The 55,742-nt window shown below is 63.4% G+C and carries 54 protein-coding genes, 6 tRNA genes and 1 riboswitch (1 of these 61 running past the window's edge); of the genes, 27 read left to right on the top strand and 33 right to left on the bottom strand.

Annotation, left to right across the window (positions count from 1 at the left end; translation table 11 throughout):
• The 5 genes from gsiB to BN2475_RS12645 all read left to right on the top strand — a co-directional run.
• Positions 1–682 carry the 3' end of a glutathione ABC transporter substrate-binding protein GsiB gene (gene gsiB, locus BN2475_RS12665; RefSeq protein ID WP_094779847.1) on the top strand. It extends 881 nt beyond the left edge of the window, so only the last 682 of its 1,563 coding nucleotides appear in the window; the start codon falls outside the window, past its left edge; the stop codon is at positions 680–682.
• 114 nt (positions 683–796) lie between these two features.
• The gene (gene gsiC, locus BN2475_RS12660; RefSeq protein WP_094779846.1) at positions 797–1,717 is read left to right on the top strand and encodes a glutathione ABC transporter permease GsiC; all 921 of its coding nucleotides are present in this window, start codon (positions 797–799) and stop codon (positions 1,715–1,717) included.
• Between the two features lie 7 nt (positions 1,718–1,724).
• A complete protein-coding gene (gsiD, locus tag BN2475_RS12655; RefSeq protein WP_094779845.1) occupies positions 1,725–2,630 on the top strand; it encodes a glutathione ABC transporter permease GsiD in 906 nt (301 codons plus the stop codon).
• Positions 2,627–3,721, top strand: coding sequence for a DmpA family aminopeptidase (locus BN2475_RS12650; RefSeq protein WP_094779844.1), 1,095 nt, complete (start codon positions 2,627–2,629; stop codon positions 3,719–3,721). The genes gsiD and BN2475_RS12650 overlap by 4 nt, the downstream gene beginning before the upstream one ends.
• Positions 3,721–4,554: a M55 family metallopeptidase gene (locus tag BN2475_RS12645; RefSeq protein ID WP_094779843.1), complete on the top strand. Its 834-nt coding sequence runs from the start codon at positions 3,721–3,723 to the stop codon at positions 4,552–4,554. Before BN2475_RS12650 ends, BN2475_RS12645 begins: the two co-directional genes overlap by 1 nt.
• 64 nt (positions 4,555–4,618) lie before the next feature.
• Here the strand turns inward: BN2475_RS12645 and BN2475_RS12640 are convergent, their stop codons facing one another.
• The gene (locus tag BN2475_RS12640; protein ID WP_094779842.1) at positions 4,619–5,542 is read right to left on the bottom strand and encodes an alpha/beta fold hydrolase; all 924 of its coding nucleotides are present in this window, start codon (positions 5,540–5,542) and stop codon (positions 4,619–4,621) included.
• Between the two features lie 212 nt (positions 5,543–5,754).
• Between BN2475_RS12640 and BN2475_RS12635 the strand changes: the two genes are divergently transcribed.
• Entirely contained in the window at positions 5,755–7,140 is a 1,386-nt protein-coding gene (locus BN2475_RS12635) for an amino acid permease (protein ID WP_094779877.1), read from the top strand.
• Positions 7,141–7,788: 648 nt separating this feature from the next.
• On the opposite strand, the gene BN2475_RS12630 is transcribed toward BN2475_RS12635, so the two are convergent.
• Positions 7,789–7,873, bottom strand: a tRNA-Leu gene (locus BN2475_RS12630).
• 106 nt (positions 7,874–7,979) lie between these two features.
• Positions 7,980–9,365: an oxygen-independent coproporphyrinogen III oxidase gene (hemN, locus tag BN2475_RS12625; protein ID WP_094779876.1), complete on the bottom strand. Its 1,386-nt coding sequence runs from the start codon at positions 9,363–9,365 to the stop codon at positions 7,980–7,982.
• Positions 9,366–9,705: 340 nt separating this feature from the next.
• Here hemN and BN2475_RS12620 point away from each other — a divergent pair, with 340 nt between their 5' ends.
• The 3 genes from BN2475_RS12620 (at position 9,706) to BN2475_RS12610 (ending at position 11,844) form a co-directional block, all read left to right on the top strand.
• Positions 9,706–10,020 (top strand): YkgJ family cysteine cluster protein, encoded by a 315-nt coding sequence (locus BN2475_RS12620; RefSeq protein WP_094779875.1) that lies wholly within the window; start codon positions 9,706–9,708, stop codon positions 10,018–10,020.
• A gap of 303 nt (positions 10,021–10,323) precedes the next feature.
• Positions 10,324–10,917, top strand: a complete 594-nt coding sequence (locus BN2475_RS12615) for a DUF1439 domain-containing protein (RefSeq protein WP_094779841.1) — start codon at positions 10,324–10,326, stop codon at positions 10,915–10,917.
• Positions 10,918–11,007: 90 nt separating this feature from the next.
• The gene (locus BN2475_RS12610) at positions 11,008–11,844 is read left to right on the top strand and encodes an undecaprenyl-diphosphate phosphatase (RefSeq protein ID WP_094779840.1); all 837 of its coding nucleotides are present in this window, start codon (positions 11,008–11,010) and stop codon (positions 11,842–11,844) included.
• Positions 11,845–11,930: 86 nt separating this feature from the next.
• Here BN2475_RS12610 and trmB read toward each other — a convergent pair whose 3' ends face one another.
• The 5 genes from trmB to BN2475_RS12585 form a co-directional block, all read right to left on the bottom strand.
• Positions 11,931–12,713 (bottom strand): tRNA (guanosine(46)-N7)-methyltransferase TrmB, encoded by a 783-nt coding sequence (gene trmB / locus BN2475_RS12605; protein WP_094779839.1) that lies wholly within the window; start codon positions 12,711–12,713, stop codon positions 11,931–11,933.
• Between the two features lie 263 nt (positions 12,714–12,976).
• Positions 12,977–13,050, bottom strand: a tRNA-Gly gene (locus BN2475_RS12600).
• 77 nt (positions 13,051–13,127) lie between these two features.
• A complete protein-coding gene (locus BN2475_RS12595; RefSeq protein WP_094779838.1) occupies positions 13,128–13,691 on the bottom strand; it encodes a YggT family protein in 564 nt (187 codons plus the stop codon).
• 261 nt (positions 13,692–13,952) lie between these two features.
• Positions 13,953–14,273, bottom strand: a complete 321-nt coding sequence (locus tag BN2475_RS12590; RefSeq protein WP_094779837.1) for an EthD family reductase — start codon at positions 14,271–14,273, stop codon at positions 13,953–13,955.
• Positions 14,274–14,350: 77 nt separating this feature from the next.
• Positions 14,351–15,286 (bottom strand): Rossmann-like and DUF2520 domain-containing protein, encoded by a 936-nt coding sequence (locus BN2475_RS12585; RefSeq protein ID WP_094779874.1) that lies wholly within the window; start codon positions 15,284–15,286, stop codon positions 14,351–14,353.
• Between the two features lie 6 nt (positions 15,287–15,292).
• Here BN2475_RS12585 and BN2475_RS33555 point away from each other — a divergent pair, with 6 nt between their 5' ends.
• The 3 genes from BN2475_RS33555 (at position 15,293) to BN2475_RS12575 (ending at position 17,492) form a co-directional block, all read left to right on the top strand.
• Entirely contained in the window at positions 15,293–15,697 is a 405-nt protein-coding gene (locus tag BN2475_RS33555; RefSeq protein WP_143325778.1) for a hypothetical protein, read from the top strand.
• Between the two features lie 372 nt (positions 15,698–16,069).
• Entirely contained in the window at positions 16,070–16,372 is a 303-nt protein-coding gene (locus tag BN2475_RS12580; protein WP_094779836.1) for a hypothetical protein, read from the top strand.
• Positions 16,373–16,526: 154 nt separating this feature from the next.
• A complete protein-coding gene (locus BN2475_RS12575; protein ID WP_094779835.1) occupies positions 16,527–17,492 on the top strand; it encodes a threo-3-hydroxy-L-aspartate ammonia-lyase in 966 nt (321 codons plus the stop codon).
• A gap of 45 nt (positions 17,493–17,537) precedes the next feature.
• Here BN2475_RS12575 and BN2475_RS12570 read toward each other — a convergent pair whose 3' ends face one another.
• Together BN2475_RS12570 and BN2475_RS12565 are read right to left on the bottom strand one after the other, a co-directional pair.
• Positions 17,538–18,215, bottom strand: coding sequence for a LysE family translocator (locus tag BN2475_RS12570; protein ID WP_094779834.1), 678 nt, complete (start codon positions 18,213–18,215; stop codon positions 17,538–17,540).
• A gap of 51 nt (positions 18,216–18,266) precedes the next feature.
• Positions 18,267–19,835, bottom strand: a complete 1,569-nt coding sequence (locus BN2475_RS12565; RefSeq protein ID WP_094779833.1) for a UbiD family decarboxylase — start codon at positions 19,833–19,835, stop codon at positions 18,267–18,269.
• Between the two features lie 605 nt (positions 19,836–20,440).
• On the opposite strand from BN2475_RS12565, the gene BN2475_RS12560 reads away from it, so the two are divergent.
• Entirely contained in the window at positions 20,441–21,637 is a 1,197-nt protein-coding gene (locus BN2475_RS12560; RefSeq protein WP_094779832.1) for a transglycosylase SLT domain-containing protein, read from the top strand.
• 162 nt (positions 21,638–21,799) lie between these two features.
• Here the strand turns inward: BN2475_RS12560 and BN2475_RS12555 are convergent, their stop codons facing one another.
• From BN2475_RS12555 to BN2475_RS12520, 8 genes are all read right to left on the bottom strand, one after another.
• Positions 21,800–22,996, bottom strand: a complete 1,197-nt coding sequence (locus tag BN2475_RS12555) for a pyridoxal phosphate-dependent aminotransferase (protein ID WP_094779831.1) — start codon at positions 22,994–22,996, stop codon at positions 21,800–21,802.
• 141 nt (positions 22,997–23,137) lie between these two features.
• Positions 23,138–23,572: a transcription antitermination factor NusB gene (gene nusB, locus BN2475_RS12550; protein WP_094779830.1), complete on the bottom strand. Its 435-nt coding sequence runs from the start codon at positions 23,570–23,572 to the stop codon at positions 23,138–23,140.
• Positions 23,569–24,081: a 6,7-dimethyl-8-ribityllumazine synthase gene (gene ribH / locus BN2475_RS12545; RefSeq protein ID WP_094779829.1), complete on the bottom strand. Its 513-nt coding sequence runs from the start codon at positions 24,079–24,081 to the stop codon at positions 23,569–23,571. Before ribH ends, nusB begins: the two co-directional genes overlap by 4 nt.
• Before the next feature lie 48 nt (positions 24,082–24,129).
• Positions 24,130–25,263, bottom strand: coding sequence for a bifunctional 3,4-dihydroxy-2-butanone-4-phosphate synthase/GTP cyclohydrolase II (gene ribBA, locus BN2475_RS12540; RefSeq protein ID WP_094779828.1), 1,134 nt, complete (start codon positions 25,261–25,263; stop codon positions 24,130–24,132).
• A 198-nt stretch (positions 25,264–25,461) separates the two neighbouring features.
• Positions 25,462–26,076, bottom strand: a complete 615-nt coding sequence (locus BN2475_RS12535; RefSeq protein WP_094779827.1) for a riboflavin synthase — start codon at positions 26,074–26,076, stop codon at positions 25,462–25,464.
• A gap of 13 nt (positions 26,077–26,089) precedes the next feature.
• On the bottom strand, positions 26,090–27,247 hold the full coding sequence (gene ribD / locus BN2475_RS12530; RefSeq protein WP_094779826.1) for a bifunctional diaminohydroxyphosphoribosylaminopyrimidine deaminase/5-amino-6-(5-phosphoribosylamino)uracil reductase RibD: 1,158 nt from the start codon (positions 27,245–27,247) through the stop codon (positions 26,090–26,092).
• Between the two features lie 78 nt (positions 27,248–27,325).
• Positions 27,326–28,609 carry a glutamate-1-semialdehyde 2,1-aminomutase gene (gene hemL / locus BN2475_RS12525; protein ID WP_094779825.1) on the bottom strand — a complete coding sequence of 428 codons (1,284 nt, stop codon included), beginning with the start codon at positions 28,607–28,609 and terminating at the stop codon, positions 27,326–27,328.
• A 148-nt stretch (positions 28,610–28,757) separates the two neighbouring features.
• Positions 28,758–29,411 (bottom strand): hypothetical protein, encoded by a 654-nt coding sequence (locus BN2475_RS12520; RefSeq protein ID WP_245841293.1) that lies wholly within the window; start codon positions 29,409–29,411, stop codon positions 28,758–28,760.
• A gap of 301 nt (positions 29,412–29,712) precedes the next feature.
• Here BN2475_RS12520 and BN2475_RS12515 point away from each other — a divergent pair, with 301 nt between their 5' ends.
• The 3 genes from BN2475_RS12515 (at position 29,713) to BN2475_RS12505 (ending at position 32,000) form a co-directional block, all read left to right on the top strand.
• Positions 29,713–30,936 carry a Bcr/CflA family multidrug efflux MFS transporter gene (locus BN2475_RS12515; RefSeq protein ID WP_094779824.1) on the top strand — a complete coding sequence of 408 codons (1,224 nt, stop codon included), beginning with the start codon at positions 29,713–29,715 and terminating at the stop codon, positions 30,934–30,936.
• A gap of 163 nt (positions 30,937–31,099) precedes the next feature.
• Positions 31,100–31,330 (top strand): hypothetical protein, encoded by a 231-nt coding sequence (locus tag BN2475_RS12510; protein WP_094779873.1) that lies wholly within the window; start codon positions 31,100–31,102, stop codon positions 31,328–31,330.
• A gap of 265 nt (positions 31,331–31,595) precedes the next feature.
• Complete coding sequence (locus BN2475_RS12505) at positions 31,596–32,000, top strand: RidA family protein (protein ID WP_094779872.1); 405 nt, start codon at positions 31,596–31,598, stop codon at positions 31,998–32,000.
• Positions 32,001–32,088: 88 nt separating this feature from the next.
• On the opposite strand, the gene BN2475_RS12500 is transcribed toward BN2475_RS12505, so the two are convergent.
• The 4 genes from BN2475_RS12500 to rph form a co-directional block, all read right to left on the bottom strand.
• Positions 32,089–32,178: transfer RNA gene (locus BN2475_RS12500), tRNA-Ser, on the bottom strand.
• A gap of 55 nt (positions 32,179–32,233) precedes the next feature.
• Positions 32,234–33,463: a radical SAM family heme chaperone HemW gene (gene hemW / locus BN2475_RS12495; RefSeq protein ID WP_094779823.1), complete on the bottom strand. Its 1,230-nt coding sequence runs from the start codon at positions 33,461–33,463 to the stop codon at positions 32,234–32,236.
• Complete coding sequence (rdgB, locus tag BN2475_RS12490) at positions 33,460–34,104, bottom strand: RdgB/HAM1 family non-canonical purine NTP pyrophosphatase (protein ID WP_094779822.1); 645 nt, start codon at positions 34,102–34,104, stop codon at positions 33,460–33,462. The genes hemW and rdgB overlap by 4 nt, the downstream gene beginning before the upstream one ends.
• Positions 34,097–34,837: a ribonuclease PH gene (gene rph / locus BN2475_RS12485; protein WP_094779821.1), complete on the bottom strand. Its 741-nt coding sequence runs from the start codon at positions 34,835–34,837 to the stop codon at positions 34,097–34,099. Before rph ends, rdgB begins: the two co-directional genes overlap by 8 nt.
• Before the next feature lie 243 nt (positions 34,838–35,080).
• On the opposite strand from rph, the gene BN2475_RS12480 reads away from it, so the two are divergent.
• From BN2475_RS12480 to BN2475_RS12460, 5 genes are all read left to right on the top strand, one after another.
• Positions 35,081–36,019: a YicC/YloC family endoribonuclease gene (locus BN2475_RS12480; RefSeq protein ID WP_094779820.1), complete on the top strand. Its 939-nt coding sequence runs from the start codon at positions 35,081–35,083 to the stop codon at positions 36,017–36,019.
• 18 nt (positions 36,020–36,037) lie between these two features.
• A complete protein-coding gene (gmk, locus tag BN2475_RS12475; protein ID WP_094779819.1) occupies positions 36,038–36,718 on the top strand; it encodes a guanylate kinase in 681 nt (226 codons plus the stop codon).
• A gap of 60 nt (positions 36,719–36,778) precedes the next feature.
• Complete coding sequence (gene rpoZ / locus BN2475_RS12470; protein ID WP_006400783.1) at positions 36,779–36,982, top strand: DNA-directed RNA polymerase subunit omega; 204 nt, start codon at positions 36,779–36,781, stop codon at positions 36,980–36,982.
• A gap of 83 nt (positions 36,983–37,065) precedes the next feature.
• Positions 37,066–39,426 (top strand): RelA/SpoT family protein, encoded by a 2,361-nt coding sequence (locus BN2475_RS12465; RefSeq protein ID WP_094779818.1) that lies wholly within the window; start codon positions 37,066–37,068, stop codon positions 39,424–39,426.
• A gap of 106 nt (positions 39,427–39,532) precedes the next feature.
• Positions 39,533–40,021, top strand: a complete 489-nt coding sequence (locus tag BN2475_RS12460) for a phage protein NinX family protein (protein WP_094779817.1) — start codon at positions 39,533–39,535, stop codon at positions 40,019–40,021.
• A gap of 100 nt (positions 40,022–40,121) precedes the next feature.
• Here BN2475_RS12460 and BN2475_RS12455 read toward each other — a convergent pair.
• Both BN2475_RS12455 and BN2475_RS12450 read right to left on the bottom strand, forming a co-directional pair.
• A tRNA-Arg gene (locus BN2475_RS12455) sits at positions 40,122–40,198 on the bottom strand.
• Positions 40,199–40,276: 78 nt separating this feature from the next.
• Positions 40,277–40,353, bottom strand: a tRNA-Arg gene (locus BN2475_RS12450).
• A gap of 120 nt (positions 40,354–40,473) precedes the next feature.
• On the opposite strand from BN2475_RS12450, the gene greB reads away from it, so the two are divergent.
• Positions 40,474–41,043, top strand: a complete 570-nt coding sequence (gene greB, locus BN2475_RS12445; RefSeq protein WP_094779816.1) for a transcription elongation factor GreB — start codon at positions 40,474–40,476, stop codon at positions 41,041–41,043.
• A 155-nt stretch (positions 41,044–41,198) separates the two neighbouring features.
• Here greB and BN2475_RS12440 read toward each other — a convergent pair whose 3' ends face one another.
• The gene (locus tag BN2475_RS12440) at positions 41,199–42,362 is read right to left on the bottom strand and encodes a porin (protein WP_094779815.1); all 1,164 of its coding nucleotides are present in this window, start codon (positions 42,360–42,362) and stop codon (positions 41,199–41,201) included.
• Between the two features lie 533 nt (positions 42,363–42,895).
• Entirely contained in the window at positions 42,896–43,144 is a 249-nt protein-coding gene (locus BN2475_RS12435; protein ID WP_094779814.1) for a hypothetical protein, read from the bottom strand.
• 423 nt (positions 43,145–43,567) lie between these two features.
• Here BN2475_RS12435 and BN2475_RS12430 point away from each other — a divergent pair, with 423 nt between their 5' ends.
• Positions 43,568–43,771 (top strand): cold-shock protein, encoded by a 204-nt coding sequence (locus BN2475_RS12430; RefSeq protein ID WP_094779813.1) that lies wholly within the window; start codon positions 43,568–43,570, stop codon positions 43,769–43,771.
• 367 nt (positions 43,772–44,138) lie between these two features.
• On the top strand, positions 44,139–45,290 hold the full coding sequence (locus BN2475_RS12425; RefSeq protein ID WP_094779812.1) for an exonuclease domain-containing protein: 1,152 nt from the start codon (positions 44,139–44,141) through the stop codon (positions 45,288–45,290).
• Positions 45,291–45,429: 139 nt separating this feature from the next.
• Here BN2475_RS12425 and BN2475_RS12420 read toward each other — a convergent pair whose 3' ends face one another.
• The 3 genes from BN2475_RS12420 to BN2475_RS12415 all read right to left on the bottom strand — a co-directional run bounded on the left by BN2475_RS12420 (position 45,430) and on the right by BN2475_RS12415 (position 47,173).
• Positions 45,430–46,026 (bottom strand): chorismate mutase, encoded by a 597-nt coding sequence (locus BN2475_RS12420; protein ID WP_094779811.1) that lies wholly within the window; start codon positions 46,024–46,026, stop codon positions 45,430–45,432.
• A gap of 298 nt (positions 46,027–46,324) precedes the next feature.
• Positions 46,325–46,474 (bottom strand): hypothetical protein, encoded by a 150-nt coding sequence (locus BN2475_RS34625; protein ID WP_162844472.1) that lies wholly within the window; start codon positions 46,472–46,474, stop codon positions 46,325–46,327.
• 453 nt (positions 46,475–46,927) lie between these two features.
• Positions 46,928–47,173 (bottom strand): hypothetical protein, encoded by a 246-nt coding sequence (locus tag BN2475_RS12415; protein WP_094779810.1) that lies wholly within the window; start codon positions 47,171–47,173, stop codon positions 46,928–46,930.
• 170 nt (positions 47,174–47,343) lie between these two features.
• On the opposite strand from BN2475_RS12415, the gene BN2475_RS12410 reads away from it, so the two are divergent.
• The gene (locus tag BN2475_RS12410) at positions 47,344–47,544 is read left to right on the top strand and encodes a hypothetical protein (RefSeq protein ID WP_094779809.1); all 201 of its coding nucleotides are present in this window, start codon (positions 47,344–47,346) and stop codon (positions 47,542–47,544) included.
• A gap of 813 nt (positions 47,545–48,357) precedes the next feature.
• Here the strand turns inward: BN2475_RS12410 and BN2475_RS12405 are convergent.
• From BN2475_RS12405 to pepN, 3 genes are all read right to left on the bottom strand, one after another.
• Positions 48,358–48,433, bottom strand: a tRNA-Thr gene (locus BN2475_RS12405).
• A 55-nt stretch (positions 48,434–48,488) separates the two neighbouring features.
• Entirely contained in the window at positions 48,489–49,505 is a 1,017-nt protein-coding gene (locus BN2475_RS12400; protein ID WP_094779808.1) for a class 1 fructose-bisphosphatase, read from the bottom strand.
• Between the two features lie 280 nt (positions 49,506–49,785).
• Positions 49,786–52,491 (bottom strand): aminopeptidase N, encoded by a 2,706-nt coding sequence (gene pepN, locus BN2475_RS12395; protein ID WP_094779807.1) that lies wholly within the window; start codon positions 52,489–52,491, stop codon positions 49,786–49,788.
• Positions 52,492–52,718: 227 nt separating this feature from the next.
• On the opposite strand from pepN, the gene BN2475_RS12390 reads away from it, so the two are divergent.
• Positions 52,719–53,402 (top strand): DUF4136 domain-containing protein, encoded by a 684-nt coding sequence (locus BN2475_RS12390; protein WP_094779806.1) that lies wholly within the window; start codon positions 52,719–52,721, stop codon positions 53,400–53,402.
• Positions 53,403–53,661: 259 nt separating this feature from the next.
• Here the strand turns inward: BN2475_RS12390 and BN2475_RS12385 are convergent, their stop codons facing one another.
• Positions 53,662–54,234, bottom strand: a complete 573-nt coding sequence (locus tag BN2475_RS12385) for a TMEM165/GDT1 family protein (protein WP_094779805.1) — start codon at positions 54,232–54,234, stop codon at positions 53,662–53,664.
• A gap of 78 nt (positions 54,235–54,312) precedes the next feature.
• Positions 54,313–54,461: riboswitch (yybP-ykoY riboswitch) on the bottom strand.
• 648 nt (positions 54,462–55,109) lie between these two features.
• On the opposite strand from BN2475_RS12385, the gene BN2475_RS12380 reads away from it, so the two are divergent.
• A partial coding sequence (locus tag BN2475_RS12380) for a beta-ketoacyl synthase chain length factor (RefSeq protein WP_245841291.1) occupies positions 55,110–55,742 on the top strand: 633 nt, incomplete at its 3' end.

Below are 55,742 nucleotides of genomic sequence, written 5' to 3'. Positions count from 1 at the left end.
AGCGCTGAACTATGCGGTCAACAAGGAAGCGCTGACCAAGGTCGCGTTCGCCGGTTATGCGACCCCGGCCGATGGCGTGGTGCCGCAAGGCGTCGACTACGCGACGAAGCTCGGGCCCTGGCCGTACGACCCGGCGAAGGCGCGCGCGTTGCTGAAGGAAGCGGGCTATCCGAACGGCTTCGAAACCACGCTGTGGTCCGCGTACAACTACTCGACCGCGCAGAAGGTGATCCAGTTCGTGCAGCAGCAACTGGCGCAGGTCGGCATCAAGGCGCAGGTCGAGGCGCTCGAAGCGGGCCAGCGCGTCGCGAGGGTGGAAAGCGCGCAGGACCCGGCGAGCGCGCCGGTGCGGATGTACTACACGGGCTGGTCGTCGTCGACGGGCGAGTCCGACTGGGCCGTCACGCCGTTGCTCGCGTCCGTCTCGTTCCCGCCGAAGATGATGAATACGGCGTACTACAGGAACGACGCGGTCGACAACGATCTGAAGCAGGCGCTCGAAATCACCGACCGCACGCAGAAGGCCGCGCTTTACACCGACGCGCAAAAGCGCATCTGGGCCGACGCGCCGTGGATCTTCCTCGTCAAGGAGAAGGTGGTGTACGCGCGCAGCAAGCGTCTGTCGGGTGCATACGTGGCGCCTGACGGCTCGTTCAATTTCGAAGAGATCGCGATCAGGTGACGTGTCGAACGTGCGAGCCGGCGTGTTGTTGTTCCAGCAGCACGCCGGACTGCACGGTGTCGACACCGCTGCCCGCGATTCTTCATTGCCCGCCTCATTGCCGGATTGGGTTCCATGCTGAACTTCCTCGTCAAACGTCTCTTTGGCCTGCTGCCGACGCTCTTCATCGTCGCCCTGCTGGTGTTTCTGTTCGTGCATCTGTTGCCGGGCGATCCCGCGCGCCTCGCCGCCGGTCCCGAAGCGGACGAGACCACGGTCGCGCTGGTGCGCGCCGATCTCGGCCTCGACCGGCCGATGCCGCAGCAGTTCGTCAACTTCTTCTGGCGGATCGCGCACGGCGACTTCGGCATCTCGACGCGCAGCAAGCGGCCGGTCAGCCAGGAAATCGCCGAGCGCTTCATGCCGACGCTGCTGCTCACGGTCGCGAGCATGGCATGGGCGGTCGTGATCGGCATGGCGCTCGGGATCGTCTCGGCGGTCTGGCGCAATCGTTGGCCCGACCGGCTCGGCATGACGCTCGCGGTGTCGGGTATTTCGTTTCCCGCGTTCGCGCTCGGCATGCTGCTGATGGAAATTTTCTCGGTGAAGCTCGGCTGGCTGCCGGTCGTCGGCGACGGTTCGTGGCAGAGCTACGTGCTGCCGTCGCTCACGCTCGGCGCGGCCGTCGCGGCGGTGATGGCGCGCTTCACGCGGGCCTCGTTCGTCGAAGTGATGCACGAGGACTTCGTGCGCACCGCTCGCGCCAAGGGCGTGCCCGAGCGGCTCGTGATCGTCAGGCACTGCCTGCGCAACGCGCTGATCCCCGTCGTCACCATGATGGGCCTGCAATTCGGCTTTCTGCTGGGCGGCTCGATCGTGGTCGAAGTGGTGTTCAACTGGCCTGGCCTCGGGCGCCTGCTGGTGGATGCCGTGTCGATGCGCGACTTCCCGGTGATTCAGGCCGAAGTGCTGTTGTTCTCGCTCGAATTCATCATCATCAACCTGGTCGTGGACGTGCTGTACGCCGTGATCAACCCGACCATCCGTTTCAAGTGAGGCCCGCATGAGCACGACCGCCACCGAGCCGAATGCCGCCCAGGCCGCTCCCGCCGAACGTGCGATCCGCACCCCGTGGAGCGAGTTCTGGCGCAAATTCCGCAAGCAGCACGTGGCGCTCGCCGCCGGCGTTTTCGTGCTGCTGTTGATTGCGGTCGCGATCGTCGCGCCGCATATCGTGCCGTACGACCCGGAGAATTTCTTCGACTACGACGCGTTGAACGCGGGGCCGTCGGCCGCGCACTGGTTCGGCGTCGATTCGCTGGGCCGCGATATTTTCAGCCGCATTCTGGCCGGCTCGCGCGTTTCGCTCGAAGCGGGTCTTCTGTCCGTTGCGATCGGCGCGGTGATCGGCACATTGTTCGGACTACTGGCCGGTTACTACGAAGGCTGGTGGGATCGCATCACGATGCGCGTGGCCGACGTGCTGTTCGCTTTCCCCGGCATTCTGCTCGCGATCGGCGTAGTGGCGATTCTCGGCAACGGCATGATCAACGTGATCGTCGCAGTGGCGATCTTCAGCATTCCCGCGTTCGCGCGGCTGGTGCGCGGCAATACGCTGATGCTCAAGCACCTCACGTATATCGAAGCGGCGCGCAGCATCGGCGCGTCGGACTGGACCATTATCGTGCGTCACATTCTGCCGGGGACGATCTCGTCGGTGGTGGTGTACCTCACGATGCGCATCGGCACGTCGATCATCACCGCGGCGAGTCTGTCGTTCCTCGGTCTCGGCGCACAAGCGCCGACTCCCGAGTGGGGCGCAATGCTCAACGAAGCGCGTGCCGACATGGTCACTGCGCCGCATATCGCGCTGTTCCCGAGTCTCGCGATCTTCCTGACCGTGCTGGCGTTCAACCTGCTCGGCGACGGCTTGCGTGACGCGCTCGATCCGAAGCTCGACCGGCCATGAGCGCGCCCGATCATCCCGGCCTGCATGCTCCGCATATCGGCGCATTGCCGGCTGGCCCGCTCGGCACGATCGCCGACGTCAGCGGCGTGACGGTGGGACATTGCACGCTCGCTCGAGGCGAGTTGCAAACGGGCGTGACCGTGATCCGTGCGCATCGTGGCGATCCGTTTATCGACAAGGTGCCGGCGGGCGCGTCGGTGATCAATGGGTTCGGCAAAAGCATCGGGCTCGTGCAGCTCGACGAACTCGGCACGCTGGAAACGCCGATCGCGTTGACCAATACGTTCGGTGTCGCCGCGATCGCGCAGGCGCGGATTCGCGCGGCGATCCGCGCGAATCCGCAAATCGGGCGCGAGTGGTCGACGGTCAATCCGCTGGTGTTCGAATGCAATGACGGCTACCTGAACGATATCCAGGCGCTGGCCGTCACCGAACAGCATTTCCACCACGCGCACGACAGCGCCAGCACGCACGTCGCGAGCGGATCGGTCGGCGCGGGGCGGGGCATGTCGTGCTTCGATCTGAAGGGCGGCATCGGCAACGCGTCGCGCGTGGTCGGCGTGGCCGGCCGCGATTACACCGTCGGCGCGCTGGTGCTGGCCAACTTCGGGCGCCTGCCGATGCTGACCATCGACGGCATCCCGCTCGGTCGCGTGCTGGCCGAACGCGCGGCTACCTCGGCGGCGGCTGCAACCGAGAGCACGAGCACAAAACCCGAGCAGGGCTCGATCATCATGATCGTCGCCACCGATGCGCCACTCGACGCGCGTCAGCTCAAGCGTCTGTCGTTGCGCGCAGCCGCCGGTCTGGCACGAACCGGCTCGGTGTACGGCCACGGCAGCGGCGATATCGCGCTGGCGTTCTCAACGGCCTATACGGTGCCGCACGGCGCCGACTTCATCACGTTGCCGCCGCTACTCGCCGACGAGCGCCTCGATCCGCTGTTTCGCGCATGCGCGGACAGCGTCGAGCAGGCGATCATCGATGCGTTGTGGAGCGCGGTGTCCGTGACCGGGCGCGACGGTCATCGGCGTCTGTCGCTGCACGACTGCGCGCCCGACCTTGCACAATTACTGAGACCCTCTGCCTGATGAAAGTCCTTGTTTCCGCCGACATCGAAGGCGTCGCTGGTGTGTTTCATCCCGAGCAAACGCGTCCCGGCAACGGCGAATACGAAGCCGCGCGCCGCTGGATGACGCTCGAAGCCAACGCCGCAATCGAAGGTGCGTTTGCCGGCGGCGCCACGCACGTGTGGGTCAACGACTCGCACGGCGGCTTTCGAAACCTGCTGCCCGACCTGCTCGATGCACGCGCGCAGATCGTGCTCGGCAAACCACGCACGCTCGGCATGATGGCCGGGCTCGAATACGGCGCGGCGCTGGTCTTCATGATCGGCTATCACGCGATGTCGCAAACGCGCGGCATCCTTGCGCACACGATCAACAGCTTTGCGTTCGCGCGGGTTGCATTCAACGGCGTCGAACTCGGCGAGGCAGGCGTGTATGGCGCGCTGGCCGAAGAATATGGCGCACGTGTCGCGCTTTTATCCGGCGACGACGGGTTCGCCGAGGAAACCGCGCCGCGCTTTCCGCACGCGCGGTTTGTCGTCACCAAGAGCGCGACGGGGCATGCGAGCGGCGTTACACAAGCGCCAGCCAGCGTGCGCGAAGCAATCGCGAGCGCCGCGTGCGAGGTGGTCCAGCAGCACCTCGCTGCAGGACATGCGCCGCACGCGACGCGCACCGATGCGAAGCCGGTCGATTGCGAACTGCGCGTGCAAACCAGCGCGCTCGCCGATCTGTTCTGTCAGTGGCCGACGCTTACGCGCGTCGATGCGGTCACGTTGCGTTTTCGCGCGGCGTCGGCGGAACATGCGGTGCGGATGCTCAACTGCCTGTCGGCGATGTCGTTCATGCTGCGCTAGCCGCGCAAAGGCGACCGGCGATACGCACTGGGTCCTTTGACACTCGCGTCTTGGTACGACCCGCTTACTGCTGCCGGCTCAGTTCGCGCGCCGCGTGGTCGATCACGTCGGCGATCGCGGCCGCATGCGATACCGGTGCGAGGTGGCTCGACGCCATCGGCACGACTTTCGCGCCCATCCGGTCGGCCATGAATTTCTGCACGTCCGGCGACACCGCGCGGTCTTTCGTCGTCAGCACGTACCATGACGGCTTGTCTTTCCACCCGACCTGGCTGACCGTTTCGCTGAACGCCTTCGAGGCGATCGGCACTTGCGCGGTGGCGAGCACGCGCGTCACGTTCTCGGGCACATCCGCGGCGAAGTCGGTGTGATAGCGCGAGCGGTCCAGCCACAGGAAGCCGCTCGGGTCCGTGATCATGGCCTGGCCCGCGGGCATCGGCGGGGCGCGCTTGAGCAGGTCCATCGCCGATTCGCGCAGCTCGGGCGCGATCGCGGCGACATACACGAGGCCCGCGACGTTCGGCTCGTTCGCGCCGACTTCAGTGATCACGACGCCGCCCCACGAGTGGCCCACCAGGATGGTCGGACCGTCCTGGCGCGCGAGCACGCGGCGGGTTGCGGCGACATCGTCGGCGAGCGACGTCAGCGGGTTCTGCACCGAACTCACGTGATAACCCTTCTGCTGCAATTTCGCGACCACGCCGTTCCAGCTCGACCCGTCGACGAAAGCGCCGTGGACCAGCACGACGTTGCGCACCGGTCCGGTCATCGGCGCGGCGGCGGGTCCGGCTGCTTTGCCGGGTGCGGCGGATGTGGAGGTTGGCCCCGCGGGTGCGGTGGGTGCGGTGGCGGGCGCTTCGGATGAAGTGGCCGCGCTGCCAGGCTCGTTGGCCGGCGCCGTCGTGGGGGCGGCGGTTTGCGCGAAGGCGGCGACCCCAGCGAAACAGAGATACAAAGCACAAGCGCAAAGCAGACGTTTGGGCGACATGTTGAATCTCCGCAGGCAGAAAACTCGACTAAGGGAACATACCGAAGCCCCACGCGAGTGACAATCTTTATCCGCGCCGTTAAGTACGGCGCAGAACCAACGCGGGTCTATCCCAGTATTTGGGTAATATCGGTCGGGGTAAAATACAAAGTTTTGCCGGGCCGGGCCATAAGTCCGACCGGGTGATCGAAAACCATACACTGGGGCGCAAGTTGAATAGTGCACAACAGCAAGACGGCCTGAAGCGCGGGCTCAAGAATCGCCACATCCAGTTGATCGCGCTGGGCGGCGCGATCGGCACCGGCCTGTTTCTCGGCTCCGCCAGCGTGTTGCAGGCGGCGGGGCCGTCGATGATTCTTGGCTACGCGATCGGCGGCATCATCGCTTTCATGATCATGCGACAGCTGGGCGAAATGGTTGCGCAGGAGCCGGTCGCCGGCTCGTTCAGCCATTTCGCGTACAAGTACTGGGGCGACTTTCCCGGCTTTCTGTCCGGCTGGAATTACTGGGTGCTGTACGTGCTCGTTAGCATGGCCGAGCTGACCGCGGTCGGCACCTATGTGCATTACTGGTGGCCGGGCGTGCCGACGTGGGTGTCGGCGCTGGTGTGCTTCGCCGGCATCAACGCGATCAATCTGGCCAACGTCAAGGCATACGGCGAAACCGAGTTCTGGTTTGCGATCATCAAGGTGGCGGCGGTGATCGGGATGATCGTGTTCGGCGGCTTTCTGCTGATCAGCGGTCACGGCGGCCCGCAAGCGTCGATTACCAACCTGTGGAGTCATGGCGGCTTTTTCCCGCACGGGTTTCATGGGCTCTTCATGATGCTCGCGGTGATCATGTTCTCGTTCGGCGGGCTGGAGCTGATCGGCATTACGGCGGCTGAGGCCGCCGAGCCGCAGAAGAGCATTCCGAAGGCCGTGAACCAGGTGATCTACCGGATTCTGATTTTCTACATCTGCTCGCTGGCGGTGTTGCTGTCGTTGTATCCGTGGAACGAAGTGGCCGCGGGTGGCAGTCCATTCGTGATGATCTTCTCGCAAATCGGTTCTACGCTGACCGCGAACGTCCTCAACGTAGTGGTGCTGACGGCGGCGCTGTCGGTGTACAACAGCGGCGTGTATGCGAATAGCCGCATGCTCTACGGCCTCGCGGAGCAGGGCAATGCGCCGCGCGCCCTGATGAGGGTCGACCGGCGCGGTGTGCCCTATATGGCGATCGGTTTGTCGGCGCTCGCCACGTTCACCTGCGTGATCATCAACTACCTGATTCCGGCCGAAGCGCTCGGCCTGCTGATGGCATTGGTGGTCGCGGCCCTGGTGCTGAACTGGGCGCTCATCAGCCTGACGCACCTGAAGTCGCGCAAGGCGATGGTGGCCGCGGGCGAGACGCTCGTGTTCAGATCGTTCTGGTTCCCGGTGAGCAACTGGATCTGCCTCGCGTTCATGGCGCTGATCCTTGTGATTCTCGCGCTGACGCCCGGTCTGTCGGTTTCAGTGTGGCTCGTGCCGGTATGGCTGCTGGTGATGTGGGGCGGTTACGCGCTCAAGCGCCGGCGCGCGGTGTTGCATCAGGGTGCGCGAGTGGTGGGGCAGTAAGGGCACGTATGTGGTCTATTCGACCCGTTTGGGTCGGCCGCGTCTGCTGTTCCATGGCGTAGTCAGCGTCGTGCTTCACTCAGTTAGGCGGCGGCCGGCCACAATCGGGCGGTGGCCAGTTTGGCGGTCCCTTGTCGTCGTGGTCGTGCGGAGGCGGTCCGGGAGGACGGTCCGAGTTTGAGGGAGGTGGGCCGGGCGGATGATCTTGACATGGCGGAGGCGGTCGATTGGCCGCATCGCCGGAATTCGCTTGCGCGTGCGCCGTCAGAGAGATGCTGAGTGCCCATGCGCTCAGGGTGAGCGCTACGAGTCCAGATTTCATCTGCCAGTCCTTGTTCGAACGTCGCCGACACGACGATATTGAGGACGATACCTTTTGCAGAGTGATATTCGGCTGCCGTAAGCTTTCGGAAGTTGCGTCGCGGTTGGGCTCTCCCGGACATGACATACAAACGTGTTTCCTCTATCGAGGAGTGCGGAGTATCTCCTGTCGGAGAAGCCCAGAAACGAGGCAGATACCACCATAAATACCGCCCGATACGACCGGCTGTCGACCGGTCAATCCGGATCGCCGAAGCATAAAAAACCCCGTAAGACCGTGATCTTACGGGGTTTTTGGAATGCCGCGGCTCTTGCCGGAACAACTGTTGGTGCCCAGGGCCGGAATCGAACCGGCACGCCTTGCGGCGGGGGATTTTGAGTCCCCTGCGTCTACCAATTTCACCACCTGGGCAGGTCTTACAGCGCACGCGTCAGAACATGGCGCGCGGCGGAGACGGAGATTATGGCCGAAAATCCGGCGACCGGCAAGCCGCTTGCTTCGGGCCGCCGCGACGCCGTCAAACCGTGCGGGAAAACCGTTCGAGTGTCTGCTGGCCGAGGTAGCGATCAAATACCATCGCGATGTTACGCACCAGCATGCGTCCGGCCATCTGCACGTCGAGTCGGCCGGCGTCGATCGATACCAGTCCGTCGCGCTCGAAGCCGCGCAAACGCTCCAGCTCCGGCTCGAACGTATCGGCGAAGCGAATGCCGTAAGCGGCTTCGAATTCATCGAAGCGCAATGTCAGATTGCACATCAACTGCGTAATCACGTCGCGCCGCAGACGGTCGTCGGCGCTGAGCCGTACGCCGCGTATGATCGCGAGTTGGCTCGCGTCGATCGCCGCCGCATAGGCGGGCAGGTCCTTCGCGTTCTGCGCGTACACGTCGCCGACCTTGCCAATCGACGATGCGCCGAAGCCGATCAGATCGCATTCCGCGCGTGTGCTGTAGCCCTGGAAATTGCGATGCAAAGTGCGCTGCGCTTGCGCGCGGGCGAGTTCATCGGTTGGTAGTGCGAAGTGATCCATGCCGATATAGACATAGCCCGCGTCCGTCAGGCGTTCGACCACCCGTTGCAGCAGCGCGAGCCGCTCTGCCGGCGACGGCAGCGTGGCCGGGTCCATCTGACGTTGCATCTTGAAGAGCTGCGGCATGTGCGCATAGGCGAATACCGACAGTCGATCGGGCGCGAGGTCGAGCATCAGGTCGAGAGTGCGGCTGAAGCTGTCGACCGTTTGATGCGGCAGGCCGTAAATCAGATCGACGCCGATCGAATGAAAGTCGTTGTCGCGCGCTGCCTGCATTACCGAGGCGGTCATCTCGAGCGGCTGTATGCGGTTGATCGCTTGTTGCACGATCGGATCGAAGTCCTGCACGCCGAGGCTCAACCGGTTGAAGCCGAGTGCGCGCAGATGCGCGATGGTGTCGGGCGATGCTTCGCGCGGATCGACCTCGATCGAACATTCGGCTTGGGCGTCGGGTAGCAACGTGAAGTGCTCGCGCGTGGCCGCCATCAGTTCGGCCATTTCGCCGTGCGACAGAAAAGTGGGCGTGCCGCCGCCCCAATGCAGTTGCGACACCGGACGCCGCGTGTCGAAACACGCTGCCTGCAACGCGATTTCCCGCTTCAGCCGATCGAGGTACGGCCGTGCATGCGCGCGGTTTTTCGTGATGACCTTGTTGCAGCCGCAGTAGAAGCACACGGTGTCGCAAAACGGAATGTGGAAGTACAGCGAGAGGTCGGTCGCGGCCGCGCCGGGGTCGCCGGCGGCGCGTGCATAGTGGGCGGGGTCGAACGTGTCGTGGAACTGCAGCGCGGTCGGATAGGACGTATACCGTGGACCGTTTGCGCTGTATTTGGCGAGCAGGTCGGGGCGAAATAGCGTGTCGGCGAGGGTCATCAGGGGCTCGAGTCGGTTGGCCGCCGTGGCAGAGGCCACCGCCGGCGGAGTTCGCCAGCCAGGATCGAACAGCGCGGATGCCTCTTCAGCGGGGCCTTTCGGTGCCAACGAGTTTAAGTGAGCGATCGTCGGCCGGATTGCGTAAAAAGGTCGCATGAATGCAATGGCACAATGCGGGTCTGGCAATGCGTCGCCTGTTTCTGAGATCAGGAAGAATGTCGTGAGTGATGTGTTTCAAAGCGTGCCTCAAAGCGTGTCCGAAAGCATGCCCCGAAGCGTGTCCGAAAGCGCGCCCCGAAGCGTGTTCCAAAGCGCGCCGAAAAGCGCGCCGTCAAGCGCGGTGGAGCGCGAATCCCCGTTTCATGTTGCGGGGCATGCTTGCCGCCCCGATTGCGGCGCGTGTTGTATCGCGCCGTCGATTTCGAGCCCGATTCCTGGCATGCCGCACGGCAAGCCCGCTGGCGTGCGCTGTGTGCAACTCGGCGACGATCTGCGCTGCGCGATCTTCGGCCAGCCGCAGCGGCCGGCGTGCTGCTCGGGTCTGCAACCGCAGATGGAAATGTGCGGCACGAGCCGTGGCGAAGCGCTCGCGTGGCTGACGCAGCTTGAAGCGCAAACTCAACCGCAAGTCCAACCGCAAGCGGCGCCGCGCTAGTCTGCGAGTCCGCTCGCATGTCAATCCCATGCGCGACGCGATTTGTATCCGTTCAAACCGACACCCATCGAACATCGAACCACCCAGCCGCATGTCAGAACCGGCTTCCACAGCAACCATCTTGCATGGGACTAGAGTAGGTGCTTTGCATGGGATCGGAGTAAGTGCTTTGCATGGGACCAGAGTAAGCGCTGAAGCGCTAACTCTGGCCGACAGCTGAAGCGCTGACTCTGGCCGACAGCTGAAGCGCTGACTCTGGCCGACAGCTAAAGCGCTAACTCCAACCGACACAGGAGATTTCGCATGACTCGACTCACCGCGCCGGCCCGGCGCCGCTTTCTGCACGCAGCGCTGACCGGCTGTAGCGTGCTCGGCATCACGGTGTCGCTCGCGGCCTGCGCGACGCCGATTTTTCCGTTCATTCCGTCGCACTACACGTTCTCGCGGCAGCAGGTGCAGGACGCGGTGCAGCGCAAATTCCCGTATCAGCGCACGGTCTCGCAGGTGTTCGACGTCGCGCTGACCAATCCGGTGGTCGGCTTTCTGCCCGACACGAATCGTGTTTCGGTCAAGCTCGACGCGCGCTTCGCGAGCCCGTTCATGCCGCAGCCGGTCGACGGCGTTTTCACGCTTTCGAGCGAACTGGCCTACGACGCCGCCAGCCGGTCGGTCGTGCTCAAATCGCCGAACGTCGACAACGTCAGCGTGAGCGGGCAGGCGCAGGCGTACACCCAGCAGATCAGCGCGGCGGCGGCGCTGATCGCGCAGCAATTGCTGACCAACTATCCGATCTACACATTCAAGCCCGACCAGCTGCAATTTGCCGGCGTGAATTACGAACCCGGTACAATCACCATCCTTACAAACGGCATACGCGTGCAGATCGTCGAAAAATGACGCAGCGCGCGGCCGGCAGGGCCGCGCATGCATGTCATTGGTCGTGCCGGCCCTGTTCGTTCCGACAATCAATCACGATAAGGGGCAGGGATGGATTGGCTACTGGCTGGCAAGGCGCTGATTCTGGGCGTGGTCGAAGGGTTGACGGAGTTTTTGCCGGTGTCGAGCACCGGGCATCTGATCGTCGTCGGCAGTCTGCTGAATTTCTCCGACGAACACGCGAAAACCTTCGACGTCGTGATCCAGCTCGGTGCGATTCTCGCCGTGTGCTGGGAGTTTCGCCGCCGCATCAGCAGCGTGGTGGCTGGCTTGCCGAGCCGGCCCGAAGCGCGTCGCTTCACGCAGAACGTGATCGTCGCGACGATTCCGGCTATCGTGCTTGGCTTGCTATTCGAAAAGACCATCAAGGCGGCGTTGTTTTCGCCGGTGCCGGTCGCGTTCGCGCTGGTGGCAGGCGGCGTCGTGATTCTGTGGGCGGAGGCCCGGCAGCGCGCGCAGGGCGACGCAGCGATACGGGTGCGCAACGTCGACGATCTGAACGCGCTGGATGCGCTGAAGGTCGGCCTCGCACAGTGTTTCGCCCTGATTCCGGGCACGTCGCGCTCGGGCGCGACGATCATCGGCGGGATGCTGTTCGGGCTGGAGCGGCGCGTCGCCACGGAGTTTTCGTTCTTCCTCGCGATTCCGATCATCTTCGGCGCGACCGCGTACGAGCTGTACAAGGACTGGCATCTGCTGTCCACCGACGCGCTCGGCAGTTTCGCGCTCGGCTTCGCGGCGGCGTTCGTCAGCGCGTTCATCTGCGTACGCTGGCTGTTGCGCTATATCGCGTCGCACGACTTCACCGCGTTCGCGTGGTATCGGATCGGCTTCGGGCTGTTGATCCTGCTGGTCGGCTATAGCGGCGCGTTGAGCTGGACCGATTGAGTTCGTGCGTGGCGTTGCCGCAATGAAAAAAGGTCCGCGTTTGCGGACCTTTTCGTTATCGGCGGGGCAATGGTCGCCGCGTGGTGTTACACGGCGCCGCGCTTGCGGAACACCAGATCCCACACACCGTGCCCAAGCCGCAGCCCGCGGCGCTCGAACTTGGTCACCGGACGGTAGTCGGGGCGCGGCGCATAGCCGTCAGCGGTGTTTTGCAGCGCCGGTTCGGCGCCAAGCACCTCGAGCATCTGTTCGGCATAGTTCTGCCAGTCGGTCGCGCAATGCAGATAGGCGCCCGGCTTGAGGCGCGAAACCAGCAGTGCGACGAACTTCGGCTGGATCAGCCGGCGCTTGTGGTGACGTGCCTTGTGCCAGGGGTCCGGAAAGAAGATATGCACGCCGTCGAGGCTGTCCGGCGCGATCATCTGTTCGAGCACTTCGACCGCGTCGTGCTGAATGATGCGGATGTTCGACAGCGACTGCTCGCCCATCAGTTTCAGCAGCGCGCCCACACCCGGCTCATGCACTTCGACGCCGAGAAAATCGTCGTCGGGACGGTGCGAGGCGATTTCCGCGGTGGTCGCGCCCATCCCGAAACCGATTTCCAGCACGCGCGGCGCGGCACGGCCGAACACGCTGTTCCAGTCGGGTTGCTGCGGCGCGAAGGGCACCACGAAACGCGGGCCGAGTTCGTCCATGGCGCGGCGTTGGCCGGTCGATACGCGGCCGGCGCGCGTGACGAAGCTGCGGATGCGGCGCAAGTGCAGCGCTTCTTCTTGCGGCGCGTGGTCGCCGGCGGGGTGGGCTGTGGCTTCGCCGGAGGGCGCCGGAAGTTCGTCCGGCAGTCCGGTGTCGTTTGGATCGTGGATCATCGTCGATGCTGCTACAAGGGTGAGGGCTGCGCGGCTTGCGTTGCGTGCCGTAGGGCGCCTATGCGTGCTTACGGGCAGGGACCGCGAACGGCGCGCCCGGTGGGCGCTGCGCTTGCGCGCTGTGCTGGCAATTCCGTTGTGCTTGCCTTGCGCGCTTTACCTGCGATTCAATTCGCTCCGCCAGAGCGCCGCCACTACAAAAAAGCCGCCTTCATGGAGGCGGCTCGTACTGGATTGCGCTGAAAGCTCAGCCGGAAAGTATCTGGAGCGGGCGATGGGAATCGAACCCACGGCTCTAGCTTGGGAAGCTAGGGTATTACCATTATACGACGCCCGCAGAGCGCACAATTTTACTCGGGAAAGGGCGTTTAGCGCAAATCGCGCCGTTCCTGTCCGCTGAAGGGCCGCACGCGTTCAGATCACGAAGTAAGTCAGTTGCACGGCCGCGCGTGTGACGACCATCAGCAACACTTGCACGATCACGAACAGCAGGATCGGCGAAAGGTCGATCCCGCCGAGCTGCGGCATCACACGGCGCAGCGGATTCAGAAACGGCGCGGTCAGTTGATACAGGATCGGCATGGCCGCCGAACGCGGATTGAGCCATGACAGCAATGCCATCAGGATCGTCATCCAGATGATCAGATTCAGCGCCCACTTGATCACAGTCAGCACGGCGACGATCAGCAGCGTCGGCAGCAGCGTGAGCGGATCGGCGCCGGTCAGCACCACCATCAGCACCACATACAGGATCGCCGCGATCAACGCCGCGACGAGGCTCGCCCAATCGATGCTGCGCGTGCTCGGCAAGATACGCCGCAGCGGCAGCACGAACCAGTTGGTGGCTTGCAGCACGGCGTTCGTCACCGGGTTGTAGGGCGGCATGCGCACGACCTGCAGCCAGGCGCGCAGCAACAACGCCGCGCCGAACAGCGTGAAGATGGTATTGAGCAGAAAACGGGCGATATCGCCAAACATCTCGTGTCCTTATGCTTCGGATGACGGCCGCCGATCGGCCGCGGGTGCCGGCGTCGACCGATGGGTTGCGCGCCGGCGGTTCATTGGGATTGCATGCGCCTTCTCGCGGCAGGGCGCCTCACGCATCGTCTCAAGCGGCCGCGCGATAACTCGTGCGGTGGTTTGCGCCGGGCTCGCGCGTTGGTTGATGAAATGGTTTTCGACCTGGCTTCGGCGATTCGCTGAATGACACACCGCCATGTCGATTCCGTCCGCTCGGGCTCACGCGGATATTTTGATTTCGCTGATCAGGATCGTGCCGTTGCCACCGTCGGTGTAGTTGGGGATGTCCGCCATCAGCTGCTCGGACGCCGGCTTGAAGACCTTGTAGAAGTCGTCCGCACTATCGAACACGAAGTGGCCCGCGGCCACATACGGCGGCGGCGTTCCAGGCGGCCCGGCGTTGATGCCCACATCGACCGACCAGCCCCTCAGCGTTGGCCCGAACAGCTTCGCCGCCAGCGGCATGTGCGTGACGCAGTAATAGTCCACGTCGAAGTGGCCGTTTTCCCGATACGGATAGAGGATGCTGACCTTGATCATTGTGCGTTCTCGTCTGTTGATCCCGAAGCGCGGCGCCCGCGGATTGCGCGCGGCGCCGGACGTCACATTATCACGCGTTACTTGACGCTTGCACCTGCCGCAGCCTGATTCAGCGACCGATTCAGCGATTCTTCCACGACCTCGGCGATCGCTCCAATTGCGGCGGGCGGTGTCGCGCGGCGTTCGGCGAGTCCCACCGCGCGTCGCGACAACAAGCCGTACAGCGCGGCGTGGTCGCCGCCGAGGCCTTCCAGCAACGCCAACTGCTTTTCGACGACGCCGGTATCGCCGCGCGACACGGGGCCCGCGAGCGCGTTGGGCAAGCCCTTGTCACGCGCGGTTTCGATGGTGCCGGCGAGCATCGGCAGCAGCGCGCGCAGCGCGTCGTCCTCGGCAAACCCCAGTGTGCGCCACAGCGCGACGCATTCGGCGAGGTTGCACAGCGCGAAGCTGGCGGCATAGTGCGCGGCGGCGTGATACAGCATGCGGCCGCCCGCCGGAATCGACAGCGGATGGCAGCCCAACGCGACGGCCAGCGCGGTCAGCGTGTCCTTCAAGGCGCCGTCGGCCTCGATCGTCACCGAGCAGCCGGCGATCCGCTCGAGGTCGGCGAGGTCTCCGCCAAAGAGGTAGAGTGGATGAAATCCTCCGATTGAAGCCCCTTGGTCCCGCGCCGGCGCCAGCAGTTCGACCGGCGACGCGCCGCTGCAGTGCACCAGCGCCTTGCCATGCGCGCTGGCGGCGTCCGGGCCAAACCGCAAAGTGTGCGCTGACGTACCGATGCTGTCGTCGGGAACGGCTAAAAACACGATATCGGCGGCGTCGACGACCAGCTGTGGGTCGTCGGATGCCGCGCACTGTCCGATTTGACTGGCAAGCCGGCCGGCCGAGGCCGTCGAGCGGCTTGCCACCGCCGAGACCGGATAACCGGCGCGTGAAAAGCCCAGCGCAAGACATCGCGCGAGCCTGCCCGCGCCAATAAAACCGAGGCGCGGCAGAGAGGACTGAGACATGGTTGCGTGCTCCAGACGGAACATTTGTACGGGGAAAGCAGAAGTATCGCGCATCCGGCTGGTCGTGGCGTGTCTGGCGCCGGCCTTGCTCTGACCGGATTGCGCGCCACATGGTGCGTGCAGGCTGTCAACCGGCGGCACGCCGCCCGCCCGTCGGTTTGGAGACTGCGCACAATTCTTGATGAGCCGGTTTTGGCAGTTGCTGTTTCTGGGTACTTCGTTTCGCAATCAGATTCGGGAGGTTCAAAAATGAGTATTTTTTCTTACCGAAAACACTTGCGCTTCCTCACACCTGCACAGCGCCGTCGCTGGTGGGACCAGAAAAAACGCTTGAGGCCGCGCGTGCATATCAGCGGGGCCTACGTGCCGCCCAATGTGTCCCGCGAATTTACGTATGTGAAGGTCGGCTGAGCGACCGATGTTCACGCATGAGACGATGCCCAGCGCAATTTGCTGGGCATTTTTAATTGGGCACTTCATTCGCGCCGTCAGCATTGAAGCTAATTTGTAATCAAAGATTACCGAAAAGTACGCGCTAGAGACCGCAATCCGGTCAAGCGGACCATTCGCGTCCACTGAGTCCCGTGAAGCCTTTGATTCTCAGCCTGTTTCGCTGTGGCCGCGAGGCCTGCCGCGCTTGCGCCGACAATGGTCTATTGCCGCGCATTGCAATTTGCAACAAATGCGCACAGATAGATCCATACATTTTCGATACATTGAGTCAGTAGCATGCAATGCATGTGAAAGTCGGCGACCTCGGCAGGCCGCGCTAGGAGAATAGAAGTGAAAAAGATCGTTCCGTTTGTCGTTGCCGCAGCACTTGGCCTGGGACTGGCCGGCGCGGCTCAAGCGCACGTTTCCGTCGGTATTGGTATTGGGGTGCCGGTCGCGCCAGCGTATCCGGTATATGCGCCGCCGCCGGTCTATTACGCCCCGCCGGCGCCCGTCTACTACGCGCCGCCGCCGGTCGTGTATGCGCCGCCGCCCGCTGTCGTGGTGGGGGGGTATTACGGCGGCTATGGCCGTCCTTACTATCACCACGGCTACTACCGCGGTTACTACGGCCACGGCTACTATCGGCGCTGATCGCGGCAGACGAGGTTCAGGATGACGACGGCGTAACACCGGCTTGATCGCCGGGTTACGCCGTTTCTTATTCTGCGCACCACGCCTGGCATTCCAAACGGTTGACGAAGCTGGGAGAATGGCCGTTTCGCCACCGCTCTGGAGAGTTTCGCCGATGCAAGCGCTTCCCGCTCCCACTTTCGACGACGTGCTCGACGCCGCCGCGCGTCTCGAAGGCGTCGCCCATCGCACTCCCGTCCTGACGTCGACCACGGTCAATGAACGTACGGGCGCGTCGGTGTTCTTCAAGTGCGAAAACTTTCAGCGCATGGGCGCGTTCAAGTTTCGCGGCGCTTATAACGCGATTTCGCATTTCGACGCGGAGCAACGCCAGGCGGGCGTGCTGACGTATTCGTCCGGCAATCACGCGCAGGCGATTGCGCTGTCGGCCCGCCTTGCCGGGATTCGCGCGACGATCATCATGCCGCACGACGCTCCCGCGGCCAAAGTCGCGGCCACCAAAGGCTATGGCGGTGAAGTGATCACCTACGACCGCTACACGGAGAATCGCGAGGAGATCGGCCGGCGGCTCGCCGAAGAGCGCGGCATGACGTTGATTCCGCCTTACGACCATCCGCATGTGATCGCAGGACAGGGCACCGCCGTTAAAGAGCTGATCGATGCCACCGGCCCGCTCGACGTGCTGGTCGTGTGTCTCGGCGGCGGCGGATTGCTCAGCGGCAGCGCTTTGTCCGCGGCGGCTTTGAGTCCCGCGTGCACGGTGGTCGGCGTCGAGCCGGAGGCGGGCAACGACGGCCAGCAGTCGCTCGCACGCGGCGAGATCGTGCATATCGACACGCCGCGCACGATCGCCGACGGCGCCGCGGCGACGCATCTGGGCGACTACACGTTCGCGATTATCCGCAAGCTGGTGGCGCGAATCGAAACCGTCAGCGACGAGCAATTGATCGAGACGATGCGCTTTTTCGCGCAGCGCATGAAGGTGGTGGTCGAGCCGACGGGTTGCCTTGCCGCCGCGGCGGTGCTCAACGGCATCGTGCCGGTGAAGGGCAAGCGCGTCGGCGTGGTGGTGAGCGGCGGTAACGTCGACCTGGCGAAGCTCGCGCAGTACCTCGCCTGAGCGAACACAGCGAACACGGCTCGCTCCCCGCGAGCCGTTTTTCCGTCAGCTCGCAACGTGCGTGGCCTGCACGATCAGGTCCTGGTATCCGTTGACGATCACGCTGTACGAGAAATACGCGAACAGCAGCGCCGACACCACGTGACAGGCGCGCAGCAGACCGGCGCCCGCGCGCTTGCGGCCGTGGCTGCCGAGCCCGCAGATGAAGATCGTCCAGCACAGACCGCCGAGAAAGAAGCCGCCGAGGAAAATCAGCGCCGTCTTCGGGCTGGTGGCGCCGGCCTTTGCGATCAACGCGCCGCCGACGGCCGCGAACCACAGAATCGCCGACGGCGACGACACCGCCAGCAGCACGCCGCGCAAGAAACCCTGCCATGCGGACTGATGCGGCGCGTTGGTGGCGCCTTCGCCGGCAACTGCCGGCGCCGCGGCCGGGAACAGCGCTTCGCGCGCCATCTTCCATGTGAGGAAGAGCAGGATCGCCGCGCCGCCGATCCACACCACCCAGCGTACCGATTCGAACTGCAGCAGCGCGGCCATGCCCGCGAGCGCGAGCGCCGCGTAGATCAGGTCGCCGACGCACGAGCCGAGACCCAGCCAGAACCCCGGCTTGAACCCGTGCGACAGTGTCAGCGAAATCATCGCCACGTTCACGAGACCGATATCGAGGCACAGCGACAACGACAGGAAAAATCCGTCCGACATCATTGAAAAGGCATGCATTCGGGCAACTGCTCCGTCAGTCTTGTTTTTGATCTTGCCGCACGGTTTGCCTTACAGGCCCAACTCGTTCCACAAGGTATCGACACGCTGTTTGACCGCGTCGTCCATCACGATCGGGCGGCCCCATTCGCGGTCGGTTTCGCCGGGCCATTTGTTGGTCGCGTCGAGCCCCATCTTCGACCCAAGGCCGGCCACTGGCGACGCGAAGTCGAGATAGTCGATCGGCGTGCGATCCACCAGCACCGTGTCGCGCGCCGGGTCGATGCGCGTCGTGATCGCCCAGATCACTTCCTTCCAGTCGCGGATGTTGACGTCCTCGTCGACCACCACGATGAACTTGGTGTACATGAACTGCCGCAGGAAGCTCCACACGCCGAACATCACGCGTTTGGCGTGGCCGGGGTAGCTCTTCTTCATCTGCACGATCGCCATCCGGTAGCTGCAGCCTTCGGGTGGTAGATAGAAGTCCGTGATCTCGGTGAACTGTTTCTGCAGCAGCGGCACGAACACTTCGTTCAGTGCGACGCCGAGCACCGCGGGCTCGTCGGGCGGTTTGCCGGTGTAGGTGGAGTGGTAGATCGCGTCGCGCCGCATCGTAATGCGCTCGACCGTGAAGACGGGGAACCACTCCTGTTCGTTGTAGTAGCCGGTATGGTCGCCGTATGGGCCTTCGAGCGCGTGTTCGTACGCCGCCGACGCGCCCTTGACCGGACGCGGCGGCGCGCCCGCCGGCGCCGGCTCGGGCGCGCCTTGCTGCGGATAAATGAAGCCTTCGAGCACGATTTCGGCACGCGCGGGCACCTGCAGGCCGTCGACGCCCGGCGTGATGCACTTCGCAAGCTCGGTGCGCCCGCCGCGCAGCAGTCCGGCGAACTGGTATTCGGACAGCGTATCGGGCACCGGCGTGACCGCGCCGAGGATCGTGGCCGGGTCGGCGCCCAACACCACGGCCACCGGATATGGCTTGCCGGGATTGCGTAGCGCGAATTCGCGGAAATCGAGCGCGCCGCCGCGATGCGCGAGCCATCGCATGATCAGTTTGTTACGTCCGATCAGTTGCTGGCGATATATGCCCAAATTTTGTCGACTCTTGTTCGGGCCTTTCGTGACGGTCAGGCCCCACGTAATCAGCGGACCCGCGTCGCCCGGCCAGCAGGTCTGGATGGGCAGTTTTGCGAGGTCGACGTCCTGGTCTTCCCAGACGATTTCCTGGCAGGGCGGCGCGCTGACCGTTTTGGGCGCCATGTCCCACACCGCCTTGGCCAGTGAAAACAGCTTGCCCGCGTCCTTCAGGCCCTTGGGCGGCTCCGGCTCCTTGAGCGCGGAGAGCAGGCGGCCGACGTCGCGCAGCGACTCGAGCGCGGCGTCATCGCCTTCGCCCGCCTGCGCCTCGACCCCCATGCCGAGCGCGACGCGGCGAGGTGTGCCGAACAGGTTGCCGAGAACCGGGAACGCATGCTGCGCCTTGCTTTCAAACAGCAACGCCGGGCCGCCGGCGCGCAGCACGCGGTCGCACAGTTCGGTCATTTCCAGGATGGGCGAGACGTGTTGTGGCACGCGGCGTAGTTCACCGATCGCTTCGAGACGGCCGACGAAATCGCGCAGGTCTTTGTATTTCATCTGGTGCGGGTCAGTGCCGCATGAGCGGCAAAAGGAAACGGCGGGAACGGCGCGGCAGGCTTCGCGGCGCCAAAACGATTGTCGATTTTACCTGCGTTGGCTACCGCACGTAGATCAACCAAATGGTCGAAGGCTGAACGGGGGAGGAAGACCCGCTAAAACGCGCGTGCGCCGCCGCTCTCGGCCGATTGGGCACCCGTCATAATTACAAATAGTTATAAATTTAAGATTTCATAGTGTTGACGATCTATAAAACCCTGCATAAAATCGGCCCACATTAGTTGCAGGGCGTGAACCTTTTTACCACCGCCCCAGGTCCCTTTCGACGCAACGCGTCGCCCGCTTTACCGACCCTGCACGGTATTTGTCGGTCAAATTGAAGTCCCTGCCAGCGCCAACTGACGCTGGTTTTTCGCGTGGGAGCCAGCGTCTGCATGTATGCGGGCGCTTTTTCAGGACGGCTCCCCACAAACGGTATTTGCCGTTTTCCCGACGTCGCCGCTGCTCTAACCAGACAGAGCGGGCGATGTCTTGACTCTGCGAACGTGTAGTGCCGCCGTTTTCTTCGGGCGGGGTTCGCGGATCATGCAACATGGGAGATCTGAATGAACGCCTGGTTATCGTGGCGTCCCGATGAGCGAATCGCGCAGGTAGTGCGTGGTGTGCTGCGTCGCGGGACGCGAATGAGTCATCACCTGTTCAGCATCGTCGGCGGCATCGCTGTCGTGCTGGCAATCGCACTGTGGCTGATGCCCTCCTGGCGCGGCGTGCTGGCCGCCCGGCTGATGCCGGTCATTTCCGCCGCCGTGCAGGCGGGTCCCGCGCGCCTGCTGCAGGGCCACCCGCTGCCGTCTTTCGCGCCGTCGGGCAGCGCTGGCGCGCCCGCCGACGAGTCGCTGTCGGCCAATTCGCCGGGCAGCACCAGCATCGACACCTCAAGCGGCGCGAACAACGCCATCACTACCTTGACCGCGAGCAACACCAGCTTCGATAACGCGTTCGACAAGTCCGGCTCGGCCGGAATGGGCATCGCCGCGCTCAACGGTCTCGACCCGCGCACCATGCAAAGCGTTAACGCGCTGGCGCGGCTGATTCCGGCGCAGCGCGTATCGGCCGACGCACGCGATGACCGCGTGCTGGTATCGAGCCGCGAGCAGGATCTGGTCGGGTCGTACCTGGCGCGGCGTTATCGCGTCGCTCAGGAGCCCGTCAGCGAACTCGTGAAGGCGGCGTTCGACACAGGCCGCGAAGTCGGTCTCGATCCGCTTCTGCTGCTGTCCGTGATGGCGATCGAATCGGGCTTCAACCCGTATGCCGAGAGCGGCGTGGGCGCGCAAGGTCTGATGCAGGTGATGTCCAAAGTTCACTCGGACAAATTCCAGTATTTCGGCGGCCAGAGCGCGGCGCTCGAACCGGTCGCGAACATCAAGGTGGGCGCGCTGGTGCTGAAGGATTGCATCGCCCGCGGCGGCTCGCTGCCCGGCGGCTTGCGCCTGTACGTCGGCTCGAGCTCGCAGGACGACGGTGGCTACGGCGCCAAGGTGATGGCCGAGCGCGGCCGTCTGCGCGACGTGGCGCATGGCCGCAAGGTGCCGATCAATGCGCCGCAGGCGCCGGTTCTGACCGCGTCGACCAATCCGGCGGCGGTCGCTGCAAGCAGTGGCAAGCGTGTGCAGGTGACGCTCGAAAGCGGTCATTCGCTGGGCGCGACCAACTCGATCAAGACGCCGGCTTCCGAGCAGGACGACGCCGGCAATGGCGCGACGAAACACGTGGCATCGGCCTCGGAGTTGGGCGCTTGAGATCTCGCGGCGTGACGCTGGTCATGTGATACAAGACCGGTCGCTATAAAAAAGGGACACCATGAGTGTCCTTTTTTTACGTCTGATGGTTGGTTGTCCGACGGTCGTGAGAGCGCCGGCGCGCTGCTCCCCAAGATAGCGGGCCGCCCACTGACGGGTCCGTCAATGCCGCCCAAACAGCTTCGCTAGCCGTTCGACCGCCTCTTCAAGCTTCGGATACGCGGTGGCGTACGACAAGCGGATGTACTCCTTCGGCGCGTGCGTGCCGAAATCCATGCCCGGCACTAGCACCACGCCCGCATCGTGCAGCATCGCGCTGGTGAGCGCCGCGCTGTCGCCGGCTGCCTCATGCGCGACGGTGCGGCAATCGGCATATACGTAAAACGCGCCGTCGGGCATCACCGGCACCGCGAAGCCCAGCGATTCCAGCGCCGGCGCAATGAAGTCGCGGCGGCGCTTGAACTCCAGACGGCGGGCTTCGTAGATCGCGATGGTGTCCGGTTCGAAACAGGCGAGCGCCGCATGCTGCGCGAGCGCCGACGCGCAGATGAACAGGTTCTGGGCGAGCTTTTCGAAAGCGCTGACCATGCCGGGCGGCACCACCAGCCAGCCCAGACGCCAGCCGGTCATGTTGAAGTACTTCGAGAAGCTGTTGACGGTGATCACGTCGTCACCGAACGAGAGCGCTGACACGGGCTTCGCGTCGTAGCTCAAACCCTGATAGATCTCGTCGACGATGGTAAAGCCGCGACGCGCACGCACCGCCTTGACGATGCGCTCGAGTTCGGCGGGTTCGATCGACGTGCCGGTCGGGTTCGACGGCGACGCGAGCAGTACGCCACGAGTGCGCTCATTCCACAGGCGCTCGACATCGGCGGCGGTCAACTGGAAACGCTCGGCCGGGCCGCTTGGCACCATCACCGGCCGGCCTTCGGCGGCGATCACGAAATGACGGTTGCACGGATAGCACGGATCGGGCATCAGCACTTCGTCGTCGCGATCGACCAGCGCTGCGCAGGCCAGCAGCAATGCAGCCGAGGCCCCCGCGGTGACGACGATCCGCGCCGGATCGACGCTGACGCCATAGACCGCGGCGTAGTGCGCCGAAATCGCTTCACGCAGCGCATGCAGGCCGAGTGCGCTTGTGTATTGCGTGACGCCACGGCGCAGCGCGCCGGCCGCGGCTTCGATGACCGGTTCCGGCGCGGTGAAATCGGGCTCGCCGATTCCCATGTGAATGATGTTGCGTCCGTCGCGCTCGAGCAGCGCGGCCTCCTTGGCCAGTTCCATCACGTAGAAAGGCTGGATGGCGTCGACGCGAGCAGCAAGCCGCACCAAGGGTTCGGTCACGGAGTTCATACAATCAAATCCAGTTCAGAAGCAAAAGCGGGACGGTGTTCGCGCATGGCTCGATGCGCGCTACGCCGTCCTTGCAAGCGGTCCGGTGGCCGCGTTAGGCGCGGCGCATGACACCACCCTGACGCGTCATGCGCGTGGCGCTCAGCGCTTGCGCGCCGCCTGCGTTTCGGCCACGCGCAGTTGCGCGGCGAGTTTGTCCAGCACGCCGTTCACGTACTTGTAGCCGTCCGCGCCGCCGAACGTTTTGGCGAGTTCGACCGCCTCGTTGATGACCACGCGATACGGGATATCGACGTGATTCTTCAGCTCGAACGCGGCGACCAGCAGCACCGCGCGTTCGACCGGTGAGAGCTGGTCGATCGGGCGGTCAAGACACGGAGCGATGTCGGCGGATAGCGCCTCCGAATCGCGGATCACGCCATGCAGCAGGGCGTCAAGGTGCTCGTGGTCGGCTTTGTCGAAGCCTTGCGCACCGCGCAGTTGCGCATCGATCTCACCGCTGGACGAACCCGACAGCAACCACTGGTAAAGCCCCTGCGTGGCAAGTTCACGGGAGCGTCGGCGTGCGCTCTTCATGCCTGTTCCTCGTCTTCGTCTTCGTCTTCTTCTTCATAGTCGCCGCCGAGTTGTTCGAGCGCGACGGCGAGGTTCGCCATTTCGACGGCCACGCGTGCTGCGTCACGCCCCTTCTCGGTCATGCGAGCGACAGCTTGCTCGTCGTCCTCGGTGGTCAGCACGGCGTTCGCAACCGGAATGCCGAAGTCGAGGCCAATGCGCGTGATGCCCGCGCCGCTTTCGTTCGACACCAGCTCGAAGTGGTACGTCTCGCCGCGAATCACCGCGCCAAGTGCGATCAGTGCGTCGAATTGCGCGCTTTCCGCAAGCTTTTGCAGCGCCAGCGGGATTTCCAGTGCGCCCGGCACCGTGACGAGCAGTACGTCCTGGCCGGTCACGCCGAGGCGTTCGAGTTCTTCGATACAGGAGTCCGCGAGGCCGTTGCAGACGGGTTCGTTGAAGCGCGCCTGGACGATGCCGATGCGCAGTCCGTCGCCGTCGAGATTCGGTTGGTATTGTCCGATTTCCATGTGAATTCCGTAGTGTTTGAGTGGGCGCTGAGCGCGTGAATGGTCGGATCAGCCTTGCGGGACCTGCGCGATACTGCCAGGCATGGGTATGAAGCCGGTGACTTCGAGCCCGTAACCCGACATGCTGCCCAGCTTGCGCGGGTTCGACAGCACCTGCATCTTGCCGACACCGAGCTCGCGCAAGATCTGTGCGCCGATGCCGTACGTCTTGAAGTCGACCGGCCGGCGTTTGAGCGCGTCCGCCTTTTCCTTCGAGTCGAACGCCTTGAACACGTCGATCAGATGCTCTTTCGAGTCTCCGCAATTCAGCAGCACGATCACACCGAGGTCGCGTTGGGCGATCTCTTTCATTGCCGCGTCCAGCGTCCACGAGTGAGTCGATTCGCCGACTTCGAGCAGATCCAGCACCGACAGCGGCTCGTGCACGCGCACCGGCGTGTCCTGCTCCGGGCTCGGCGTGCCGCGCACCAGTGCGATATGCGGCTGGCCGCTCGGCTGGTCGAGATACATGACCGCGCGAAACGCGCCGTGCGCCGTCTGCATGGTGCGCTCACAAATGCGCTCGACGATCGATTCGGTGCGGCTGCGATAGTGGATCAGATCCGCGATCGTGCCGATTTTCAGACCGTGTTCCCTGGCGAACTCCATCAGGTCCGGCAGGCGCGCCATCGTGCCGTCGTCCTTGATGACTTCGCAGATCACCGCAGCCGGCGTCAAACCGGCCAGCGCGGTGAAGTCGCAACCCGCCTCGGTATGGCCGGCGCGCACCAGCACGCCGCCGGGCTGAGCCATGATCGGAAAGACGTGGCCCGGTTGCACGATGTGCTCGGCCTTGGCATCCGCTGCGACCGCCGTGGCGATCGTGCGGGCGCGGTCGGCCGCCGAAATGCCGGTGGTCACGCCTTCGGCCGCTTCGATGCTGACCGTGAAGGCCGTTCCGTATTGCGTGCCGTTGCGGTAGGTCATCAGCGGCAGGTTCAGCAGCTTGCAGCGTTCCTGCGTGAGCGTCAGACAGATCAGGCCGCGACCGTAGCGGGCCATGAAGTTGATCGCTTCCGGCGTAACGAACTCGGCGGCGATCACGAGGTCGCCCTCGTTTTCGCGGTCTTCTTCGTCGACGAGGATCACCATCCGGCCGGCTTTGAGTTCGGCAATGATCTCTGGAGTGGAGGCGAGCGTCATGTTGGCGAGATTTTCGGGAAAGCGCGTATTTTACGCCACGCGCGAGTCCAAGTCGCCTCCGCCGAATGGCATCGGCCGTTTGGCCGACTGGCGGCGCGCCATCCGCTCTTGTTATGCTGGCAAAACGATGGCTGCATGAACCGGCTGAAAGCGGCAGGGCGCCGCCGTCAGCCCATGCATGGCAGGCGTCGCGGACGGTTATTTCGGCGCGTTCAGCATGCGCTCCACATACCGCGCGATCAGATCGATCTCCAGATTCACCCGCGTGCCTTCACGCAGATGCTTGAGCGCGGTCACGTCGACCGTGTGCGGGATCAGGTTGATCGAGAACTCGCAACCATCGTCGCGATCTTTGATCGAGTTGACGGTCAGGCTCACGCCGTTGACCGTGATGGACCCCTTGTACGCGAGGTAGCGGCCGATCTCGCGCGGCGCGAGCACGCGCAGTTCGTGCGATTCGCCGACCGGCGCGAAATGCGTGACCGTGCCAAGACCGTCCACATGGCCGGAGACGATATGGCCACCGAGCCGGTCGTGCGCGCGCAGCGCTTTCTCGAGATTGACTTCGCCGGGTTCGCCAAGGCCCGCCGTGCAGTTCAGACTTTCGCGCGACACGTCGACTTCGAACGAATGGTCGGTTTTCGCGACCACGGTCATGCAGGCGCCCTGGATCGTGATGCTGTCGCCGAGCTGCACGTCGCCGAGGTCGAGCCCGCCGGCTTCCACGTTCAGGCGCACGCCTGCGTCGCCGTGCGTGCCCAGCAGCTTGACTGATTCGATGCGGCCCACTGCCGCGACGATTCCTGTGAACATCGTGCTAATCCTTTCAATTCGAAACGGGAGGGTGCGGGAAGTCGGCCCCGACTTTGGAGGCGGCCAGCGGCGCGAAGCGCGCGAGGATCCGCAGATCGTCGCCGATCCGGTCGACCGCGTGGAAATTCAGTTTGACACGGCCTTCGAGCGTTTCAGGCGCGCCGAGGTTGAACATGCTCATCGAATCCATGCCGAGCAGACTCGGCGCGAGATACACGAGCAATTCATCGACGCAGCCTTCGCGCAGCAGCGAGCCGTTCAGCTTGTAGCCCGCTTCGACGTGCAGTTCGTTCACATTGCGCTCGCCGAGCACTTTCAGCACGCGAGGCAGATCGACCTTGCCGGCTTCGTTGGGCAGCGGGACGATCTCGGCGCCGCGGTCGCGCAACGCGCTGGCGCGATCGGCACGCCCCTGATCGAGATGGCCGCAGAAAATCAGCGTGGGCGCGCCGGCCAGAATGTGCGCATCCGGTGGCACCTCGAGCTGGCTATCGATCAGCACGCGGTGCGGTTGGCGCGGCGTGTCGACGTCGCGTACCGTCATGCGCGGATTGTCTTCCCTGACGGTGCCGATGCCGGTCAGAATCGCCGACGCGCGAGCGCGCCATGCGTGACCGTCGGCGCGTGCCGCCGCGCCGGTGATCCACTGGCTGACGCCCGACGGCAAGCCGGTGCGGCCATCCAGCGAGGCCGCCACTTTCATGCGTACCCAGGGGCGGCCGCGCGTCATGCGCGACACGAAGCCGATGTTCAGTTCGTGTGCCTCGTTGGCGAGCAGCCCACAACGCACTTCGATGCCGGCGTCGCGCAGCATCGCGAGGCCACGGCCCGACACCTGCGGATTGGGATCTTCCATCGCCGCGACCACACGGGCGACCTGCGCTTCGATCAGCGCGTTCGCGCACGGCGGCGTGCGGCCGAAGTGGCTGCACGGTTCGAGCGTCACGTAGGCGGTGGCGCCGCGCAGATCATGGCCGCGCGAGCGCGCGTCCTTCAACGCGCGAATCTCCGCGTGATCCTGGCCGGCCGGTTGCGTGAAACCTTCACCGATTACCTCGCCGTTCTTGACGAGCACGCAACCCACGCGCGGATTCGGGTCGGTGTTGTACATGCCGCGCCTGGCCAACGCCAACGCGCGTTCCATATGGACGAAGTCGGTTTGTGAAAACATCGGGGTCCGGTCGGGTACGGTGGCTAGGCTGGGTTGAGCTTCGGCTTCGGTTGCGGCGGTAGTCGCGTCATGCCGGCATCAGGCCGCGAGCGACGCGAACGCGCCGCGCGCCGCGTCGATCGTGGCGTCGATGATCGCATCGTCGTGTGCGATCGAAACGAAGCCCGCCTCATACGCCGACGGTGCGAAGTAGACGCCCGCGTCGAGCATCTGGTGGAAGAACGCGTTGAAACGCGGCACGTCGCTCTGCGTGACTTCGGCGAAGCTGGTCGGGATCGACTCGGTGAAGTAGAGGCCGAACATGCCGCCAAGCGAATCGGCCGCGAACGGCACGCGGGCTTCGCCGGCAACCTGCGCGAGACCTTGCACGAGACGCCTCGTGCGCGCGGCGAGCGTGTCGTAAAAACCCGGCGCCTGGATCAGTTGCAGCGTCTTCAGGCCCGCGGCGACCGCGATCGGATTACCCGACAGCGTGCCCGCCTGGTAGACGCCGCCGAGCGGCGCGAGGTGAGCCATGATGTCACGCCGTCCGCCGAAGGCCGCCGCCGGCATGCCGCCGCCGATCACCTTGCCCAGACACGTCAGGTCCGGCGTGATGCCGTAGACCTGCTGCGCGCCGCCGAGCGCGACGCGGAAACCGCACATCACCTCGTCGAAAATCAGCACCGAGCCGTACTCGGTGCACAGACGCCGCAACGCTTGCAGGAATTCGGGTGTCGCGCGCACGAGGTTCATGTTGCCCGCGACCGGCTCGACGATCACCGATGCGATCTCGTTGCCGAATGCCTTGAACGCCGCTTCCAGTTCGGCGACGTTGTTGTATTCGAGCACGGTGGTGTGCTTCGCGATATCCACCGGCACGCCCGCCGAAGTCGGATTGCCGAAGGTCAGCAGGCCCGAGCCGGCCTTGACCAGCAGGCTGTCCGCGTGACCGTGATAGCAGCCTTCGAACTTGACGATGCGGCTGCGGTTCGTGAAGCCGCGAGCGAGACGCAGCGCGCTCATGGTCGCTTCCGTGCCGCTCGATACCATGCGGACCTGTTCGATCGAAGGCATCAGCTTGCAGATTTCTTCGGCGATCTGCACTTCCGACTCGGTCGGCGCGCCGAACGAGAAGCCGTTGACCAGCACGCGCTGCACCGCTTCGAGCACTTCCGGATGAACGTGGCCGAGGATCATGGGACCCCACGAGCCGATGTAGTCGATGTAACGCTGGCCGTCCGCGTCCCAGAAGTACGGGCCTTGCGCGCGCTCGATGAAACGTGGCGTGCCGCCGACGGAGCGGAATGCGCGGACCGGCGAGTTCACGCCACCGGGGATAGTGCGTTGCGCGCGGTCGAAGAGGAGTTCGTTTTTGGACATGGCGATGGCTGGAATAGGGGTTGCGCAGCGGCGCAGACTGCCCGTGGGCGATTCGCGCGATGCTGGGATAGATGGGGAAATTGTACCGGACTCGGCGTCGGCGGGTTTTGCGGCTGGCCCTGTGGGGATGGCGTTCGGCTCAACTTTTTCAAGCTTTCAGCGCGCGCTTCGTGGTCTTCGTCTGTGCCTTGGCGGCCGCGGTGTTTTTCATTGCGGTTCTGCTGGCGGGCCTCGTCGGCGGTTCGCTGGCTGTTCCCGGCTTCGTCTCTGGGGGACTCGCGGCCGCGCGTTGTGCCGCGGCCGCGTGAGCCGTGACTTTGGTCGAACGCGTGGGGCTGGTCGGCGTGTCGGGCTTCGGCGGCTTGCGCTTGCCGGTGAGTTCGGCCCAGCGCTTTTCCAGCGCACCTTCGGCGATCGGCTTGATGACCGTGCCCGAACTCTGCGCATCCCATGTCTGCACGGAGAATGGATGCGTGCGCAACATCTCGCGTGGAATCACCGGCGCTTCATGCGCGTCGACGAGCCAGTCGTACACGAAGTCGATGCAGAGGCGGTAGCCGCGTTTCGTCGCTGGGTCGGGCACCTCGTACGGTGCGCGCGTCACGTAGCCGGAGCCGAAAATGCCTTTCGGTTGCTGGGCGACGCGATGCAGGAACACCCGATCGCCCGGCACGATGCCGCGCGCAAATCCGCAGCCCCACACGTCGGTCACCGCGACGCCCGCGGCGACGCGTTTCGCCACGTCGGGCAACTCGGGCCACGGCCATTTTTTGGGGCTCCAGATCAGCAGGAATGCGGTCATTGCATGCTCGAAACAGGATGGAAGGGGGAGGGGCCGCGAAGGCCCGCGCGTCGCTCAAAGGTTCAGGCGGCAGCTTAACCGATCGACGCCGCAAGTGCCGCGAGCTGTCGACGTCGCTGGCAATCATGCACGCAAACGGGTCGGGCGTGTCGAGCGCGGCGCGCCTGACGGATGCAGCGGGCGCGGCACGCGTACTCGAGTGGACTAACCGTCGCGTACAATCGAACGCGTCAAGTCGCTGCTTGCCCCGTTCACCCCGTACCGCCGCCGATGACGGCGCGGTGCGTCATCCGGATCTCCCATGTCTCACGTCGTTAGAAGCCGGCCGGATGGCCGGCTGATTCTGTTGCTCGGTGCGCTTGCCGCATGCGGGCCGATTTCCACCGACATGTATTTGCCGAGTCTGCCGTCCATCGCGCAGGCTTTCACAATCAGCACCGGTGCCGCGCAGGCGACGCTCACCAGTTTCATGTTCGGCTTCTCGATCGGCATGCTGTTGTATGGTCCACTGTCGGATACGTATGGCCGCCGGCCGGTGCTGCTCGGCGGCATTGTCATGTATGCGCTGGCAAGCGTGGCGTGCGCGCTGTCGTTCTCGATCGGCTCACTGGTGACGTTCCGCTTCGTGCAGGCGCTGGGCGCGGGCGCGGCGTCGGTGCTGGCGCGCGCAATCGCACGCGACGCGCACAGGCCGACCGATGCCGCCCGCGTGCTGTCGATGCTCGCGATTGTTACGGCGATCGGTCCGTTGCTCGCGCCGCTGATCGGCGGACAGTTGCTGCTGCTCGGCGGCTGGCGCGCCGTCTTTGTCGTGCTGACGCTGTTCGGCTCGGTATGCGCAGTAACCGCGTTTCTCAAGGTGCCGGAAACGTGGCCGCGCGAAAAGCGTGCGCAGTCCGCCTTGCTGAAATCGTTTGGCGCTTACGGCAAGCTGCTGAGCGATCCGGTTGCCTGGGGACACATGTTGTGCGGCGGCATGGCGTTCGCGGCGATGTTCGCGTACATCACCGCGACGCCGTTCGTGTACATCGAGTATTTTCACGTGTCGCCACAGCACTACGGCTTCCTGTTCGCGTTGAATATTATCGGCATCATGTTCGGCAACTTCATGAATACGCGTCTCGTCGGCCGGCTCGGCGCGTTGCCGATGATTTCCTTTGCGGCAACCGTCAGTTTCGTTGCGTCGCTGTTCGTGTGTGTCGTGTCGCTGACCGGATGGGGCGGGCTGTGGTCGATCGTGTTCGGCCTGTTTTTCGTGGTCGGGGTGGTAGGCCTGTTGTCCGCCAATTGCACGACCGATCTGATGCACCGCTATCCGTCGAATGCCGGCGCCGCGGCCGCCGTGTTCGGCGCAGTGCAACTGGCGCTCGGCGCGTTGGCGAGCCTCGCGGTCGGACTGTGGCACGACGCCTCGCCGAGAGGCATGGGTATCGTCGTGGGCGTCGCGGGGTCGTTGTGCTATGTCGGGCGGATGCTGGTTCTCCGGTGGCACGCGAACAAGGCGCCGCCGGTTGCCGCATCCTGAAGCCGTCGCAGGCGTATGCAATGGCGGCGGCGCCGGTCTCGCGGCACCGCCACCGACGCTCGATACGGCGTACCTACGGAAAACACCAGGTGTTGCGTGCGCGCTACCGTGCGTACCAGATTGCGTTGCTATGATGGAGTCACTGTTCCTCGGAGCGGCAATCATGGCGATCAGAGACTTGATGAACGGCGAACGGCAACATGCCGCATTCGCCGAAGCGCAGAAGCTGGCCGACAGCGGCGCCTATCACGACTACACGGATATCGAATACGTCTTGCGCTTTGATTATGGGTTGACCGATGTGTCGGCATTGCTCGACGGCCAGTTGATGCACCGCGACCTGAACCGCCGTTGTGCCGATGCGCGCGAAAAGCTGGAGCTGCTGAGCGTGTGACGGCGAGGCGAGTGCGGCTGGTGATTCAGCGGAATTGTTCGTTGAGTTGCTCGTTGAGGTGCACGAGACGCATGAGGTGTTGACGCGGGCCGGTGTATTGCGTGGTGTGTCGAATGCACGCGTTGCGTTTGCCACGGCCACGGCCACGTTCACATTCGCGTCTTGCGCGATGCTTCCTTGCTCTCGCGAGTGCGTACGCTCGATGCGCGAGCGCGCCGCGCTCGGGCCATGTGCCGCTCAGACCGCATCGCTTCAGGAGTGGATCATGGCTGATAGTCAGCACGGCTCGCGTCTGCCGCAAACAGACAACCCCGCTACCCTCGCAAAGCCCGGTGGTCATTACAGTCACGTCGCGGTCGCGAATGGCTTGGTGTTTGTCTCCGGGCAATTGCCGATCAATGCGCAAGGCGACAAGCTAACTGACGCGCCATTCGAGGTGCAGGCCGAACAGGTGCTGGCCAACGTGCAAGCCGCGCTCGAAGGTGTCGGCAGCAGCGTCGCGCAACTGGTGCAGGTGCGCGTGTATATCGTCGACGTCGAACATTGGGCGAGCTTCAATCAGATCTACGCGCGCTGGGCTGGCGACGCGCGGCCGGCGCGCGCAGTCGTGCCGGTGCCGCAACTGCACTATGGATTCAGGATCGAGGTCGAGGCTATCGCGCTGGTTTAGGTTTGCAGCGGGGCGCTTGGCGCGAAGCGGTGTGGTTGGGCTGGTAGAAATGAAAAATGGGCCGAGAGGCCCATATTCACTGGATGTCTGGCGGAGGCGGTGAGATTCGAACTCACGGAAAGATTGCTCCTTCGCCGGTTTTCAAGACCGGTGCCTTAAACCGCTCGGCCACACCTCCAAGCCGCAAATTGTAACCTGAAAATACCTCGCTGCGGCATCCTGTCGATCGGCAATCACTGCGGATCTTTTAGAAACAGCGCTTGCAGGTCGTTCAGGAACGCCTGGCCGAGCGGTGTCGGCGCAATCTTTTCGTGGTCGCGCGTAATCAGCTTGCGCCGTTCGGCTTCCTGCAACGCAGGTTCGATCGACGTCATCGGCAGCCCCGTTCGTTCGATAAACCGATGCACCGGAAAGCCTTCCACCAGTCGCAGCGCGTTCAGCATGAACTCGAACGGCAAGTCGCGCGACCCGACTTCATGCTCTTCCTGCACCGCGTGGCCGGCCTTCGCCTGCTCGATGAAGGTGGTCGGATGTTTGTAGCGCGCCTGGCGCAGCACACGATTCGGAAACGACAGCTTCGTATGCGCCCCGGCGCCGATGCCGAGATAGTCGCCGAAGCGCCAGTAGTTCAGATTGTGTTTGCTCCGCCGATGCGGCTGCGCATACGCCGAGACCTCGTAGTGCTCGTACCCGGCCGCGGCCGTGCGTTGATGAATCCAGTCCTGCATGTCGGCTGACGCATCGTCGTCCGGCAACGCGGGCGGGAATTTCGCAAACAGCGTGTTCGGTTCGAGCGTCAGGTGGTACAGCGACAGATGCGGCGGCGCGAACGACAATGCCGTCTCGACATCGGCCTGGCATTCGGCGAGCGTTTGCCCTGGCAGCGCGAACATCAGGTCGAGGTTGAAGTTATCGAACGTGGTCGCGGCCACTTCGACCGCGTGGCGCGCTTGCGCCGCGTCGTGAATCCGGCCGAGCGCCTGCAGATGCGCTTCGTTGAAACTCTGGATGCCCACCGACAGCCGGTTCACACCGCTCGCGCGAAACTGCGCGAACTTGTCCGCTTCGAAGGTGCCGGGATTGGCTTCGAGTGTGATTTCCGCGTCGGCATCGAGCGGCAGCAGCGCGCGCACGTCCGACAGCAGCCGGTCGAGCCCCGCCGCCGACAGCAGGCTCGGCGTGCCGCCGCCGATGAACACCGTATGCACCTGCCGGCCCCAGATCAGCGGCAACGCCATTTCGAGGTCGGCGCGCAACGCGTCGAGGTAGTCGTTCTCCGGGAACGTGTCGCCTTTCCATTCGTGCGAGTTGAAATCGCAATACGGACACTTGCGCACGCACCACGGAAAATGCACATACAGCGCCAACGGCGGCAGCGACGTCAGGCGAATGCTGCCCGGCGAGGTGAAGGCCTGGATGACGCCGCTGCCGATCTCGGCCGGTGCCAGTTTGATCGGAATCACGCTTCCTCCGTCAGGCGCGCGAGCAGCTGCCGCAACGCGATCGCGCGATGGCTGCTGGCGTTCTTCACCGCGGGCTCCAGTTCGGCGGCGCTCGCGTTCAGCGACGGCAAAAAGAAGTAGGGGTCGTAGCCGAAACCGTGCGCGCCGCGCGGCGCGTCGAGGATTTCGCCATGCCAGCGGCCTTCGGCGATCAGCGGCTCGGGGTCGTCGGCGTGACGCACCAAGGCCAGCACGCAGCAGTAATAGCCGCGCCGGTCGTGCTCGCCCTGCAGCTCGGCGACGAGGCGTGCGTTATTCGCCGCGTCGCTCTTCTCGCCGCCGGCGAGTTGCGCGTAGCGCGCCGAATACACGCCCGGCGCGCCGCGCAAAGCGTGCACGCACAGGCCGGAGTCGTCGGCGAGCGCGGGCAGGCCGGTGAGCTTCGCGGCGTGGCGGGCCTTGGCCAGCGCGTTTTCGACGAAGGTCGGATGCGGCTCTTCTGCTTCCGGCACGTTCAGCGCGCCTTGCGCAATCAGTTCGATGCCGGCCGCGCCGAGCAGCGCCGCGAACTCGCGCAGCTTGCCCGCGTTGTTCGACGCCAGCACGACCTTCTTCAACGGCGAAGCGGCGCTTGCACCATTGTCCTGACGAACCTCATTCACTCTTTTGCTCCAGCGCTGCCTTCTGTTTCGCGATCAGCATGTTGATGCCGTCGCTCGCCAGATCCAGCAGCGCGCTCATTTCGTCGCGCGAGAAGGGCACGCCCTCTGCGGTGCCCTGAATTTCGACGAAGCCGCCCGCGCCCGTCATCACGACGTTCATGTCGGTATCGCATTGCGAGTCCTCGTCATAGTCGAGGTCCAGCACCGGCACGCCGTCGTAGACACCCACCGAGATCGCCGCGACGTAGTCGTTGATCGGCGAGGTTTCGATGCGGCCCGTGGCCAGCAGTTTGGCCACCGCGTCATGCGCGGCCACAAATGCGCCGGTGATGCTGGCCGTGCGCGTGCCGCCGTCGGCCTGGATCACGTCGCAATCGATATGCAGCGTGCGCGCGCCGAGTTTCTCGAGATCGAACACCGAGCGCAGCGCGCGCCCGATCAGCCGCTGGATTTCCTGGGTGCGGCCAGTCTGCTTGCCACGCGCTGCCTCGCGGTCGCTGCGGGTGTGGGTGGCGCGCGGCAGCATGCCGTATTCGGCGGTGAGCCAGCCCTGGCCGCGATCGCGCAGAAACGACGGCACGCTCTCGGCGATGCTCGCGGTGCAGATGACTTTGGTGTCGCCGAATTCGACCAGCACCGAGCCCTCCGCGTGCTTCGTGTAGTGGCGCGTGATGCGCACGTCGCGCAGCTGATTGGCTTGGCGGCCGCTGGGGCGTTGGGTGTCGTAGCTCATGTTGGAATCGGTCTGGAAGAAAAGCGCAGGGAAAGCGCGATTTTACAGCCGATCGCGCGGGGCGGTCAGGCGTCGTCATCGGCGTTGGCCCGCGCCGACGCCGCCCGCGTGCCGCCTCGTTGCCGACAGGGGTCATCGCCAAAAATGGGATAATGCCGGTTCCCCGCCCCGCGTCTCGTACACGCCGGGCGATCCGCATCTTCGGCCGGCGTGAAACGCATGGCCACAATCGCGAGAGATACGATGATCTACAGCATGACTGGCTATGCGAGCGCCACGCGCGAACTTGTTGCAGCTTCCGGCACTGGTGGCGTGAGCGTGTCGGTCGAACTGCGCACGGTGAACTCGCGTTTTCTCGATCTGAACTTCCGCATGCCGGAAGACGTGCGCGTGTGCGAACCGACGCTGCGCGAAATGCTGATGAACAAGCTGTCGCGCGGCAAAGTGGATATCCGTATCAACCTGCAGCGCAGCGAACAGGCGGCCAACGCGGGCGCGATCAATCACGACGCGCTGAACCAGCTCGCGCTGAACCAGCTCGCGCTGCTCGAGCACACGGTGCTCTCGACCTTCCCGGACGCAGGGCGTCTGCGCGCCGGTGAGATTCTGCGCTGGCCCGGCGTGCTGGCCGAGAGCAGTGTGGCACCGGAAGTGCTGCGCGACGCGGTGCTCGCGTGCGGCAAGCAGGCGATCACCGACCTGATCGACGTGCGCGCCCGCGAAGGCGCGCAACTGGCGACGATGCTGCTCGCTAACGTCAGCGAAATGGAGTCGATCGTCACGAAGATCACGCCGCTCGTGCCGGAGCTGATCAACAAGCATCAGCAGAAGATCGTCGAGCGTTTGCAGGAAGCGCTCGGCATTGCCGCGCCGGATGCATCCGCGACCATCGTCTCGCGCGAAGAGATCAACGAACGGATTCGCCAGGAAGTGACGATGTACGGCATCCGCATCGACATCGCCGAAGAACTGTCGCGCCTCACGGCTCACCTGAACGAAACGCGTCACGTGATCGAGAAGGGCGGCAAGGTCGGCAAGCGGCTCGACTTCATGATGCAGGAACTGAACCGCGAAGCGAATACGCTCGGCTCGAAGGCGGCGGCGAAGGAACTGGCGGATTCGTCGATGACCCTCAAGCTGCTCATCGAACAGATGCGCGAGCAAGTACAGAATCTGGAATAAGGCTGGAGCACCACCCACATGACCACCCACGCACGCGAAACCGGCGCACCGCGCAAGCCGTACGCCGAAGCTTACCCCGGCAATCTGTTCATGGTCGTCGCGCCTTCGGGCGCCGGCAAGTCGACGCTCGTGAACGCGCTACTCGCCGGCGACGATGCGATCCGTCTGTCGATCTCGTACACGACGCGCCCGCCGCGTCCGAAGGAGCAGGACGGCGAGCACTACCACTTCACCACCGTCGACGACTTCATGAAGCGTCACGACGAAGGCGAGTTTCTGGAAAGCGCGGAAGTGCACGGCAATTACTACGGCACCTCGCGTGTGTGGATCGAGGAGCAGATGAAGAGCGGCCATGACGTGCTGCTCGAAATCGACTGGCAGGGTGCGCAGCAGGTGAAGAAACAGTTTCACAACGCGGTCGAAATTTTCATCTTGCCGCCGTCGCTCGAAGCACTCGAAGATCGCTTGAAAAAGCGCGGCCAGGATGAGCCGAACGTGATCACGCGCCGCCTGCTGGCGGCCGGCGGCGAGATGGCGCACGCGGCCGAAGCGGAGTATGTCGTGATCAACGAGAACTTCGATCGCGCACTGAGCGAATTGCAGTGCCTCGTCGCCGCCACGCGCTTGCGCTTTGCTTCGCAGTACGCACGTCACACGCAGCTTTTCGTGCAGCTCGGCATTCACCTGCCGCACGCGTGAGCGCGGCGTCGCGTCGAGCACATAAGGTAGAATAAGCAACATACTGAGAAGGAACCCAACATGGCCCGCATTACCGTCGAAGACTGCCTCAAACAGATCCCGAATCGTTTCGAACTCGCGCTTGCCGCAACCTATCGCGCGCGTCAGCTCGCTCAAGGCCACACGCCGAAGATCGAGAGCCGCGACAAGCCCACGGTCGTCGCGCTGCGTGAAATCGCAGCCGGCCAGGTTGGCCTCGAAATGCTGAAGAAGGTGCCGGTTTAAGGCGCACTGTTCGGTTTTCGATTGCCATGTAATTGCATCAGCGTGCAGACCGACGTCCAACCCTAACCGCTACGGAGGCGACTATGAGTGCTACCCCGCCCACCGCCACGGAAGTGGACCACGACGTCGACTCGCCCTCGTCTGCACGGAAGTACATCGACGCGGTCCTCGAACAGTCGTTTCGCCATCTGTTCGGGCCGACCGCCACGCCGGAGCAACCGCGCCGGCATGACGTCGTCTCCATCGCCAAACTGACGTCCGTGTTGTCCGGCTATTTACAGCCGGAAGAGATCAAGGACGTCAAGGCGGCCTTCCACTTCAGCGACGAGGCCCACCTCGGTCAGTATCGCCAGAGTGGCGAGCCCTACATCACGCATCCTGTTGCCGTCGCGGAAATCTGCGCCGGCTGGAATCTCGACGCCCAGGCGATGATGGCGGCGCTGCTGCACGACGTGATGGAAGACCAGGGCGTGACCAAGGCCGAACTCGCCGAGCGATTCGGCGCGAAGGTCGCGGAACTGGTCGACGGGTTGTCGAAGCTGGACAAGATGGAGTTTCGCAATCGCGAAGAGGCGCAGGCGGAAAATTTCCGCAAGATGCTGCTCGCGATGGCGCGCGACGTCCGCGTGATTCTGGTGAAGCTCGCCGACCGGCTGCACAACATGCGCACGCTCGGCGCGGTGCCGCCGGAAAAGCGCCGCCGCGTGGCGCGCGAGACGCTCGATATCTACGCGCCGATTGCCCATCGGCTCGGCCTGAACAATACCTATCGCGAGCTGCAGGACCTGAGCTTTGCGAACTTCAACCCGCACCGCTACGCCACGCTCGAAAAAGCCGTCAAGGCGGCGCGCGGCAACCGGCGCGAAGTGGTCGGCAAGATCCTGGAGTCGGTGCAGCGCGCGATTGCTGACGCGAAGATCGACGCGGAAGTCACCGGCCGCGAGAAAACCATCTTCAGCATCTACAAGAAGATGCGCGACAAGCAGCTGTCGTTCTCGCAGGTGCTCGATGTGTATGGCTTTCGCGTGGTGGTCGAGAGCGCGCTGGAGTGCTACACCTGCATCGGCGCGCTGCATGCGCTGTACAAGCCCGTGCCGGGCAAGTTCAAGGACTACATTGCGATCCCGAAGGTGAACGGCTATCAGTCGCTGCACACCACGCTGGTCGGTCCGTTCGGCGCGCCGATCGAATTCCAGGTGCGCACGCGCAGGATGCACGAGATCGCCGAAGCCGGCGTGGCTGCGCACTGGCTGTACAAGAACGGCAGCGCGGACCTGAACGACGTGCAGAAGCGCGCGCACCAGTGGCTGAAGTCGCTGCTCGACATTCAGAGCGAAGCGGGCGATTCGAGCGAATTCCTCGAGCACGTCAAGATCGACCTGTTCCCGGACGCGGTCTATGTCTTCACGCCGAAGTCGAAGATCATGGCGCTGCCGCGTGGCGCCACTGCGCTCGATTTCGCGTATTCGATCCACAGCGACCTGGGCAACCAGTGCGTCGCCGTGAAGATCAACAATGAACTGTTGCCTCTGCGCACAGAGCTGAAGAGCGGCGATATCGTCGAAGTGATCACGGCGCCGTACTCGAAGCCCAATCCGGCGTGGCTGGGCTTTGTACGTAGCGGCAAGGCGCGCTCGGCGATTCGCCACTATCTGAAGACGATGCGCCTGAACGAGTCCGTGCAGCTTGGCGAGCGTCTGGTCGATCAGGCATTGAAGGGCTACGGGCTGGCGTTGTCGGACGTGACGCCGGAAGCGTGGGAAAAGCTCGTGCAGTGGACGGGCAACAAGAACCGTCAGGAAATTTTCGCGGATATCGGTCTGGGCCGGCGTGTCGCGGCGGTGATGGCCAAGCGCATCGAAGTGCTGATGAGCGGCCGCGACGCCGACGACGACGGCTCGCGCTCCGAGTCCGGTTCGGCGCCGCATGCGCCGCCGGTCGTTATTACGGGCACCGAAGGGATGTCGGTGCAATTGTCAGCGTGTTGCCGTCCGATTCCGGGCGACGACATCATGGGCTATATCGGCATCGGCCTCGGCATGGCGATTCACACCACCGACTGTCGCGTCGCGCAACGCATTCACCGGCGCGATCCGGGCCGCTGGATCGACGTTGCATGGGCGCCGCAGCCGGGACGGCTGTTCGACGTCGCCGTGAAGGTGCTGGTCAAGAACACCAAGGGCGTGTTTGCCCGCGTGGCGGCCGACATCACGTCGGCGGATGCGAACATCGTCCATATCGCTATGGACGAGGACCTGTCGCAGGAATCCACGGTGCTGCGCTTCGTGATCCAGGTCAGCGACCGGGTCCATCTGGCCAACGTGATGCGCCGCGTGCGGACGAACCCGGACGTGATGCGCATTGCGCGCGAACGGCCCAGCGAAGAGGGTCATCATCGTCACGAAGGCGGTATGCGAATCGATCGCGAGCGCGCGGATTACTGATCGTCTCCGGGCTCGCTTCGGTGTGCCTGAGCGCGTTGGCAGCCTTCGTTCGACTCTGACGCACCGGCAATCGGCGAGTCTCACCTGAACTTCAGGGAGAACGTTTATGAACGTGGCCGACCTCAACGGCGTGGCGCTCGATTATTGGGTCGCACGCAGCCTGCACGACTTCGTGCGCGAAATCTACTTCACCGACAGCGGCGAAATCGTTTCGATTCGCGGCAATGACCGCGGTCGTCCGTGGGATGGCCGTTTCACGCCGTCCACCTCATGGGAGGCGGCTGCAACGGTGTTGGAGCGCGTGCAGCGGCTCGAAGTGAGTGAGCGGGCTGATGGCGATGCGGCACGCTGCACCGCGCAATTCAAGGGCGGGCACCGCACTGTCGAAGGGCGTGGCGACTCGCTGCGGGTGGCATTGCTGCGGGCGTTCGTCGCAAGCTGCTTCGGCGACAGCGTGGACGAAGTGTTGCACGAGTCGCAAGCGCTGGCCGCCGGGCGGGCTCAATCAATTGGTGAGCAAACGGTAGGCGGTTTTGTCGAGGATGTGCCGAGCCCGGATGGGCGGATCGGGGATATACAGTCGCCGCCGCGATAACCATGGGCGCGGTCCTGTCTGGACTGTGTGGCGCGACGCGCGCTGTGCGCAAGCTTCAGACAAAAACAAAGGGCCTTCCGATTGGAAGGCCCTTCAAAGGTGGCGCGGCTGGCAGGATTCGAACCCACGACCCCTTGGTTCGTAGCCAAGTACTCTATCCAACTGAGCTACAGCCGCACGCTAAACGGATATTGCTTGCTGCAATGAAACCGGGTGAAACATAAGGGCTTCCCCGGAGGAAGCCCTCGAAAAAGGTGGTGCGGCTGGCAGGATTCGAACCCACGACCCCTTGGTTCGTAGCCAAGTACTCTATCCAACTGAGCTACAGCCGCACGCAGAAACGAGATTATAGCAAAGCTTTTGGAAAATGGAAGCATACGACGGCGATTTGTCTCGTGGGCCTGATCGTGTAACCTTGATAGGCAGTCGGTTGCTGCAGTTAATGGACCATTATGAACAAGGCCTTTGTCAAAGAGTCGAGTGAAGAGAATGACGACGACCTCGACGTCGCCCACCCGGAGATCCCCGCCGGTACCAAGAACTACATCACGCCCGCCGGTTACCGTCGCATGCGTGACGAGTTGCTGCATCTGATCGATGTCGAACGGCCAGAGGTGGTGAAGCTCGTGTCGTGGGCGGCCTCGAATGGCGATCGGTCGGAAAACGGCGATTACATTTACGGCAAGCGCCGCTTGCGCGAAATCGATCGGCGCATCCGCTTTCTGACCAAACGTCTTGACCTTGCCGAAGTCGTCGACAGCAGCAAGCAGGAGAACGTCGATCAGGTGTTCTTCGGCGCGACAGTCGACTATGCGACGGAAGCTGGCGAGGTGCAAACCGTGACGATCGTCGGCATCGACGAGGTCGATCTGGATGTCGGCCACGTGAGCTGGATTTCGCCGGTGGCGCGCGCACTGCTCAAGGCCCGAATCGGTGATACGGTCACGTTGTACACGCCAGCCGGCCCCCAGCCGATCGATGTCGTCGACGTCAAGTATCCGCCGCCTGATACCGGCGGCTAGATTTACGGCGGATCGCAAGCCCTCCGGATGGAATAGGCGAGGGTGCGGCAGACTGTTTCGGCGACGTCGACCTTGCTCTGCGCGGCGACGCGGCATAAAAAAAGGCGCCGCGAACGGCGCCTTCGTGACTGCGAGTACTCCGCAGTGCTGGGAGCTTAGAAGCGGTGACGCAGACCTGCGGTCACGGCGACTTGCTTGTTGTTGCCCGAAGCTGTGCCCACGCCATTGATGTAGGCGGGGACGATCGAGTCTTCGTTAGCCGCTTGATATACGCCCTGCAGGTAGACGTCGGTACGCTTGGAAAGCGCATAGGCGGTTTGCAGGTTGACCTGGTTCCAGTGAATGTGCGTGCTGGACAGGTTAGCGCGGGTGTACGTGTACGCGCCGGCGATGCTGATTGCCGGCGTCAGCGCGTAACGGGCGTTGGCTTCAAAGTTCTGGAACTGAGCGCTGTTGGTCGGGAAGCCGATGCCGCCGGTTTGGCCCGATGCGCCCTGGCTGATGCCGGCCAGGCCATGCAGGTTCGTTTGCGAGTACACGAGGCCGACCGTTGCCGGGCCGAACGCATAGTTGGCGCCTGCGCCCCACGTTTGCTGACGCTGGGCGAAGAACGTGTTGTCGCCCGTCACCGCGCCACCCGAGTTGAACGCAGCGGCTGCGCTGTTCGCGCCGTTGCTGTTCAGTTGCATGTAAGCAGCGGCAACGTTCAGGCCGCCCCAGTTATACGACGCGCCCGCGCTGTAGGCGCGGTTGTTGGCGAAGCCGGCAGCCTGGTTCGAGAAGCCGTACAACGCGCCGAGTTTGAAGCCGCCGTAGTTAGCGCTCTGGTATTTGATCGAGTTGTTGATACGGAACGAGTTGTTCAGGTTGTCGTTGTCGAACGGGTGCGCGAACTGCGTGCCGCCGTACTGCGTGCCGGTCAGTGCCAGCGGGCCGACGTAGTCAACCATGCTGTCGTATTGACGGCCGAGCGTCACGGCACCGAACTGGTCGCTCGACAGACCGACGAACGCCTGACGGCCGAACAGGCGGCTGTTCTGCTTGAGCGTGCCATCATTGATGCCGAAGCCGTTCTCCAACGTGAAGATGGCCTTCAGACCGCCGCCCAGATCTTCAGCGCCACGCAGGCCGAAACGGCTGCCGTTCACCGAGCCGCTCGTCATCGCCACATTGGCACCGTGCTGGGTATTACTCACGTGCTGGTTATTCGTATAGGTGATGCCCGCGTCGATCAAGCCATACAACGTCACACTGCTTTGCGCATGCGCCGCCGTTGCAAAAACGCCCGTGAGGGCTGCGACCATGAGTGTCTTCTTCATTTTGTAACTCCGAGAGCGAGAGAGATATTTTGAACCTCAGCTTAAGGAGACCTTCGCACGGGCGTTGCGAGAAACGGGTCCGTGCAAAAAGCGCATGATCAAACCGCGCCGGTTTCCGGTTAGGCAAAGTGTAGGGAGACACTCCCTGAAGTGGGCGTTCCGATTTGCGCAATAAAGTATTACGCAATTGGAAACGATGTTGGGATGCTGTTCGAGCCTTATAGATAAAGGCGTTCGGCGCTATTGACGAGATTGGACGAGCAGTACCGAGACAATTGCGTTGCTGAATTACGACAGAAGGCGATGTAAAAAAACAACGAAATAACTGTGCAATGACGATTGTTGTTATTGCCGCAATAGATGATTGTTAATTGTGTGAATAGTAGAAACGAACTGAACCGCTATAATTTAATTTCTGCTTTTCGAAGCAGACTTTTTCGTTGACGAAAAAGATCTCCAACCTTTGTCGGCGCGACTCTTTCCAGTCGCGCTTTTTTTTTGCCCACGGGATTGGCAGATTCGCCGGATCTCGATCAATGCGCGGGTGCCGCGCCGTCAACTTCAGTCCAGTCCGCCGCCGTTGCTACGCTCCAGTCTTCGATGACGTAACGGCGTGCATCCATTGGAGACGACAGCAGGTTCTGCCAGTGGTCCCCATGCCACATAGGGTCGAATTCCAGCGCTGAAAATATCTCTGCTACTGGTGGGGGTTGGTCCGAAGCAGTTTTTGCGTGCGAGCCAGTAAGCCAGGCGATGAGATGGCGGATTGGATTGAACAGCATGGCAATCTCCTGATACCCACTACCACAACTCATGCCATCATGCAGTCGCGGATGCCACGCAACAAGTCGGACAAACACTTACTAAAAACAGATTTTGTTACATTTATTTTACGCGAGCTGAAAATTTTCTCGATTTGGGTTTCCGGAGTTGTTTAAATAATGGCGGCGCAACAGTTTAGTAAGTGGCACGTGAATATGCCGCGTGCATTTATTGGCCTCCCACATTGATTTATATGCTGGCTCGCTAAACACATACGAAAAATAGGCTTGACGACGATTCTTTGCTCCCCTATAACGGCAAAGCTGAATTCCATGTGCCAGTTGTGGTCATGGTGAGCCGCAGGAGTTTTTGTGGCTAAATGACAGCGCTATCCGGCGTGAGGGCAATGCCCGATTTTTATTAATCATCGAGGAAATTGAAAAATGGAAACTGGTGTCGTCAAATGGTTCAACGATGCTAAGGGCTTTGGCTTCATCACTTCGGACTCGGGTGGTGACGATCTGTTTGCGCACTTTTCGGAGATTCGAGTCGAAGGTTTCAAGTCGCTGAAGGAAAACCAGCGCGTCTCTTTCGACATCAAGACTGGCCCGAAGGGCAAGCAGGCGGCGAACATCCAGCCGCTGTAAGCTGCGCCGCGCCTGATGCGCTGTCGGGGCGTCGGGCGCCAGAAGGCCCTCGCGCAAATGCGAGGGCTTTTTCATGCTCGCGCATGACTTCCGGGTGACTTCTATTCGCCGCATTCGTTTCACGTGCGTTGCAAACCGATTCACCTGAAGTGGCGCAATACCGGAATCGCGCCACCGTGGTCTGTATATCTACCGCTTAAAAATACAATCATTCCGCGGTTCCTCGACAGCCGGCGACCGCCGGCGACTCACTGGAAATACGGGTTTCGTGCGTCACTCAAGCCGACCCGGACCGATGCAATACAGATACGCCGCGACCAACTGGTGCATACTTGCCGCAAAGCCACGCGTCTAACTCTCCCTTTCCATGTCTGAACAGTTTTTGCCCGAACCGGCCCTGGATGTGCCGATTGTCTTCGTCGATCTCGAAACTACCGGCGGTTCCACTAGCGAGCACCGTATCACCGAGGTTGGCGTCGTCGAAGTGGGGCCGGCCGGCGTATCGCGCTGGAGCAGTCTGGTCGACCCGCAGCAGCCGATTCCGCCGTTCATTCAGCAGCTCACCGGCATCACGAATGCAATGGTGCGCGGTGCGCCGACCTTCGACGCCATCGCGCCGGCCCTGTTCGAGCGCCTGAACGGCAAACTGTTCGTCGCGCATAACGCAAGTTTCGATCGCGGCTTCCTGCGCGGCGAGTTTCGCCGGCTCGGGTTCGCGTTCGACCCGGACGTGCTGTGCACCGTGCGACTGTCGCGCGCGTTGTTTCCGGCCGAGAAACGCCACGGGCTCGACGCGCTGGTCGAACGTCACGCGCTCGTGCCGTCGGATCGTCACCGCGCGCTCGCCGACGCCGACCTGATCTGGCAGTTCTGGCAGCGTCTGCATGGTGTCGTGCCGCTGGACGTACTGCGCGCGCAGATCGAGCGGACCACGCGGCGCTATCGGCTCGCTGGCGACATCACTGAGGATCTGCTCGATACCGCGCCCGCCGGTTGTGGCGTCTATGCATTCTATGGCGATGGAGATGCGCCGTTATATGTAGGACGAAGCGTGCGCGTGCGTCAGCGGTTGCGTTCGCATCTGACGGGCGAGCGGCGTTCATCGAAGGATATTCGGCTCGCACAGCAGGTGCGGCGCGTCGAATGGCGGGCAACCGGCGGCGAGCTCGGCGCGATGCTCGCCGAGGCGCAGTGGATCGCGACGCTGCGACCTGGCCACAATCGGCTGCCGCGCGTCACGAAAAGCGATCCGGCCGACGCGCCCTGGCCATTCCAGGGGCCGATCGTGTTCGAGGAGCGTGAAGAAGCGGCACAGGCGTGCGCTTTCCATGTGGTCGACCGCTGGCGCTACATCGGGCACGCGCCGTCGCTCGCGCAGGCGACGCAGTTGTACGCGTCGAGCGCCGCGGGTCCGTTCGAGCTGTCGACGTACCGCATCCTGCAGAGTCATCTTGCGCGCGGTCTGCGCGTGATTCCGCTGGGCGTATCGAGCGACTCACCGGTCTCCAGTCTTGCCTGACGAAGTTTGCATTCGCGGGTCTTTTGCTGATTCGCGAACGTCGCCGGAGGTGGCTCTGCCCGCAGCGACTGCTGATCGCGGCTAGTACCGGAGCGTGGCAGACGTCACGAATCGAGCCGCTTTCCGCGCGGTGACCGAATCAGCCGGTCGCGCCCACACCCCCCGTTTCGCACACGTGACCCAGCGCGCGAGTCAATGCGTTCGCGCGAGCCGAGTCGTAGCGCGTCAGCGATTTCCAGTTGGCAAGCGATTGCGCGACGCGCGACGGGCAATCGTCGGCCGTACGAAGCGGCTGCACACGTGCAAGGCCGGCCACTAGCGATTGCGTCAGCCGGTCAAGCTGCGGCCGCGTGCTGGTCGCGAGATCGGGCGCGGGCTCTTGCGGCGGCTGGGTGCTGCGCCAGCTGGCAAACAACGCGTTTTGCACGTCCTTGCTGGCGTCGATCTGATCCTGAAAGAAGGCGCGGGCGAACGAGGGGTCGACGTTCGCTGCCACGGCGCGCTTTTCGACATCGGCCAGCAGCGCATTTTCGCGCGGCGTATCGGTAATCGCCTGGTGGTTGGCCCACTTCCAGCGCGCGACCGGTTCCGCAAGGGCGAGGCGCTGCGAAACCAGCGCAATCAGATTGGTGAGCGCTGTGTCGTCGCTATCGGCGACGGCGGGAGCGGGCGTGAATGCGAAACAAGCGGCTAGCGCGAGCGCGCATGACGCACCAAAGCGATACGGACGATTCATGGAAAGTGGGCGTGGCCGATGGGCCCGCTGAGGGAAAAACCAGAAGAATAAATGATGCCCGTCCGGACGATGCCTTTTCCGAGCGAAAATCATCGTCCGCGAGATCTCAGCAGCGCGCTTTCGCGACATGCATTTAACCGACGCGCACGAACAGACGCCGGCCGTGTGGCCCAGCGTCACTCAGAATCAGGCGACCCGATTCAGTGGCATAACCCGGGTGCGAAACGGGTGACAAGGCGCGAGCGCATACCGCGCGTCTGACATGCGCGCATCGATGCTGCGTCGCGCCCCTGCGCGCTTACTTCGAATCGCACGACTTGCGTTGCTCGTCGAAAAAAGCACGAACGTGCTCAGGTAATTCAGCCCCCAGAAACTCTACGCCAACGGGTTCCGGATCCGGGTAAAAGACTTTGTCCGGGGTCGGAATCTTCGGTGGTTTGGAATCCATGATCTTTCTCCTTTACAAACCGATTATCTGCCTCGGTCCGCGTCTCGCACCAGCATCCGGTGCTGGGTACATGTCCTCTGTTGCTTTAACGGCACAAGCCAACACTTGAACAGAGTGTTTGAATAAAATTTATCGTCTGATTACGTTAGCCGGGTTTCTCACGCGCGATTCAATCAGCTGGATGGCTCCCCGCAGTTCCCTTCTCTGCCTTATCCCGTCGGCTTTCCACCGCTGTTGCATGTGCGCGCCGGGCGCGTCACACGCTTTAGTGTGAATAATCGTCGCGCGATTTGTGCGCCGCCGCATCGGCAGGACCTTTCTCGAGAAATCAGACTGAACGTTCGTTAATTACCGGGCGCCGACTGTTATTTGCCGTCTAATCTTTCTAAACGACTGATTCGGCGATTTCGTTGACGGATGTGATCATTTTTAATGTTTGGTTCTCGAATTAATTCATTCGTGAACTGCTTCGACCACGCGCGAAGATTGATTTTCCAGAGAAAAATCGCGGCCTGCTGAATGCAGGCCGGTGGTCGGTTCGTCAGCGATGTGCAGCGTGTCGCCGCAGTGCGTGCGTTGCGGTTCGGTGGCGAGCGCGACCAGCAGAAGGTCCGATGGTGTGCGAGCCCCGACGGCGATCGTTGCGAACGTAGCCGAAGCGGGGCAGCACCTGAGCATCACGCCGCCGTTCCGTTTCATGGCGCGGTCACGCTTTTATGCCAAAGCGTCGTCGCCCGATGCCAAGCCGGTCGGCGCGGCAATTGCCGTCTATCCTTGAAGCTGCTATCTGCCGCGCGACGTGCGGTGGCTAACGGACGCGCCAGGTCCGGCGCGGATGATGGCAGTCTTCGCCCTTCAGAGAGTTCGTCATGGAAAACGCTGTCTACTGGGAAGGACGTCAGGTCGGTATCGAGTGTGCCGGCAGAATCGCGTGGTTTGTGTCGGCGCCGCAAGAAGCGATCACCGCGTACGGCACGCCGCGCAAACAGCAGGTGGTTGCTGAAGATTCCATCGTAGCGCGCAATCTCGTCATGACGCTGCCCTACGATCGCGCCGATTTTCGCGGATAAGCAGGGCGGCCTCGATTTCGCGACCGGTGTGTGCAAGGACTGACGAGCGGTTCGCGCTCGTATGACTCGGCCGCGCAGGTTTGCGCTGGGTCGGCATGCGAGCTTCGTGGTCGCGACGGCTGGACATCGACCCCTGTTGTTGTCGGGAAGGCAATCCTGCGAGTGTGGTTTGGTCTTGCATGGTGTTGCACGGGGTTGCCCGGTGTACTGACGCACATGGTTCGCGCGGGCGTTGCCTGTAGCATATGAATTGGTTCGTTCTCCATAGTTTCTCCTCAGTCCGTGTGACGTGTTACCAGTCCGATGGGATCTCTAGCGGCGTTTGATCCGCATGCGCTTTTTATGCATGCCGCCGGCCCGCGATTCGCGCATGAATACCCTGCCTCGACGGCGGAATCGTCCAGCGTCTTCTGTCGGATAGCGAAGAGCGACTCCGAGCGCAGTGTTGCAGCCGCATCCTCTGGTTCCCGCTCTGCTCGGAAATGCTCAGCCGGCTTTCGCGCTTCACCTGCGGATTGATGGTAGCGGTGTGCTGGGTGATGTTGTGGGTCTACTGCTGCCTCTACGACCATGAAGACCCTGAGGGCTGACCATATTAGCCGCGCTATGGATCATCGCGCCGTTCCTCGCGGGTTACTGGCCGTTCCGCATGTGAAAACATGGAACGTCGGCGACGCGGCGGTTGCGCATCGGTCTCGGTGCGCTGGTGATTGTGATGGGTTTTTGGTGCGAAAGACGAGCGCAGCCCAATCACCTGCAGCGCGCAAAACAAAAAGCCCAGTCGCAATGACTGGGCTAAGTGCTTGAATCTGTTGGTGCCGGAAAGAGGAATCGAACCCCCGACCTTCGCATTACGAATGCGCTGCTCTACCGTCTGAGCTATTCCGGCATCAGGAGAACCGAAATTATAGGGACTTCTTTAACAGCTTGGCAAGCCCCAAAACTCATTTTTTTGCTTCGAGATGATAGCGGGTGACGCGATCGACCTCATTCTTCGAGCCGAGGAACACCGCCACGCGCTCGTGCAGGCTCTTGGGCTGGACATCCAGAATGCGTCTTTCGCCATTGGTCGCGGCGCCGCCGGCCTGCTCGACGATGAATGCCATCGGGTTCGCTTCGTACATCAGGCGCAACTTGCCCGGCTTGTCCGGCGTGCGCTTGTCGGCCGGATACATGAAGATGCCGCCGCGATTCAGGATGCGATGCACGTCCGCCACCATCGACGCGATCCAGCGCATGTTGAAATCGCTCTGGCGCGGGCCCTCCTTGCCTGCCTTCAATTCGCCGATGTATTGCTGGACCGGCGCATACCAATGGCGCTCGTTCGACGCGTTGATCGCATACTCGCGCGTTTCGACCGGAATGCGCATGTCGCTTTGCGTGAGCACCCACGAGCCGAGTTCGCGGTCGAGCGTGAAGCAGTTCACGCCGTTGCCGGTGGTCAGCACCAGCACGGATTGCGGGCCATACACCGCATAACCCGCGGCGACCTGCTGTGTGCCCGGTTGCAGGAACGACTGTTCGGTGGGCTGTTGGCCATCGGGGCAGCGCAATACCGAGAAGATCGTGCCGATCGACACGTTGACGTCGATGTTCGACGAGCCGTCGAGCGGATCGAACACCAGCAGGTATTCGCCCTTCGGATAGTTGGCCGGGATCGGGAAGAACTGCTCCATTTCCTCGGACGCCATGCCAGCCAGGTTGCCCCCCCATTCGTTCGCTTCGAGCAGGATTTCGTTCGACAGGATGTCGAGCTTCTTCTGTACTTCGCCCTGCACGTTCTCGCTGCCCGCCGTGCCGAGCGCATCGCCCAGCGCGCCCTTGCTGACGTGGTAGCTGATCGCCTTGCACGCGCGCGCGACGACTTCGATCAAAAGGCGCAGGTCGGCGGGCAGGTTGTTGGTCGCGCGCTGCTGCTCGATCAGGTACTTCGTGAGAGTGGTACGACGTTGCAAAGACATTGCTGTACTCCGGGAAGGCTAGAGGAATAGGGGGATTTTAACCGCTCGTTATGTCGGCTCTGTGGTTTTGGTCGCGCAACGCGTCCGACGATGCAGCCGCGACATAGCCGGGTCACGCGAGCCGGCGTGCTTCCGGCATTGCGGCGCGCCGTGAATCATGGCCCCTGACGGCTGGCAGCTGGGTTCGCCACCCACGGCTGCGCGTGCATCCGGCACTGGACCAAAAAAGCCGGCAACGCATGCCGGCTTTTCGAAGGCGAGGGCCGCTGCTACGCGGGCATCACGCCAACGCCTTCTCGACGATCTCACGCACGTCGCGCGATTTCACCTGCGACGCCACTTGCTCCAGCGCCGCGCGCATACCGTCGCGCAATGTCGGCGTGAAGCGCCGCCACAGTTCGAGCGAGCGGGCGAGGCGGGCGGCCACCTGCGGATTGAGCGCATCGAGCGCGATCACCTGTTCGGCCCAGAACGTATAGCCCGAGCCGTCTTCCGCATGGAACTGCGCGGGGTTCGCCGAGCAGAAGCTGAAAATCAGCGAGCGTGCGCGATTCGGGTTCTTCAGGTTGAAGGCGGGATGCGTCATCAGCTTGCGCACGATGTCGATCACCGGACGCTGCACGCTGCCACGCTGTGTGGCTTGCAAGGCGAACCACTTGTCGATCACGAGCGGCTCCTTTTCGAAGCGCTGGTAGAAGTCGGCGAGCGCCTGCTGCGCCCGGGAGTCGTCGTCTTTGGCGGCCGCCGCGTTGAGCAGCGCGGAGAGCGCCGCGGCGCGGTCGGTCATATTGTTCGCGGCGTCGTATTGCGCGGCGGCGAGCCGCACGGCGTCGGCCGGATCGTCGAGTTCCGCGAGGTACGACAGCGCGAGATTCTTCAACGCGCGATGCCCAGAAGCCTCCGGCGTCGCCTCGTAATCCCCCGGCGTGCGATGCTGCTCGTACATCTCGAGCCATTCGTTCTTCAGCGCACTGGCCAGACGCTTGCGCACGAATTGCCGGGCGGCGTGCACGGCGGCCGGATTCGATTCGTCCATCTGTTCGGCCAGATACGTTTCCGACGGCAGCATCAGCGCGAGTTCGCGGAACGCCGGCGACAGTTTCTGATTGGTGAGCACGTGTGCGAACGCGGCGACCACCGAGTCGTCGAGTTGCAGCGCAACACCCGTGGCGGCATGCGTGGCGAGCGTCAGCAGTTCGCGCGTGGCGAGCCGTTGACCGGCCTCCCAGCGGTTGAACGGATCGCTGTCGTGCGCGAGCAGGAACGCCAGCTGTTCAGCCGGGTAGTCGTATTCGACGATCACCGGCGCCGAGAAATTGCGCAGCAGCGACGGCAGCGGTTCCTGCGCGAGATTGACGAACGTGAAGGTCTGTTCGGTCTGCGTGAATTCCAGCACGCGCGTGGTGGTGGACGCAGCCTTGTCCTCACCTTGCAGATGGAGCGGCAGATCGTTGCCGTCCTTGCCGATCAGGCCGATTGCGAACGGAATCAGCAGCGGCCCTTTCTGCGTTTCGCGTGCGGCCGGCACGGCGTCGCCGTAGCCTTGCCGCAGCGTCACGCTGTAGCGCTGCTGCGTGGCGTCATACTGGGTGCGCACGGTGACGCGCGGCGTGCCGGCCTGACTGTACCAGCGCTCGAACTGCGCCAGGTCGCGGCCGTTCGCGTCGGCGAGCGCGTGGCGAAAATCGTCACAGGTTACGGCCTGGCCGTCATGACGCTTGAAGTACAGGTCCATGCCCTTGCGAAAACCCTCGCGGCCGAACAGCGTCTGATACATCCGCACGACCTCCGAGCCTTTCTCGTAGACGGTCATCGTGTAGAAGTTGTTGATCTCGACGTAGCTTTCGGGGCGCACCGGGTGCGCCATCGGCCCGGCGTCTTCGGCGAACTGCATCTGGTGCAGCACACGCACGTCCTCGATGCGCTTGGTCGCGCGTGCGGCCGCGTCGCTGCTGTGGGTTTGGCCGGCCGCCATGTCGGCCGAGAACTCCTGATCGCGGAACACGGTCAGGCCTTCCTTCAGGCTCAGCTGGAACCAGTCGCGGCACGTCACCCGGTTGCCGGTCCAGTTGTGAAAGTACTCGTGGCCGACCACCGCCTCGATGTTCGCGAAGTCGGTGTCGGTTGCCGTTTCGGGGTTCGCCAGCACGTACTTCGTATTGAAGATGTTGAGCCCCTTGTTCTCCATCGCGCCCATGTTGAAGTCGCTTACCGCCACGATCATGAAGCGGTCCAGATCGAGTTCGAGCCCGAAGCGTTGCTCGTCCCAACGGATCGAATGGATCAGCGAGTCCATCGCGTGACGGGTCTTGTCCAGATCGTGCGGCTCGACCCACACCTGCAGCAGCTTTTCCTTGCCCGAGCCGCTCTTCACGCGTTCTTCGAGTGCGACCAGCTTGCCCGCGACCAGCGCGAACAGATAGCTCGGCTTTCCGAACGGATCTTCCCAGCGCGCGAAATGGCGGCCATCCGGCAAGTCGCCTTCTTCGAGCAGATTGCCGTTGGACAGCAGCACCGGATAATCGGCCTTGCTCGCGCGCAACGTGACCGTGAAGGTCGCCATCACGTCCGGTCGGTCGAGGAAGTAGGTGATGCGGCGAAAGCCCTCGGCCTCGCACTGCGTGAAGAAGTTGCCGCCCGATACGTAGAGGCCCGACAGCGTGGTGTTGGCCGCCGGATTGCAGATGCTCGTGAGCGTCAGTTCGAAGCTGTCCGGCACGTTGTCGAGCAGCAGGCCGTGCTCGTGCGCATGCGCATCGGCGAACGGCTGACCGTCGAGCGTGGCGCCGACGAACTCCAGTTGCTCGCCCATCAGTTCGAGATGCGCGGCGTGCGAAGCATCCGGATTGCGGCGCACGCGCATCGTATTGCGGACGATCGTGCGGTCGGGGACCAGATCGAACTCCAGCGCGACGGTGTCGATCAGGAAGGCAGGCGGCGCGTAATCGGCGCGGCGGATCACATTGGGCGTTGCGGTATCGGCCATGGCGTTCTGTGGTGATGGTACTCGAGCGGTCGGGCGCGCGAAGCGCATGCCTGCCGGGTTTGTCGAGCCATTGTACAAAGCCTCGGCCAATCGTGCGGCGCGAACTTATTACCGACTGGCCAGGTCAGCGTATTATCGGGCGCCCGCGCGGGGGAGAAGCCGGCGGGTCGACGAACCCGGTCACGAGTGGCGATAACGGGCCATCCAGAGGCATCAAGAGGTAGACCATGAATATCCATCAATGGACCCGTCGCGCCGCGCTGCTGTTAGCGGCGCTGACGGTGCTGCTGTCCGGTTGCACGACCTACGTCACCACTCAGGTCACGGCGTTCTCCGACTGGAGCGGCAAAGACACCCCCCGCACCTTCGCGTTCACGCGGCCGCCGGATCAGCAGAGCAATCTTGAGCTGACCGCGTACGAGCGCCTCGTCGCAAGCGAACTTGTCGCGCATGCGTTCCACGAAGTCGATAGTGCGCAGGCGCGCTACCTGGTCGCACTGGCTTACGGAATGCGCTCCGATATGGTGACGGTCGCGGAGCCGGTCTACTACAACCCGTGGCCGGGGCCGTACTGGGGCCGGCCGCTCGATCCGTGGGGGCCGTGGGGACCGTACCCGGCCACCTATGTGAACCAGAGCTATCCGATCTTCACGCATCTGCTGGGCGTGCGGATCACCGAGCGCGCGACCGGCAAGGAGGTTTATAACGTGACGGCGCGCAATTCGGGCGGCGAGTCGTCGTTGGTCCGGGCGATGCCGTACCTGGTGCGCAGCGCGCTGGGCGATTTTCCGCTCGCCAACGGCGTCGTGCATACGGTGCAGATTCCGCTCGGCAGCACCGGCGGCGCGGCGAACGATGTAACGGTGCCTGCGGCGCCGGCGCCGGCGCCGGGGGCGAAAGCCCCGCAGTAAGGCGCGAGGCAATCCGCTCCGATCCGTACCGGTGCGCACCGATCCCCACGGCTGGGCGCGCGCCCGACATGAGTTCCGGTGATGCGGCGCGCGGTGTAATCAGAAACGGCCCCTTCAGGTTATTCCTGGCGGGCCGTTCTGCTTTCAGACCTGTTCAGGAAGTGAAGCCCGCGCGCTCTAAAACTCATCACCACCGCGGCGCACGCATGCCAGCCAAATGGCGATGGACATGGCACCGGCATCGGCAACCCGTCCCCGTCTAGACACCGCCGCCGAACAACGCCATCGTCCCCAGCACCACGAACATCACTGCGGCGATGCCGTGTACGAGTTTGGTGGGCAGGCGGTGAGCGAAGCGGTCGCCAAGCAGGATCGCCGGTACGTTGGCGATCATCATGCCGAGCGTCGTGCCCGCCACCACGCCGAAGAAATCATGAAAGCGCGCAGCGAGGGCGACCGTCGCGATCTGTGTCTTGTCGCCCATTTCCGCAATGAAGAACGTCACCACGGTCGTGCCGAATACCCCGAAATGCGTGCGGCTGGTGTTGGCTTCATCGTCTTCGAGCTTGTCCGGCACAAGGATCCACAAACCCATCGCGACAAACGACGCGGCCAGCGCCCAGCGCATGATGGTAGGTGTCAGCAGCGAGCCGAGCCACGCGCCGAGCGCGCCCGCGCCGGCATGATTGACGAGGGTCGCGGCCAGCACGCCAAGGATGATCGGCACGGGCTTGCGATAGCGCGCGGCCAGAACGAGCGAGAGCAGTTGTGTCTTGTCGCCGATCTCGGCGAGCGCGACCGCTCCGGTCGAAATGAGAAAAGCGTGATTCACGGTTATCTTGTTTCCTCGGGCCGAGATGTGAACGAGCGACGACCCACGACACGCCGGGCCCTGTTGCGGCGCGTGCAGGTCATCGGTCTCGCCAGGCCAGAGGCTGCGGCTGCCATGGCCTTGACGGCCAAGTCTGTTGACAGGCGCCCCCGCGAACCACACGTCGACGCACCCGGTGACAGCGGTGCGGACATGCCGCGGGGCGGCTACTCCCCAATGCGCGACGGAGTATAGCAGGCACGGGCGCGTATCAGAGGACAAGGGGACAAGGGGACAAGGGGACAAGGGGACAGCCGGCCATGCCGCCAGTGCGACGTCGCGCGGGCGACGCAGGATCGGGCGCGCTCGGTATCAGCCATACCTGGCGGGACCAGGGTTCGTCCACTGGCAGCAGGCAAAATGTTCCGATCTGAAACAGTTGCCAGGAAAGCTGATGAAACCATTCACGCGGACCGAGCCACGGATCGGTCCGCGTCCGGGTGGCCGTCGGCGCGGCCAGACACGCGCCGCGCCGGGACTTTCTGCCGATATCCCCGCGACAGGTATGGCAAATGTCAACGGCCGGCCTGCCTCGATTTGACGATTCGTCGTACCAGGGAGACGGATACAGATGGATACGTCTTTTGTGGCTGATTTAATTCAGAATATTCAGTATGATTCCGCCGGCCAAGGCAGTCTGGGGCAGGTCCATGGGACCAATTGACCAAGGCGCCTTAATAATCGGGGCCATGTGCCGTTAATACGTTGAACTCCCTATAAGAAGACAGGATCGGTCCCGGCTGAGAGCCCCGATCCATGCGGCGCGTGCACGCTGTGACGGCGGCTGTTCCGTCCGGCACCTGAGCCTCTCTCCGTTTCTACGCGCGAACACCGATATGCCCGATCTGCACTGGACCATTCCGATCGGTCGCTGGTCTAGCTGGCCGGCCACTACATCTGCCGCACCCGATGTTGGCTTCATCGAGCCGATCGTACGGCGGCGTCTGAGCACGCTGTCCAAAGTCGCGCTGAAGGTCGCGCACGACTGCGTCGGGCAAGACCCGGTGCGGGTCGTGTTCGCGTCGCGTCACGGGGAGCTGCGCCGCACCACCGACATCCTGCGCAGCATCAGCGCGGGCGAGCCGGTCTCGCCGACCGCCTTTAGCCTGTCGGTGCTGAACGCGATGACCGGCATATTCGGCATTGCGCGCGGCGACCGCTCCGCGGCCAGCGCGATTTCGGCCGGTGCGCAGACGCTCGGCTATGCGCTGCTGGAAGCGCACGCGCAACATGCGACACAGCCGGACTCGCCGGTCCTGCTGGTGTATGCCGACGAACCGGCCGACGCGGCCTACGGCACGATCGAAGACGAAGTGCAGGGCGGCGCGCTCGCCATCCTGCTCGACGACCGGGCGGCGAGCGGACACATGGTGTGCTCCGTGTCCGCAGCCGACAGCCCGTCGAGCGCGGCTGGCGCTGATGCAGGAGCGGACCCGGGCACGGGCAAAAGCGGCACAACCGGCACAACC

It is taken from the genome of Paraburkholderia ribeironis, assembly GCF_900019265.1.
GTDB lineage: Bacteria > Pseudomonadota > Gammaproteobacteria > Burkholderiales > Burkholderiaceae > Paraburkholderia > Paraburkholderia ribeironis.
The sequence above is the reverse complement of the archived record's forward strand: the minus strand, read 5'-3'. Positions and strand labels throughout refer to the sequence as shown.

Coding starts and splice junctions, on each gene's coding strand:
- BN2475_RS12535 (WP_094779827.1), bottom strand. CDS start 26,076: ATGTTCACAGGAATCGTCGCGGCAGTGGGCCGCATCGAATCAGTCAAG.
- BN2475_RS12575 (WP_094779835.1), top strand. CDS start 16,527: ATGCAAGCGCTTCCCGCTCCCACTTTCGACGACGTGCTCGACGCCGCC.
- ribH (WP_094779829.1), bottom strand. CDS start 24,081: ATGGAAATCGGACAATACCAACCGAATCTCGACGGCGACGGACTGCGC.
- BN2475_RS12565 (WP_094779833.1), bottom strand. CDS start 19,835: ATGAAATACAAAGACCTGCGCGATTTCGTCGGCCGTCTCGAAGCGATC.
- BN2475_RS12610 (WP_094779840.1), top strand. CDS start 11,008: ATGGATTGGCTACTGGCTGGCAAGGCGCTGATTCTGGGCGTGGTCGAA.
- BN2475_RS12560 (WP_094779832.1), top strand. CDS start 20,441: ATGAACGCCTGGTTATCGTGGCGTCCCGATGAGCGAATCGCGCAGGTA.
- BN2475_RS12615 (WP_094779841.1), top strand. CDS start 10,324: ATGACTCGACTCACCGCGCCGGCCCGGCGCCGCTTTCTGCACGCAGCG.
- BN2475_RS12415 (WP_094779810.1), bottom strand. CDS start 47,173: ATGAAACGGAACGGCGGCGTGATGCTCAGGTGCTGCCCCGCTTCGGCT.
- BN2475_RS12555 (WP_094779831.1), bottom strand. CDS start 22,996: ATGAACTCCGTGACCGAACCCTTGGTGCGGCTTGCTGCTCGCGTCGAC.
- ribD (WP_094779826.1), bottom strand. CDS start 27,247: ATGTTTTCACAAACCGACTTCGTCCATATGGAACGCGCGTTGGCGTTG.
- hemL (WP_094779825.1), bottom strand. CDS start 28,609: ATGTCCAAAAACGAACTCCTCTTCGACCGCGCGCAACGCACTATCCCC.
- BN2475_RS12505 (WP_094779872.1), top strand. CDS start 31,596: ATGGCTGATAGTCAGCACGGCTCGCGTCTGCCGCAAACAGACAACCCC.
- BN2475_RS12440 (WP_094779815.1), bottom strand. CDS start 42,362: ATGAAGAAGACACTCATGGTCGCAGCCCTCACGGGCGTTTTTGCAACG.
- BN2475_RS12465 (WP_094779818.1), top strand. CDS start 37,066: ATGAGTGCTACCCCGCCCACCGCCACGGAAGTGGACCACGACGTCGAC.
- BN2475_RS12515 (WP_094779824.1), top strand. CDS start 29,713: ATGTCTCACGTCGTTAGAAGCCGGCCGGATGGCCGGCTGATTCTGTTG.
- trmB (WP_094779839.1), bottom strand. CDS start 12,713: ATGATCCACGATCCAAACGACACCGGACTGCCGGACGAACTTCCGGCG.
- BN2475_RS12640 (WP_094779842.1), bottom strand. CDS start 5,542: ATGTCGCCCAAACGTCTGCTTTGCGCTTGTGCTTTGTATCTCTGTTTC.
- BN2475_RS12430 (WP_094779813.1), top strand. CDS start 43,568: ATGGAAACTGGTGTCGTCAAATGGTTCAACGATGCTAAGGGCTTTGGC.
- BN2475_RS12585 (WP_094779874.1), bottom strand. CDS start 15,286: ATGTCTCAGTCCTCTCTGCCGCGCCTCGGTTTTATTGGCGCGGGCAGG.
- ribBA (WP_094779828.1), bottom strand. CDS start 25,263: ATGACGCTCGCCTCCACTCCAGAGATCATTGCCGAACTCAAAGCCGGC.
- BN2475_RS12510 (WP_094779873.1), top strand. CDS start 31,100: ATGGCGATCAGAGACTTGATGAACGGCGAACGGCAACATGCCGCATTC.
- BN2475_RS12400 (WP_094779808.1), bottom strand. CDS start 49,505: ATGTCTTTGCAACGTCGTACCACTCTCACGAAGTACCTGATCGAGCAG.
- BN2475_RS12650 (WP_094779844.1), top strand. CDS start 2,627: ATGAGCGCGCCCGATCATCCCGGCCTGCATGCTCCGCATATCGGCGCA.
- BN2475_RS12410 (WP_094779809.1), top strand. CDS start 47,344: ATGGAAAACGCTGTCTACTGGGAAGGACGTCAGGTCGGTATCGAGTGT.
- BN2475_RS12435 (WP_094779814.1), bottom strand. CDS start 43,144: ATGCTGTTCAATCCAATCCGCCATCTCATCGCCTGGCTTACTGGCTCG.
- gmk (WP_094779819.1), top strand. CDS start 36,038: ATGACCACCCACGCACGCGAAACCGGCGCACCGCGCAAGCCGTACGCC.
- BN2475_RS12480 (WP_094779820.1), top strand. CDS start 35,081: ATGATCTACAGCATGACTGGCTATGCGAGCGCCACGCGCGAACTTGTT.
- nusB (WP_094779830.1), bottom strand. CDS start 23,572: ATGAAGAGCGCACGCCGACGCTCCCGTGAACTTGCCACGCAGGGGCTT.
- gsiD (WP_094779845.1), top strand. CDS start 1,725: ATGAGCACGACCGCCACCGAGCCGAATGCCGCCCAGGCCGCTCCCGCC.
- pepN (WP_094779807.1), bottom strand. CDS start 52,491: ATGGCCGATACCGCAACGCCCAATGTGATCCGCCGCGCCGATTACGCG.
- BN2475_RS12460 (WP_094779817.1), top strand. CDS start 39,533: ATGAACGTGGCCGACCTCAACGGCGTGGCGCTCGATTATTGGGTCGCA.
- rph (WP_094779821.1), bottom strand. CDS start 34,837: ATGAGCTACGACACCCAACGCCCCAGCGGCCGCCAAGCCAATCAGCTG.
- BN2475_RS12595 (WP_094779838.1), bottom strand. CDS start 13,691: ATGTTTGGCGATATCGCCCGTTTTCTGCTCAATACCATCTTCACGCTG.
- BN2475_RS12425 (WP_094779812.1), top strand. CDS start 44,139: ATGTCTGAACAGTTTTTGCCCGAACCGGCCCTGGATGTGCCGATTGTC.
- BN2475_RS12570 (WP_094779834.1), bottom strand. CDS start 18,215: ATGCATGCCTTTTCAATGATGTCGGACGGATTTTTCCTGTCGTTGTCG.
- gsiC (WP_094779846.1), top strand. CDS start 797: ATGCTGAACTTCCTCGTCAAACGTCTCTTTGGCCTGCTGCCGACGCTC.
- BN2475_RS34625 (WP_162844472.1), bottom strand. CDS start 46,474: ATGGATTCCAAACCACCGAAGATTCCGACCCCGGACAAAGTCTTTTAC.
- BN2475_RS12590 (WP_094779837.1), bottom strand. CDS start 14,273: ATGATCAAGGTCAGCATCCTCTATCCGTATCGGGAAAACGGCCACTTC.
- BN2475_RS12390 (WP_094779806.1), top strand. CDS start 52,719: ATGAATATCCATCAATGGACCCGTCGCGCCGCGCTGCTGTTAGCGGCG.
- BN2475_RS12645 (WP_094779843.1), top strand. CDS start 3,721: ATGAAAGTCCTTGTTTCCGCCGACATCGAAGGCGTCGCTGGTGTGTTT.
- greB (WP_094779816.1), top strand. CDS start 40,474: ATGAACAAGGCCTTTGTCAAAGAGTCGAGTGAAGAGAATGACGACGAC.
- rpoZ (WP_006400783.1), top strand. CDS start 36,779: ATGGCCCGCATTACCGTCGAAGACTGCCTCAAACAGATCCCGAATCGT.
- hemN (WP_094779876.1), bottom strand. CDS start 9,365: ATGACCCTCGCCGACACGCTATTTCGCCCCGACCTGCTCGCCAAATAC.
- BN2475_RS12420 (WP_094779811.1), bottom strand. CDS start 46,026: ATGAATCGTCCGTATCGCTTTGGTGCGTCATGCGCGCTCGCGCTAGCC.
- BN2475_RS12520 (WP_245841293.1), bottom strand. CDS start 29,411: ATGACCGCATTCCTGCTGATCTGGAGCCCCAAAAAATGGCCGTGGCCC.